The organism is Gordonia sp. p3-SID1431, assembly GCF_025143765.1.
Lineage (GTDB): Bacteria > Actinomycetota > Actinomycetes > Mycobacteriales > Mycobacteriaceae > Gordonia > Gordonia hongkongensis.
In genome coordinates this window covers 1-57,671 of the sequence record NZ_JAMBDT010000016.1, presented here as the reverse complement: position 1 = coordinate 57,671, position 57,671 = coordinate 1, and the positions used below count along the sequence as shown (strand labels likewise).

Below are 57,671 nucleotides of genomic sequence, written 5' to 3'. Positions count from 1 at the left end.
GTCGCCCGCGAGGTCACGCGATACGCCGTCGCCGACCCGGAGACCGGGGCACTCGACCTCGAGCGCGGCACGAGGCGCGCACGAGCGATGCTCGTCGTCGAAATGGCCCTGCCCGGAACGGTTTTCCTCTACAACGGGAGCGAACTGGGACTGCCGAACGTCGACGACCTGCCCGACGACGCACTCCAGGACCCGGTGTGGGAACGGTCCGGACGCACCGAACGCGGGCGGGACGGCTGCCGCGTCCCGATCCCCTGGGAGGGGACCGAGCCGCCCTTCGGATTCAGTGCGACGTCCGAGACCTGGCTGCCGATCCCGGATTCGTGGCGCGCGCTCACTGTCGAAGCCCAGCTCGAGGACGTGGGGTCGATGCTGTCGCTGTACCGCGCAGCCATCGACCTGAGGGTGACCCGTCCGGAGTTCACCGGTGAGCACCTCGAGTGGTACGGCGCGCCGGAGGGATGCCTGGCGTTCCGTCGTTCCGAGGGTCAGCTGGTCTGTGCGCTGAACGCCGGCGATGAGCCGGTGCCCCTTCCGCCCGGCGAATTGCTGCTCGTCAGTTCACCTCTCGTCGACGGGATGCTGGCGCCGGACGCAGCTGCCTGGCTGGTGTGACCGGCTCACACCACTAGTTCAGGACGGTCACCGCGAGATCGCGGTGCCGGCGCTGGTACACCGAGCCGAAGCGTGCATCGATCCGAATCCACGCCGCCGACATCCGGATTCGTACCGGTTCGTCGGCTGCGATCGCCCCGGTGTCGGAGGTCTCGGTGACCGCTCGTCCGTCCGCGTCGCGGATGAATCCCATGCCGGTCAGGGCGAAGACCGATCGCATGCTCACCGCGGCCCGCAGCGCACCCTCCTCCGACGTGACCTCGAGGACATCCTGATCGAGCAGACCCGTTGCGGGACCGTGCCCGCTCCCCTCCTCGCGCGCCACCCGGGCGCCTTCCCGGGACAGTTCGACCACGCTGCGGGCGGGTACGTCGTCGATGTGCCGGAACCCGACCGCAGCGGGAAGCGCTCCGCGCCAGGCACTGTCGAGTGAGAAGCCGGGATCGACCGCGGTGCCCGGGCCGGCCGATTCGACGGTCGCACGCAGTGTCGAAGCGTCGCACACGATGTCGGTCGGCGCGATTCGTCCGGTCACCGACCGGGTGGCGAGGACGTCGAACCCGGTATGTGCCCACAAGGCCACCAGACCGTCCGAACGCGCGACCACCCGGACGACGGCGGCATCGTCGAGACGTACTGCGTGCGAGAGGAACGCGAGGGCGTTCGATCGGTCCGAGGACGCGAACTCGATGAACCGCTCCATCAACTCGGCCCGCCGCGTGTGGCCGATTCCCCGGCAGGGCGGCGGAATCCGGCGAGGTAGACCTTCTGTTCCGGGGTGAGCCGGGCGATGCGCTGGGCCGCCACGTCGAAGGCGACGAGCTGTGTGCTGGCGACCACGGCGGGGCGAGAGGCGGGGTCGGCACCCGCCGCGCGCACTTCGTAGCCGACGGTGAAATCGACGGCCCGCAGGCGTTCGACGAACATGGTGACCTCGATCGGTCCCTCGGAATGACGCAGCTGCGCTTGATATCTCACGTGTAGGTCGGCGACGAGGCAGCCGTCGCGCAGGGGCGCGGTCGGTCGGCCGTCGTAGAAGAGCCAGGGAATGCGCGCCTCTTCGAGCAACGTCACCATCCGGGCGTGGTTGATGTGCGCGTAGACATCCATGTCCGACCAGCGCACCGGCACCTTGACCAGGTATCCGTCAGCGGTCGTGGTCCCGGCGTCCTCGTTGAGCACGTGCGTCATCCCCTGTCAGATCGGTGTCGGCGGGCGGCCAGCGCGGCCACCCCGGCCCAACCCTACGCACTACCCGACCCGGTCAAGCAGGCGCGATCTCCACCGGCAGACCGTTGAGGACGACGGTCCCCGAGAGCGGGTCCAGCAGGGCGCCGTCGTTCAGGTCGTTCACGTTCACACCCGGCTCGGCGGCAGCGACGCCCAGTCTGATGCCGTCGACATCATGACCCCACCCGTGCGGCAGCGACGCGACCCCGGGCCGGATGTCGGTGGTGATCTCGACGGAAACGGTCAGCGAACCGCCCGCACCACGGACCTTGGCGACGTCGGAGATGCCGAGTCGGTCGGCATCGTCGGGATGCATGAGCAGGGTGCAGCGATTGGTACCGCCGGTGAGGGCCGGGAGATTGTGCATCCAGCTGTTGTTCGAACGCAGGTGGCGGCGGCCGACCAGCAGCAGGCTGCCGTCGGCGGCCGGCGCCGGGTCGCCCCCGGCGTCCACCGCTGCGCTCAGGCGTGCGAGGTCGCCGATGAGCGGGTCGGGAGCGAGTTCGATCTTGCCGGATGCCGTGCGGAGCACCCCGGGCAGGCGCGGCCGCATCGGCCCCAGGTCGATGCCGTGCGGCGCGGCCAGCACATCCGCGAACGTGAGGCCGTTGCGCGCGCCGAAGGCGTCGCCGTACGCCCCGAGGCGGAACAGCATGTCCAGCCGACGCTGGTGCCCGGGCGCGTCGGGCAACTTCGCGACGAGCGAGGCGACGTCACGGCCGGCGACGGGCGAATAGGGGTCGGTGACCTCCTTCGACAGAGTCGCCGCGATGACCTGTTCGTCGACGAGCCCCGGGTCGGCGTCGACCCCGGCCCCGGACAGGCCCATGATCAGCCGGCACACGATCTCGATCTCGTCGGGACGGCCTGCCGGCAGCGGTAACACGGGCGGCGAGTAGCGGGCGGTGGCCCGGACCGCCAGGTTGTTCAGGATGGCATCGAAATGCGGACTCTGCGACGGGCGCGGCGGCGGCAGCACGACGTGTGCGTGCCGCGTCGTCTCGTTCAGATAGGGGTCGACGCAGACCACGAACTGTGCGTCGTCGAGTGCGCGTCCCAGTCGTGCGCCGTTCGGCGCGGACAGGACGGGGTTACCCGACACCGTCACCAGCGCCCGCAACCGCCCCTCGCCGGGCGTCTCGAACTCCTCGGCCATCGCGACGGCGGGGAGCTCACCGCCGACCTCCGCGTGACCGGAAACCCGGCTGCGCCACCGCCCGGTACGGAACCCCCGGCCCGCACGGGCCGGGCGGGGCGACGGAGCGGTCGGTGCGAGCGGGAACATCACTCCCCCGGGCCGGTCGAAGTTGCCGGTGAGGATGTTCACCACGTCGATGAGCCAACTGCCGATGGTCCCGAATTGCACTGTGGTGGTGCCCATCCGGCCGTAGACGGCGGCCGATTCCGACGCGGCGATCGACCGGGCGAGAGCCCGGATGTCGGCGGCCGCCACACCACAGAACGAGGCGACCCGTTCGGGAGTGAAACCGCTCAGCTCGTCGCGCAGCGCCTCCACGCCGGTGACATGCGTGGCGATCCCGCCGAGGTCGGCGGCGACGAGGTCCTCGTCGAACAGGCACTGCACCACCGCGCACAGCAGCGCCGCATCCGTTCCGGGCCGCGGCGCGATGTGGGTGTCCGCCAACTTCGCCGTGCGGGTGCGTGCCGGGTCGATGACGGTCAGGCGCCCGCCCCGGCGGCGCAGCGCGGTCAGTTTCCCGGGGAAGTCGGCGGCGGTGGTCACACTGCCGTTGGAGACCACCGGGTTCGCTCCGATGATCACGAGATGATCGGTGCGGTCGAGGTCCGGGACGGCAAAAGTCCCCGCATGACCGACGAGGTAACCGGTGGCCGCCTGCTTCGGCATCTGGTCGAGGGTGCTGGCGCTGAACACGTTGCGGGTACCGAGTGCCCGGATGAGCAAGGGCGCGTACATCGTGCCGGCGACGGTGTGCGCGGACGGATTGCCGAGGTAGAAGCCGATCGACTCGCCTCCGGAGGTCGAGATCACCTCGCGCAGCCCGTCGACCGCAGCGGTGAGCGCTGTGTCCCAATCGGTTTCGACGAGCCGACCATCGCGCCGGATGAGCGGACGGTCGAGGCGATCGGGATCGTTGTCGAGCTGGGCGAAACTCGCACCCTTCGGACACAGGTAGCCGGCACTGAACACGTCGTCGGCGTCACCGCGCGCGGCGGTGACGATCTCGCCGCCGATCGCGCGGTCCCGGCCGATGGTGAGGGTCAGACCGCAGGTGGCCTCGCAGAGCGGGCAGATGCGCGGTGCGGTTCGGGTCATGTGCTCAGGCTAGGCGCTCGGCACACCTGACCGCGATGGATTCGACGACGGCAGCCGTCGCCTGCGCATCAGCGGATCACGCTCCGCAGCTGCCGGGCCGCGACGGAGAGCGTGGCCAGATCCGCGGTCCCCGTCTCCTCGATCTCCCGGAGCACGCTACGTACCCGGCTCAGCCGGTTCGACCGCGAGGACTCCCACTCGGCGATCTTGTCGGCCGTGCTCTCGCCGGGTTCGCTGACCTCCAGAATCCGCAGGGTCAGCGCACGGAGCGCACCGTGCATGTCGTCACGCACGGCCAACCGGGCCAGCGCATGCCATCGATCGCCGAATTCGAGTCCCGACACCGCCGTGAGCAGCTGTTCGAGACCGAAGTGCTCCATCACCCCGAAGTAGAGGTCGCCGACCTCGCCGGCGTCCCGGTCGGCGATCTCGGCCGCGTCGATGATGTCGAGCAGACAGAAGCGGTGCAGGCTAGCCGCGACGCTGTGGGCGAGGTCCTCGGGAACGCCGTGCTCGATGTAGGTGTCGGCGCGCTCGGCGACATCGCGTGCCGAGCTCAGCCCGTACCAGTCGTCGATGACCTCGGACAGTGCTGCCACCCGCTCGCCGTAACGGGTGATCTCGGCGGCCATGGCCAATGGTTGCGGCCGGAAGGCGAGCAACCACCGCGAGGCGCGGAACAGCAGACGGCGCGCGTACAGCATCATCTCGTCGACGGCCTCGACCGGAGCCGGTGCATGCCGGATGCCCTCGAACACCTCGTTCATGCCGAACACCTTGTTGGACACCACATACGCGCGGACGCCCTCCTCGGTACTGCAGCTGCTCCCCTCGCTCAACCGGAACAGGTGGGTCATCCCGGCGTGGTCGATCACGTCGTTGACGAGGGTCGTCGCCACGATCTGACGCCGCAACCGGTGTCCGCTGATCGCGTCGGAATACTCGGTGCGCACCGCATCCGGGAAATAGCGCGCGACGCGGGGTGCGAACACGTCGTTGTCGGGGAGGTCGGTGGCGAGCAGGTCGGATTTGGACTCGAGCTTGACGTGCGCCATGAGCGTCGCGAACTCGGGCGACGTGAGACCGCGGTGGAGCTCACCGCCGACCCGCTTGCGCAGCTCGCGCGGCTCGGGCAGTGCTTCCAGGCGTAGGTCGACGCCCCGTTTGGCGGCGAGGTGTTCGAGCATCCGGGCGTGCACCTCCACCCGCAGCAGCTCGAATGTGCGGCAGAATCCGAGCTCGGAGTTCTGCGAGATGTTGTCGGCGAGAACGAGTTCGGCCACCTCGTCGGTCATCGACTCCAGCAGGGGGTCGCGTTCGTCGGCGTCGAGGTCGCCCGCCGAGACCGCCGCGTCGAGCAGGATCTTGATGTTCACCTCGTGGTCGGAACAGTCGACCCCGGCCGAGTTGTCGAGGGCATCGGTGTTGATCCGACCCCCGGCGAGGTCGAACTCGATGCGCCCGCGTTCGGTGACCCCGAGGTTGCCGCCCTCCCCGATCACCTTGGCACGCAACTCGTTTCCGTCGACGCGGATCGCGTCGTTGGACTTGTCGCCGACACTCGCATGTGATTCGGTCGACGCCTTCACGTAGGTCCCGATGCCGCCGTTCCACAGGAGGTCGACCGGAGCGAGCAGGATCGCGCGTATCAATTCGGGTGGTGAGAGTTCTGTCGTGCCGTCTTCCATGCCCAGCGCGTCCACCATCTCAGGGGTGATCGGGATCGACTTGCGGTCGCGCTCCCACACCCCGCCGCCGGCACTGATGAGGTCGGTGTCGTAGTCCGCCCACGACGACCGCGGTAGGCCGAACAACCGCTTCCGCTCGGTGAACGACGCCGCCGCCTCCGGATCGGGGTCGACGAAGATGTGCCGGTGATCGAACGCGGCGACGAGCCGGATGTGTTCGCTGAGCAGCATGCCGTTGCCGAACACGTCGCCGCTCATGTCGCCGATCCCGACGACGGTGAAGTCCTGCGACTGTGTGTCGGTCCCCATCTCGCGGAAATGCCGCTTGACCGACTCCCACGCGCCCCGGGCAGTGATACCCATGGCCTTGTGGTCGTATCCGGCCGACCCGCCGGAGGCGAAGGCGTCGCCGAGCCAGAACCCGTACGACTTCGACACGTCGTTGGCGATGTCGGAGAACGAGGCGGTGCCCTTGTCGGCCGCCACCACCAGGTAGGTGTCGTCGGAGTCGAGCCGGACGACCCCGCGGGCGGGGATGACCTCACCGGTCGCGAGGTCGATGTTGTCGGTCACGTCGAGCAGGCCGGCGATGAACTGCCGGTAGCACACGATCCCTTCCTCCCGCTGCGCCTCCCGGTCCCGCGCGGCGTCACCGGTCGGCGGCGGCGGCCGTTTGACCACGAAACCGCCCTTGGCGCCGAGCGGCACGATCACCGCGTTCTTCACCGCCTGCGCCTTGACCAGGCCGAGGATCTCGGTGCGGAAATCCTCCCGGCGGTCCGACCATCGCAGGCCGCCACGGGCGACCGAGCCGAATCGGAGGTGCACCCCCTCCACGCGCGGTGAGTAGACGAAGATCTCGTGCAGCGGACGGGGTTCAGGGGTCTGCGGGATGTCGCGCGGACGGAGTTTGAACGAGATGACCGGACAGTGATCGGAGTCCGACGACCCGCCGTCGACGAAGTAGTTCGTGCGGTCGGTCGCCGACAGCACCGCCGCGAACGCGGAGACGATGCGGTCGGCATCGAGGCTCAACACGAGTCCGATCTCCTCGTCGAGCTTGTCGCGTACCCGCTTTCGGCGCTGTTCGTCGGCGGTGTCGGGGTCGAACGACGCGACGAACAGGTCGACGAGGCCGCGGGTGATGGCGAGGTGCTGGCCGAGGACGCTGGCGACGTGGGCCGAACTGTACGAGAACCCGCATTGACGCAGGTACTGCCCGTAGGCGCGCAGCATCGCCGCCGACCGCCAGTCCAGGCCCGACCTGATGACGAGTTCGTTGTAGGCGTCGACGTCCGCACCGGCGAGCCAGATCCGGCGGAACGCCTCGGTGAACCGGTCGGCGAGGTCGTCGGCGTGGTCGAGGTCGACGGTCATCCCGGCCGCGAGTTGGACGCTGAATTCGTAGGCCCAGCAGACGGTGTCGTCGAGCCGATGAATCTCGTACGGGTGCTCCTCGAGGACGTCGAGACCGAGACTGTGCAACACCGGCAGGACATCGGTCAGTGTCGCCGACGCACCGCAGAGGTACAGCGTGAAGATCCACCGGTTCGGTTCTCGCCCGTCGGTCGCCGTCTCGGCGGCGTCGAGGGTCACGTCGATCTCACCCGGTTCCAGACCCACGACGCGGATGAGGTCGGCGAGGGCCGCGTGCGGTTCGCGGAGCTCCTTGTAGTCCTCCGACAGCGAGGACAACTGGCGCAGCAGCACGTCCGGGCCGCCGTCGAGTCCCGGGATGTCCTCTGCGACAGCCAGTTCGCGCACCCGCTCGTCCCAACCGCGGATGGCGGCGACCAGCGCCGCTTGCACGCGTGCGTGGGCCGGTGATCCGGTGTCGACCGATCCGAGCTCGGCCGCCGTCGTCGGGTCGATACAGACCAGCACCTGCAACAGTGCCAACGGCATCTCGCTGACACGCGCCGTGTACTCCAGCCCGGTTCCGTCCACCTCGGCGACGAGCGCGCGCTCGAGGGCGAGCCGGGTGGACGTGTTGTAGCGGTCCCGGGGCAGGTAGATGAGGGCGACGGCGGTGCGTCCGTCGAAGTTGGTGCGCAGGAACAGCCGCAGCGACCGTGTCGCCACCGCGTCCAGCATCTCGGTCAGGCGGCGTTCGAGCTCGTCGTCGGTGGACGAGAACATCTCCACCAGCGGATAGTTCTGCAGCAGCTCGATCATGGACTGACCGGCGAAGGAATCCTCCTCGACGCCCGCCTGCGCGAGGACGTCGTGCACCTTGGCGCGCAGGACCGGGACGTCGAGCACCGCCTGATGATTGCCGGCGGAGGTGAGGGTACCCAGGAAACGATGCTCGCCGTCGTGATCGCCATTCGCATCGAACGTCGGAACCTGCACGAGCACAGGGAAATTGGTGCGCTGGATGCCGGTCGCCACGAACACCCGGCTGACCCTCGGGACCAGCGGACGATCAGTCACCGACGGGAAGTCGCGGTCGATGGAGTCGGTTCGCCACACGCCGAGACGGTCGGCGTCGCCGGCGGGCCCGTCCCCGCCCACCCGCACATGGCCCAGCGGGTGGAAGTGGTTGCCGGCGAACCACTCGAGCAGCGCGGCGTACTCACCACGGTCGGCGTCGGAGACTCCGGCCCCCGGCAGCGGTGCGTCGGCCATCCCGGCGGCGCACTCCGCCATCCGCGAACGCATCGCCGACGCATCGGCGTCGACGTCGATGACCCGCGAGACGACCTCGCGGAGATCGTCTCGCAGCGGCTCCGGATCGATGCCCGGGTGACGTGCGAGACCGCAGACCGCAATCCAGGACTCCGGGGTCGTCTCGCCGGAGTCGACGGCGACGAGTGTGCCGTCGCGGTCCCGCTGGACGGGTATCACCGGGTGGTCCATACGGTCGATGGTGAGGTCGTGCGCCTCGACCGTGGCCAGGACGGCTTCGACGAGCATCGGCATGTCGTCGTTGACGACGAGGATCTCGACGGTGCCGCCCTCGCCCGCGGTCACCCCGACGAGCGCCTCTCCGCGGCGGCGGACCCGCGCGTCATCGAGATGTCTGCGCACCCGGTCGGCGGCCGACTCACCTGCCGACCCGTCGGTCCGCGACCTGAAGTAGTGGTCCACCGCGTCCGGAACGAGTGACGTCACATCTGCCGATGCTAGTCACCCGCGCCGGGCGGAACCGGGATTAATCGCGAGTCAGTTTGCGGTGCGTGACCCGGTGCGGGCGGGCGGCGTCGGCGCCGAGGCGATCGACCTTGTTGGCCTCGTAGGCCTCGAAGTTGCCCTCGAACCAGAACCACTGCCCCTCTTCGACGTTGCCCTCCCACGCCAGGATGTGGGTACAGGTGCGGTCGAGGAACCAGCGGTCGTGGCTGATGACCACGGCACACCCGGGGAACTGCTCCAGCGCGCTCTCCAGCGAGCCCAGGGTCTCGACGTCGAGGTCGTTGGTCGGCTCGTCGAGCAGGATCAGGTTGCCGCCCTCTTTCAGGGTGAGCGCGAGGTTGAGGCGGTTCCGCTCACCACCGGAGAGCACCTCCGAGCGCTTCTGCTGGTCAGGGCCCTTGAACCCGAAGGCGCTGACGTAGGCGCGCGAGGGCATCTCGTTCTGGCCGACCTCGATGTAGTCGAGCCCGTCGGAGACGACCTCCCACACCGTCTTCTTGGGGTCGATGTTGGCGCGGCTCTGGTCGACGTAACTCAGCTTGACCGTCTCACCGACCTTCACCGTGCCCGAATCGGGCTGCTCCAGGCCGACGATCGTCTTGAACAGGGTCGTCTTGCCGACGCCGTTCGGACCGATCACGCCCACGATGCCGTTGCGCGGCAGGGTGAACGACAAGTCCTTGATGAGAACCCGGCCCTCGAAACCCTTGTCCAGGTGCGAGACCTCGACCACGACGTCGCCCAGGCGCGGCGGCGTCGGGATCTGGATCTCCTCGAAGTCGAGCTTGCGGGTCTTCTCCGCTTCGGCCGCCATCTCCTCGTAGCGGGCGAGGCGGGCCTTGTTCTTGGTCTGGCGGGCCTTGGCACCGGAGCGGACCCAGGCGAGCTCTTCTTTCAGCCGCTTCTGCAGCTTCTGGTCCTTCTTGCCCTGGACCTCGAGACGCTCGGCCTTCTTCTCCAGGTAGGTCGAGTAGTTGCCCTCGTAGGGGTGCAGCTTGCCGCGGTCGACCTCACAGATCCACTGCGCGACGTGATCGAGGAAGTACCGGTCGTGGGTCACGGCCAGCACGGCGCCCGAGTAGTTCGCGAGGAACTGCTCCAGCCACAGCACCGACTCGGCGTCGAGGTGGTTGGTCGGCTCGTCGAGCAGCAGGAGGTCGGGCTTCTGCAGCAGCAGCTTGCACAGTGCGACGCGGCGACGTTCACCACCGGACAGGTGGGTGACCGGCGAATCGGCCGGCGGGCAGCGCAGCGCATCCATCGCCTGCTCGAGTTGGGAGTCGAGGTCCCAGGCGTCGTTGTTGTCCAGGTCCTCCTGGAGCTTGCCCATCTCTTCCATCAGCTCGTCGGAGTAGTCCGTCGCGAGCTGTTCGGCGATCTCGTTGAAGCGGTCGAGCTTGACCTTGATCTCGCCCATACCCTCCTCGACGTTCTCCTTGACCGTCTTCTCCTCGTTGAGGGGCGGCTCCTGCAGGAGGATGCCGACGGTCGCGTCGGGGTCGAGGAACGCTTCGCCGTTCGACGGCTGGTCCAGGCCGGCCATGATCTTCAGGATCGACGACTTGCCCGCGCCGTTGGGTCCCACGACACCGATCTTGGCGCCCGGGTAGAAGGACATGGTGACGTCGTCGAGGATGACCTTGTCGCCGTGCGCCTTGCGAACCTTCTTCATCGTGTAGATGAACTCAGCCACGTGAAAACTCCTTCGGACCTGCTCGATGCCGTGTGATCTGTCTGCCGCGGACGCGGGGGGTGGGCGCCCGGGCGCACACACAATGGGGTCCAGCCTAGTCGCCGTCGCACGACGGGCGACGGTCCGGTGCGTCTGCGCCGGTTCGGTGCACCGTCTTTCGCGGGTTGACGCGCGGGTGGGCAGGTTTGCCGGGAGAATGTCGTGGGGACAAGAACGGGGGGATGGGTGAGCGCCGTGCCGGTGTGCGGCGGCGAGGCGATGGGAGCGGTCGATGGGTGCGGTACCCAGATGGACGATCGTGTCCGTGGTCCTGGGTGTCATGGTCGGGTCGATGGGCGTCGTCGCCTGCGAGCCGGCGCCGCGCGAATGTCCGCCGACCATCTCACCCCTGCACGCCCCGGCCGGGGACTGCCTGCGGTTCGGTGTCAGCACCCCGAGCGGCCCGCTCCGCCCGGCCGAGGTCGCCGCGGTCACCGACCTCGTCGGCGTTCGGCCGACCGTCAACCTGTTCTTCGAGGACTTCACCGCGATCCCCCCGATCGCCGCACTCGACGCCGTGGTCGCCTCGGGTGCCGAACCGGTGGTCACCTGGGAGCCGTGGCGCCACCTCGGTGGTGACGACTACGACTGGGGCGCGTTCACGATGTCGTCGATCGTGGCCGGAGCCCACGACAACTACCTGTACCGCTGGGCCGACGAACTCGTCGCCTGGGGCGGGATCGTCTACCTCCGGTTCGCGCACGAGCCGAACGGCGACTGGTACCCGTGGAGCCCCGCCGGCGGGACCTCCCCCGAGCTGTACATCGCCGCGTGGCGCCATGTCCACGACCTCTTCGCGTCCAAGAACGCGACCAACGTGAAGTGGGTGTGGGCCCCGAATGTCCCCCTTTCCGACGACGCTCCGCTCTCACGCTGGTACCCGGGCGACACCTACGTCGACGTCCTGGGGATCGACGGCTACAACTGGGGCGCGGTGCCCGGCCACCGATGGACTCCGCCGGCGGAGTTGTTCGCCGATTCGTTTGCACAGCTTCGTAACTTGTCCTCCGAGAAACCGATACTCGTCACAGAGGTCGGGTCGGCAGAAGCCGGTGGTTCCAAAGCCGACTGGATCGCCGACCTGGTGACCTACCTCGACGACGCCGACGACGTCACCGGCTTCGTCTGGTTCGACCACGACAAAGAAGCGGACTGGAGATTGGGCAGCACGGCAGCAGCGGGCGCCGCGATGGCGCACGCACTCGAGAAAGCGGGACTGAGGTGACCCTGGTGGACGCGCACATCGATGCCGACATCGAAGAGGCACGACTGCATTCGATGCAGCAGTTGAACGTACTCGACTCACCCCCGGAGGATCGGTTCGCGCAGATCACCCGGATGGCGAAAGCCGTGTTCGGCGTACCGATGTCGACGGTGTCGCTGCTCGACCGAGACCGGCAGTGGTTCAAGGCGGTCGACGGCATCGAGCTGCAGAACCTGCCGCGGGAACAGACGGTCTGCCAGGTGACGGTCGCGCGTGCCTACGACCACCCCGACGATCCGGCGCTGATCATCCCCGACGTCTCGAAGGTCCCGACCTTCGCCGCGATCCCGCAGATCGCCGCCGACGACGGAATCCGCTTCTACGCGGGATATCCGCTGTACGGCCCCGGCGGACATCCCGTGGGGACCTTCTGTCTCTATGACACCCAGCCGCGGGAACTCACCACCGATCAAGAGGCGGCGTTCCGCGAGCTCGCCGCATGGGCGCAGCGGGAGATCGCGAACAGCGACGACCTGGAACGCGCGGCACTGGTGCAGCGTCAATTGCTGCCGCCGCCCCTCGGAGTCGTCCCCGGATGGTCGATCGCGGCGATGTGCCTGCCCGCCTTCGCCGTCGGCGGGGACTTCTACGATCACTACCCCTGGAGCGACGGCCTGGTGTTCACCGTCGCCGACGTCATGGGGAAGGGGCTCGGCGCGGCGATCCTCACGGCGACGGTCCGGTCGGCGATCCGAGCCGCATCCCGCGCACTCGACGCCGCCGGACATGCCGCGGCCGACGCCGACCTCGCGAAGGTGGTCGAGACGGTGGCCGATCAGCTCGCCGACGACTTCGCCGGCACCGAGACGTTCGCGACCGCGTTCCATGCACGCCTGCACACCGACGAGGGGCAACTCGAATACGTGGACGCCGGCCATGGCCTGTCGATCGTCCGCCGGGCCGCCGGAGGTGTGGAGTCGCTCCCCGGGGGCGGTCTGCCGATCGGCATCCTGCGCGACGACACCTGGGACTCCGCCCGGGTCCACCTCGATCCCGGCGACATGGTCGTCATCACCTCCGACGGGCTGCTGGACCTCTTGCCGTCTGGTGACGAGTCGGCGTTGCGGGCACTCTTCGCCGACACCTCGACCCCGTCGGAGGTGTGCTCGATGGTGAGCGAACTGGTCGCCTCACGGCCGCCGATCGACGATGTGACCGTCGTGGCCATTCGTCGAGACGATGCGGGATGAGCGAGAGCGTCGAGGAGGCCACCCTCGCACGCACGGCCCCGTCGCCGTGGCTGCGGCTGGTGATCGTCGCCGCCGCGATCCTCGGGATCAACTACATCGTGTGGCGCTGGCTGGCCTCGGTGAACTGGGACGCCTGGTGGATCGCGGTTCCCCTGGTCGTCGCCGAGACCTACAGCCTGATCGACTCGTTGCTGTTCGGGCTGACGATGTGGCGGCTGCAACACCGCCCCGATCCGCCTCCCCCGCCCGAGGGCGCCACCGTCGATGTCTTCATCACCACCTACAACGAACCCCTGGATCTGGTGATGAAGACCGCTGTCGCCGCGAAGGCGATCACCTACCCGCACACCACGTGGATCCTCGACGACGGTGATCGAGCCGAGCTCGCCGAGGCCGCGGCCCGGGCGGGCATCGGCTACATCACGCGATCGTCGAACTGGCTCGACAAACCTCGGCACGCCAAGGCCGGCAACCTGAACAACGCCCTGATGCAGACCGACGGCGAGTTCCTCCTCATCCTCGACGCCGATCAGATCCCCGAACCGCAGATCCTCGACCGCACGCTCGGCTACTTCCACGACGACAAGATGGCCCTCGTCCAGACGCCGCAGTATTTCGTGAACGTGCCGCCCGGGGACCCGCTCGGCAGCCAGGCTCCGCTGTTCTACGGGCCGATCCAGCAGGGCAAGGACGGGTGGAACGCCGCGTTCTTCTGCGGATCCAACGCCGTGCTGCGCCGGGAGGCGCTGATGCAGCTCGGCATCACCCAGTACGTCTCCGCCGTCTCCGACGGCATCGATCGCGCCCTGCGCACCGCGCGTTCTGTCCTCAAGTCGACGCGCAAGCAGGTCGGGAAAGACAACCCCACCGCCTCGGCCGCGCTCGACGCCGTCGACGAGGCCGTGAAAGACGCTCGCGCGCAGCTGAAGAAGAAAGAGCCACTGGCCGAGATCACCTATCGCTTCCAGGCGCGCGTCGACGAGGCGGCACGCGGGCTCGTCGACGCCGACGTCGAGGCCATGCGCGCCGACCTCGAGGCCATCGAGGCGCTCACCGAGCTGAGCGAGCAGGAAGCCGGTGCCGGCGCCGTCGACTACGACGCACTCGCGGTCCTCGCCGAGCGCGAGTGGTCGCCGCTCGGCGCCATCGAATCCATCCGCGCCATGGTCGCGGCGGTCGACGTCGGACGATCCGACGAGGCCCAGCCCATGTTGCCCCTGGCCACCATCTCGGTGACCGAGGACATGGCGACCTGTATGCGGTTGCACGCCCTCGGCTGGAACTCCGCCTACCATCACGAGAATCTTGCCTTCGGCCTGGCGCCCGAGGACCTGAAAACGATGGTCACGCAACGGCTTAGGTGGGCACAGGGCACGATCCAGGTCATGCTGCGGGAGAACCCGCTGGTACAGAAGGGCCTCACCCTCACCCAGCGACTCATGTACTGGGCGACGATGTGGAGCTACCTCGCCGGTTTCGCGGCCATCGCCTACATCGCGGCACCGGTGGTCTACCTGGTGCTGGGCATCCTGCCGGTCGAGGCCTACAGCTGGGACTTCTTCCTGCGGCTGATCCCGTTCCTGGTGGTCAACCAGATACTGTTCCTGGTGGTGGCACGAGGCACGCCGACGTGGCGCGGCCAGCAGTACAGCCTCGCTCTGTTCCCCGTCTGGATCAAAGCGTGCACCACCGCATTTCGCAACGTCTACATGAACCGTCCGCTCGGTTTCGCGGTGACCCCGAAGACCAAGCAGTCGCAGGATGCGTTGCCCTGGCACATCGTTCGGCCACAGCTGATCGCGATGGCGTTGCTCGTGGTGGCCTCGGTCATCGGTGTCGTGCAGCTGTACCGGGGCGCCGTCTCCGTTCTCGGCGTCGGCGTGAACCTGTTCTGGGTAGTGTTCGATCTGGTGATCCTGAGCGTTGTCATCACCGCGGTGCGGTACCGCGGTCCCGATGAGGAAGGGCAGTGATGGCGAATTTCGCAACACGTAGCGTCGACGGCGGCGCCGTGGCGATCCGGCCCGAGGGCCGGCTCAACATGGTTGTCGCCCCGCGACTCCGAGACCAGTTGCACGAGTTGGTCGGGTCCGGTTCGGCCCGGATCGTCGTCGACCTGTCCGGCACCGACTTCATCGATTCCTCGGGCCTGGGCGCACTCGTCTCCGGGTTGAAGGTGGCACGCCAGGCCGGCGGCGACCTCCGGATCGCGGCCCCGACGCCGCAGGTGGTCACCGTCCTGGAGTTGACCAATCTCAATCGCGTTCTGCGCGTTTACCCGTCGGCCGACGACGCCTTCGACGGGGCCTGACGGGACCCGTCCCACTCACCCAGAGATCGAGGACCCGGCGATGACCGAGAACACCGCGACCCGCACCCTCGAGGAGATCACCTCGCTCGAGACCATGGACCACATCCACGCACTCCTCGCCGATCTCCTCGCGGAGTGCCCCATCGACGACATGGACGCGATGCAGTTCGAGCTCGCCGTGGCCGAGATCGGCGCCAACATCATCGAACACGCCGGGGACGGCGCAACCGTCACCCTGCGCCTCGAGCTGGAGGTCGCACCGGACCGGATCGAAGCCCGCTACTCCGACGACGGCAGTCCCGCCCGCGTCGATCTCGACGCCGTGAGCCTGCCCGACGACTTCGCCGAGCGTGGCCGCGGCCTGGCCATCGCGATCAACGTCCTCGACGAACTCGCCTATCGTCGTGCCGACGGCAAGAACCACTGGCGACTGGTCCGGAACCGTTCGGATTGAGTTGTAGTCGGCTCGACCCCACGATCGTGCGTTCACGCCGCCGGCTCGCGGGACTCGGGCGCAGTCGCGACGACCGGTGCGTCGGCCGCGCGCCCCTGGGCGGGCGTGCCCCGATACGTGACGACGCAGCGACTCAGGTCGAGTCCGACGGCCACGGCCGTCATCTCGAGATCGGAGCGACGTGAGCCGTCCGCCGACGGGTACTCGTTGGTCTTGATCTGACCGTGCGCGATCACCGGCCGCCCCTTCGCGATCGCCAGGCCGACGCCGGTCAGCAGACGCCGCCAGCAGCTGACCGTGAGATACAACGTGGGTCCGTCCGACCACTCGCCGGTGCTCTTGTCGATCCGGCGCGACGTGCACGCCACGCGGAAGGAGATCACGTCCTCCCCGGTGGTCGTCTGCCGCCGACGGGGATCGGACACTACGGTTCCGATGACGGTCGTGTACGTCTCAAACATGGTCGTCTCCTACGGGTGTCGGCCACGGGAAGATGTGGCCGCACCAGCATCACCCGCAGCGGGGCCGTCAACCGTCGAGGCCGCACGACTGTGGAGAACTCGACGGGTTACCCACAGATCGCGATGCACCTGACGCTCGCCGCCCATAGACTTCGCAGGGTGCGCATCCGAAGGCTCCTGGTAGGTCTCATCGCAGCGGCAACGATGCTGGCTGCCCCGCCCCTCGCAGGCGCTGCGCCGGTCGCTTCGCCGACATTGACCGGTCTGACCGAGGCGATCGCGGGCCGGCTCGCACTGGCCGACACCGTCGCTGCGACCAAGTGGGCGTCCGGTGCGGCCATCGACGACCCGGCGCGCGAACAGGTGGTCCTCGACACCGTGTCGCAGCTGGCAACCGACCGGGGTCTCGACCCCGCCTACGTGCGCAGTGTGTTCCGCGATCAGATCGAGGCGAGCAAGACCGTCCAGCGCGGACTGTTCGCGCAGTGGCGGCTGCCCGGGCAGACTGCTCCACCTGCGACGTCCGATCTCGGTCCGGTCCGGACCGCGATCAACGAGTTCACCGTGGCCATCGTCGACCAGCTTGCCGCCGCAGGCGAACTCGTGACGAGCTTCCGGTGTCCCCCACAGCTGATCACTGCGACCGGCCGCACCGCTGCCGACTTCGGCTTCGACCCCCTGCACGCCGGCGCCTTGATCCAGGCCGGGTCGTCGGTCTGCACGGTGTCGACGGGGTCCGGCTGAGACCTGTTGCCGCTCAACCGCGCTTGTTGAGTTCCTTCAACATCTCGTTGTAGCTGCCGAGGTCCGCGTCGTGGTCGCGGTCCGCGTTGCGGTCGAAGCGTCGCGCCAGCTTCGTATCGCTGCGCTGCCACTGCACGAACAGCGCGAGCAGGACCACCACCAGAGGGATCTCGCCTGCGGCCCAGGCTATTCCGCCCCCGACACGTTGGTCGTCGAAGAGGCCGTAGTTCCACGGGAGATTGAGCCCGCGGTAGTAGGTCTCGGCGATGACCGCGGTCGTCATCATGAGGGCGATGCCGAAGAACGCGTGGAACGGAATCGAAGCCATCACGAGGCCCAGCTTTGCCACGGGTGACACCTGACGCGGCGCCGGGTCGATGCCGATCACCAGCCAGTAGAAGAGGTAGCCGCTGATCAGGAAGTGCAAATTCATCAACAGGTGCGCCGCGTGGTACTGGACCACAGCCTCGTAGAGACCTCCGAGATACAGAACGTAGAAGCTGCCGACGAACATGACCGCGGCGATCAGCGGATGCGTCAGGATCCGGGACGGCGCCGAGTGCACGCCCAGCTGAATCCACTCGCGCGGGCCCGGCGGATTGCCCCGACCGGCCGGCGGCAGTGCCCGCAGGGCGAGCGTGACCGGGCCACCGAGCACCAGCAGGACCGGCACCATCATCGACAGCAGCATGTGCGCGATCATGTGGATGCTGAACATCGCCGGGGCGTAGCGGCCCAATCCCGATGACGTCGCCAGTAACAGCAGCAGACACCCTAGGAGCCACGCGACGGTGCGACCGACCGGCCAGGCATCACCCCGGCGCCGCAGGCGGATGACTCCCCGGAGATACACGACGGCGAGCACGATCGCCGCGAGCCCGAAGATCAGGTCGAAGCGCCACTCGGTGAGAAGGCGGACGAACGTCGGCGGCCCGTCGAGGTCGTAACCGATCGCGTTCTCGGTCGCCGAGATCTGGGTGGTGTCCACGAGTGGAGGCGGCGTACGGCTCAGGCCGACGGCCAGGCCGAAGGTCGCGGCGAACACGGCGAGTTCGACCAGTCCGAAGCGGACGAACAGCGACGGCTTGTCGTCGGCGTCCAGTTGGGCGATGGTGACGCGACGATGCCACGCGCCGAGTCCACCGAGCACGACCAGTGCCACCACCTTGGCCACGACCAGACGGCCGTAGGTGTCGGTGAACAGGTCGCCGAGCGGCACCCGCACCAGGGCGTTGACGACACCGCTGGCGCCCACGACGAGGATGCACCAGAACGCGACGCGCGAGAACCGTCGCACCGCCAGGGCACGCCATCGTCCGTCGGCGAGGGCGTAGACCACGACCGCGGCGAGACCGCCGAGCCACAGGGTCGCGCCGATGATGTGCAGGATCAGGCTGTTGGTGGCGACGTCGTGGTTGCCACCCGACGAGGAGTGGCCCGCGAGCGCGGACGGCATCAGGCTGAACACGGAGAACGCGATGACCGCGATGGTCGGACCCCAGTGCAGGGTCATCCGGGCGATGATGGCCGCGACCAGTGCGAACACCGCGGTCCAGAACCAGGTGCGCACCTCCGCGACCTGGCCGTAGGCGGTCAGCAGGTTCGCCGGGCGGATCGCCTCCGCCAGCGGCGCCCCACTGACCTCCGACGCCGAGAACGGCATCAACAGCAGAGCGGAGACCGACCACGTCAGCGCGCTCGCCGCCGCGATCCGGATGGCGCGGTAACCCCCGACGTCGAGGACGCCGCTCGCCTGGGGCGGCACGAAGAACGCGGCGAACACGGCCGACCCGAGCGCGATCGCCGCGGCGAACTCGCCGATCGCGGTCAGCGCAGGTGCGCCGTAGGTGGTCAGCGGCCCCGGATCGGGCACACCGGTCAACCGGAGCGCCGACGCCGCGGAGATCGCGGTGACGGCGACGGCGACGATCGCGGCGAGCCAACCCGATGCCCACAGGATCGCGGTGACGACGCCGCGCGGTTCGTTCATCGCGTCGCGATGCTGCTCCGCGGAAGCGGGCGTCGACGTGCGGGTCATCCTCCAACTGTAGGACCGGCGACTGACGTGATCCCAATTCGACCTGGCCCGCCGTGGCGCACGGCATAGCGACGACGGTGTCGTAGACTCTCTCTGCCCGGCCGCTCGTGCGCCACGTCACGCTCGCCGGTCAGCCTCCGTAGCTCAGGTGGATAGAGCAAGGGCCTTCTAATCCCTAGGTCGCAGGTTCGAGTCCTGCCGGGGGCACGTCATGTGCCTGTCGCCGACCGCTCGAAGCGGATCGGGAACCGTTCGGGGCACGCCGTGCGTCATAGTCCTGCCCCACACCTCGGTGGGTCGCGACTCCCTGGAGGATCATGACGCTCCCCCGCTCTCTGTCCGGTTTTCCGCCCCTCTCATCTGGTCGACGAGACCAGAAGGGTTCAGAAGCATCGCTGTTCGGTGTCGATCCCACCGAGGTCGAGGGCATCGCGCGCACCTGGCGGGCCGCCGCGATCGCGATCCACGCCGCGGATGTCGAGGCCGTCGGAGCGGCGCTCGGACCCTCGAGTCGCGTCGTGCGTGCCCTCGCCGCCACGATCGGACCCGCACGGCTGGCGGTGGACTCCATCGGTGAACGCCTGATGACGATGAGCCAGATGCTGCGGGCGTTCGACGCGACGACGGCAGACGCCGACGCGCGGTCGGGCACCCGGTTCCGCTCGCTTCGGAACCGCTGATGCGACCCACCCTCTCGCAGTTGCGCGCGTGGGATCCGCAGTCGATCGCCGTCGCCGGGTCCGCTGCCTCGACGCTCGCCGAGCGCATCGACACCGGCATCGGTCGCGCAATGCGTGCCTTCGACAACGCCTCGAGGTGGTCGGGTGCCACGCATGATGCTGCGCACCAAGCCATCTGGGCGGAACACGATCATGCCGGCGAGGTCCGCAACGTGGTGCAGATGATCGCCGACGAGGCCTCCGATGCCGCCGCCGACCTCGGCTACGCCCGCGACTTCGCCCTTGGTGTCGTCCGGGGAGCCGAGGGGCTGGGCTTCACCGTCTTCGACGACGGCGAGGTGACACATCCAGAGCACGAATTCGACGGCCAGGCCGCCCTTCTCGCGGAATCCATCGCCGAGGCGCTCGACACCGTCGACGCCCTCGACGAGCGCTACGGTGCACGACTCGAGACCTTCGCGGCCGACCTCGCGTCGATGACGGCGGGTCAACCCGACGTCACGCTGCCCGGCGGCGCCGAGATGGACCCGGACCAGGCCGTCCGCATGCTGGAGACGCTCACGCCGACCCAGGTCCGCGACGTCATCGAACAGATGAGTTCCGACGACCTGCGACGCCTGATGCAGGCGAACCCACACGTCGTCGGAAACTTACCGGGCGTGCCGTTCGCGATCCGCGCCCAGGCCAACGAGATCAACATCCGCAATGCACTTCTCGACGAGGTAGCGGCCGGCCGCGCGCACGGCCGTCGAGCTCGGACCCTGCGCGGACTGCTCGCGCCCATCCCCGACACCATGGCCGGCGAGACACCCCGCGGTGACGACGGACTCGTCGAGCGAACCTTCATCACCTTCGTCAACACTCCACGCGGACGCCTGGTCGAGATGATCGGATCGTTGCGGCCCGACACCCCGAACACGGCGACCTACGTGCCCGGGACCGGCACGAACCTCGACACCGCTGCCGGCCACAACCGCACGGCCGCAACCGAACTCGCGGCACGCACCGGCGGTCCGGTCTTCCTCTACCTCGACGGCGACCTCCCGCCCGACCTCCGCTCGGCGGCGAGTCCGAGCTTTGCCGCAGCCATGGCGCACCGCCTGGCGCTGTTCGGAGCAGAACTCGACGCCGAGATCGCGCACCTCGCACCCGGTGCGACCACCACCTACATCGGTCACAGCTACGGCGGGTCGGTCGTGGGCTCGGCCGAACAACTCGGTCTCGCGCCCGACCGCGTCATCTACGCGTCGTCGGCGGGCACCGGAATCTACGACACCCCGCATCCCGACGGCGTGGATCGATACTCGCTGACCTTCCCGGGCGACCCGATCCACTACGTCCAGTCCTTTCCCGGGAACCCTCATGGCCACGACCCCGACACCGCGCCCGGCGTGATCAGGCTCGACACCGGCACAGTCGAGCTCGACGAGCGCACAGTCGACGGGGGTCTGGTCACCCACGGTGCTTATTGGAACGACACGGAATCCACGGCCTTCCAGAACATGGTGAAGGTCATCGTCGGCGCCGAACCCGACCTCTACGTCCCTCGCAAGCCCGACGTCGCCGAACTCCCGCCACCGGTCGGCGCACCCGCTCCCCTGTGGTGGCTCTATCTCGTCAACGATCGCGCCGACGGGGACATCGACCTGCCGGGGCCGATTCCCGACATCCCGCTACGGCTGCCGTGGTGAGCCGCGACTCGAACACACGCCAGGCTTCCGAGTAGTCGTCTGTTCCATCCCGGTCCCCTCGCGACCGTCCACCTGCGAACCTCAACTCGACTCCTGGACCTCGATCGAAGTCCATCAGTCGAGTTGAGGTTCGTCGGTCGGACACCTATGCGTCGCCGTGGTGAGTGCCCGTCCGGCCGACGTCCACCGTCCCCCGCCACCCGCCGATGAGGCGCATGGAGTGATAGATGACCAGTGCCGCGACCGAGCCCAGCGAGATGCCGGCGAACACGAGGTCGCCGACCTGCCAGGTGTAGTCGGCAATGCCGATGATGAGTGGGATCGCCGCGGTGAACTGGTTGATCGGCTTGGAGAAGTCGACCTTGTTGGTCACCCAGATCTGGACGCCGATGACACCGACCAGACCGTAGAGCGCGGTCGTGACACCGCCGAGCACGCCAGGGGGGATCGCGGCGATCACGGCGCCGACCTTGGGCGACAGTCCGAGCAGGATCGCCGCGCCGCCGGCCACCCAGTAGGCCGCCGTCGAGTACACCTTGGTCGCCGACATCACACCGATGTTCTCGGCGTAGGTCGTCGTGGCCGACCCACCGCCGCTGCCGGCCAGCATCGTGGCCACGCCGTCCGCGGCCAGCGCCCGACCCATGGTCGCGTCGTAGTCCTTGCCGGTCATCATCGCGACCGACTTCACGTGGCCGATGTTCTCGACGACGAGCACCAGCACCACGGGCAGGAACAACGGCAGGACACCCAGGTCGAACGTGGGCGTCTGGAAGTCGGGCAGTCCGATCCAGGCAGCGTCGCCGATGGCGGAGGTGTCGATGTAGTCGTTGTCGCTGTCGATCCGGTCGAGGATCAGCGCGAGGACATATCCGGCCACGACGCTCAGGAAGATCGCCAGGCGACCGAGCAGCCCGCGGAACAGCACCGCGGAGGCCACCAGCAGCACCAGCACGATCGTCGCCAGGACGGGATCGGCGACGAAGTTGTTCTTGGCCGCCGGCGCCAGATTGAGCCCGATCAACGCAACGATCGCGCCGGTCACGACGGGTGGCATCAGGGTCTCGATCCATCGCACACCCGCGAAATGACTGATGAGCCCGATGACGACGAGCAGAGCGCCGACCGCCACGAGCCCGCCGAGCGCCGACGACGCCCCGTCGGAGGCGACGGCGGCCGTCACCGGCGCGATGATGGCGAAACTCGAACCCAGGTAACTGGGCAGGCGGTTGCGGGTGATCAGCAGGAACAGGATCGTGCCGACGCCGGAGAAGAACAGCGTCGTCGACGGTGGGAACCCGGTCAGCACCGGGACGAGGAAGGTCGCGCCGAACATGGCGACCACGTGTTGCAGGCCGATGCTGACCGTCCGAGGCCAGGTCAGCCGTTCCTCCGGTGCCACGACCGCGTTGTCGGTCAGCTTCCAGGACAGCAGATTCCGAGACCTCGTCTCCGGTTCACCCATGCCGAACAGTGTGCGGCACGGATGCTGACGACGCCTCACTTCGGGTCTCCTCCGCCGATGCTGCACGGACGGCATATGCAACTCGACTCATATACACCTTGTTGCATAGTGCGTTGTTGCAGTGTTAGCTTGCTCTCATGGCGCTCGAACACGCGATTCTGGTGTCGCTGGCCGAGCGACCGGGAACGGGCTATGAGATCGGTCAACAATTCGACCGCAGCATCGGCTACTTCTGGTCAGCCACGCACCAGCAGATCTACCGGACGCTGAAGAAGCTCCTCGACGACGAACTGGTCAGCGTCGAGTCGATCAGCCAGGACGGTCGTCCGGACAAGAAGGTCTACACGATCTCCGATGCCGGGCGCGACGCCCTGGCCGACTGGGCGATGAGTCCGACCCCACTGCAACCGCTCCGCAGCGACATCGGCGTGAAGCTGCGGGCCGCGGAGTTCGGCGACCTCGCCGCCATCATCGGCGAACTCAAGGCCCACCGCGACGAGCACCTCGCGCAACTGAAGCTCTACACCGGCTTCCAGGCCGACTACTACCCCGATCCCGACACGCTCACCGGCCGCAAGCTGCACCAGTACCTCGTCCTCCGCGGCGGTATCCGCCAGGAGCAGGGATACATCGAATGGTGCGACGAGGTCATCCACGGACTCGAACGGGAATTGACCCAGAGCTGAGTTCGCCAGTCCCGCAACACCTTCGATACCGCCAATCCGTCCACCCAGGTTCACCGAGATGAAAGGTCGCGCCATGTCAGCCCCGACGGCACAACCGAACCAGCACTATCCGCACCTGTTCACGCCCCTGCAGATCGGCGGCATGACCATCGAGAACCGACTGGTCATGGGTTCGATGCACACCGGTCTCGAGGACCGGTTCTGGGACACCGACAAGCTGGCCGCGTACTTCGCCGAACGCGCCAAAGGCGGTGCGGGACTGATCATCACCGGCGGCTTCGGCACCAGCCGGACGGGTTTGCTCGCCTTCGCCGGCGGCAAGATGACCAACGTCGTCGACATGACCCGCCACAAGCGCGTGACCAAGGCCGTGCACGACGAGGGCGGCAAGATCGCGATGCAGCTGATCCACGCCGGCCGCTACGGATACACGCCGTTCAAGGTCGCTCCCGGCACCGATCCGTCGCCGATCCACCCCTTCAAGCATCTGAAGATGACCGAGCCGATCATCCGCCACGTCATCAGGTCGTTCGGGCAGTCCGCCAAGCTGGCACGCAAGGCCGGCTACGACGCCATCGAGATCATGGGCGGCGAGGGCTACCTCATCAACCAGTTCCTCTGCCCCCACACCAACGACCGCACCGACAAATGGGGCGGCAACACCGAGAACCGCCAGCGTTTCCTGGTCGAGGTCATCAAGGAGATCCGCCGTCAGGTCCCCCGCGACTACCCGGTGATCCTGCGTCAGTCGATCGCCGACCTGATCCGCAAGGGACAGACCTGGGACGAGGTCGCGCTGATGGCTCGCAAGGCCGAGCAGTACGGCGTCGACGCCATCAACACCGACATCGGCTGGCATGAGGCCCAGGTTCCCACCATCGTCACCTCGGTGCCGCGCGGCGCGTTCGTGAAGTTCACCGAACGGCTCCGCGACGAGGTCTCGATCCCGCTGATCGCGGCCAACCGCATCAACACCCCGGAACTCGGCGAGGAGATCCTCGCGAACGGACGCGTCGACGCCATCCAGATGGCCCGGCCGTTCCTCGCCGATCCCCACCTGGCGAACAAGGCCCGCGAGGGTCGCTCCGACGAGATCAACACCTGCATCGGCTGCAACCAGGCCTGCCTCGACCACGCCTTCGTCGGCAAACACGTGTCGTGCCTGGTGAACCCGATCGCGGGACGCGAGACCACGCTCATCCTGGGTCCGACGCGAAAGGCCAAGCGCCTCGCCGTGATCGGCGCGGGCCCGGCCGGCCTGTCGGCCGCCGTCGCCGGCGCCAAGCGCGGCCACAAGGTCACCCTGTTCGAGGGCGGCGACTCCATCGGCGGCCAGTTCTCCATCGCCGCACGCATTCCCGGCAAGGAGGAGTTCAGCGAGACGATCCGCTACTTCACCCGTCAGATCGAGGTGCTCGGTATAGAGGTCCGGCTGAACACCCGCGCCGACGCCGAGCAGATCATCGCCGAGAAGTTCGACGACGTGATCGTCGCGACCGGCGTCGTGCCGCGCATCCCGAGCTTCCCCGGCGTCGATCACCCGATGGCGATGTCGTACGCCGACGCCGTGCTCGGACATCGGGAGATCGGCAAGCGCGTGGCCGTGATCGGTGCCGGCGGCATCGGTTTCGACGTCAGCGAGTTCCTCACCACCGACGAGTCGCCGACGATGAATCTCAAAGAGTGGGAACAGGAATGGGGCGTGACGGAGGATCCGGAGAAGCCCGGCTTCGTCACCAAGCCGCGGCCGCTTCCGCCGGTGCGTCAGGTCTACCTGGTCCAGCGCAAGGTCGGTAAGCAGGGCAAGTCCCTCGGCAAGACCACCGGATGGGTCCATCGCGCGACGATGAAGATGAAGGGTGTCGAGCAGATCAGCGGCGCCACCTACGACAAGATCGACGACCAGGGGCTGCATCTGAGCTTCCGCGACGACGAGGGCAACGTCACCGACACCCGCGTGCTCGAGGTCGACAACGTGGTGATCTGCGCGGGCCAGGAGTCGGTACGCGATCTGGTCGATCCGTTGACGCTGGCCGGGGTCACGACGCATGTGATCGGCGGGGCCGATTACGCCGGCGAGCTCGACGCCAAGCGCGCGATCCGGCAGGGCACCGAGGTCGCCGCCGGCATCGACTGACGCTCGGCCTCGGCGCGAGAGGCGGCGGCTACCATTGCGACATGCCGGTACCGCCGCCCTCCGCCACCGCCCGTGCCGTCGTCACCGGGGCCTCGTCCGGGATCGGGCGGGAACTCGCACGCGCGCTGGCCGCCCGGGGTCATTCGGTCATCCTCGTCGCCCGCCGGGGCGACCTTCTCGAGGAACTCGCCGGCGAACTCCGCACGGCACACGAGGTCTCGGTCGAGGTCCGCGCGGTCGACCTGTCGGACCCGACGAAGGTGGAAGTGCTCGCCGCCGAGTTCGCGGGCCGCGAGATCTCGATCCTCTGCAACAACGCGGGCATCGCGACCTTCGGACCGGTCGCCGACCTCGACGCCGACTACGAACGCGCGCAGGTCCGCCTCAACGTCAACGCCGTCCACGACCTCACTCTGGCGGTGCTCCCGCAGATGGTCAGGCGCGGCTCGGGCGGCATCCTGATGGTCGGGTCGGCCGCCGGAAACATGCCGATTCCCAACAACGCGACGTACGCGGCATCGAAAGCCTTCGTGAACAGCTTCAGCGAGTCCCTGCGCGGCGAGGTGTCCGGGCAGGGCGTGCATGTCACCCTGCTCGCGCCCGGCCCGGTCCGCACGCACACTCCCACCCCGGACGAGGCGTCCATCGTCGACAAGGTCGTCCCGGACTTCCTGTGGCACTCCTCGGCCAAGGTCGCCGAGATGAGTCTGGACGCGTTGGCGCACAACAAGATGCGCGTCGTGCCCGGCACCCTGTCCAAGGCTATGTCGGTGGCCGGCGGGTACACACCGCGCGGGGTGGTGGCCCCGATCGTCGGTGGGTTCTACCGCAAGTTCAGCGCGGAGTAGGTATCGCCTGGGCGCCGTTCAGCGCCGCCGGCGACGCCCCGTGCCGAAGATCGCGCGACTGAACTCACGTCCGGCCGCGCTCGCCGCCGATCGCAGGAAACTCTGCATCGGCTTGCTCGTGAGCACCTCGGTCAGGAGCCCCGGCTCCTCCGGCATCGGCTCCGGGGCGGGCGTCGGCGGCACGGGTGCCGGTGCGTCGGCGGGCTCCCCCGGTGCGAGGGTGTTCGCGGCCAGGATCTCGTACGCCGACTCGCGGTCGATGGGCGTGCCGTACTTCGCGTACAACGGCCCGGCTTTCGCCGCCGAGGTGACGGCGTCGGCGCCGATGGCCTCCATCGCCGACCGGGGCGCTCGGACCACCGTCCACGCGACCGGGGTCGGCGCACCGCGCTCGGACAGCACGGTCACGACCGCCTCGCCCGTACCGAGAGAGGTCAGCACCTGCTCGAGGTCGTAGACCTCCGACACTGGGTAGGTCTTGACCGTCGTACGCAGCGCCTTCTGGTCGTCAGGGGTGAAGGCCCGCAGCGCGTGCTGGATCCGGGCACCCAGCTGGGACAACACTTCTTTCGGGATGTCCGTCGGCAGCTGGGAGCAGAAGAACACGCCGACGCCCTTTGACCGGATCAGTTTCACCGTCTGGACGACCTGGTCCACAAAGGCTTTCGACGCATCGTCGAACAGCAGATGCGATTCGTCGAAGATGAAGACCAGCTTTGGTTTGTCGAGGTCGCCCACCTCCGGCATAAATTCGAACAGATCGGCCAAAATCCACATGAGGAAGGTCGAGAAGAGCGCGGGGCGGGCCGCCTGGGTACCGAGCTCGAACAACGTGATGATGCCGCGTCCGTCGGGCGCCGTCCGGATGAGGTCGGCGGGATCGATCTCGGGTTCGCCGAAGAACGTGTCACCGCCGTCGGCCTCGAGATTCGACAGCGCCCGCAGGATCACGCCGGCGGTCTGCCGCGACACCCCGCCGATCCCCTTCAGTTCGGTCTTGCCATCGTCGCTGGTGAGGAAGGCGATGACCGACCGCAGATCCTTCAGATCGAGAAGCGGCAAGGCCTTCTTGTCCGCCCAGTGGAAGATGAGGCCCAGCGTCGACTCCTGGGTGGCGTTGAGCCCCAACACCTTACTGAGCAGGATCGGCCCGAACGAGGTGATGGTCGCACGGATCGGTACCCCGATTCCCTCCGAACCCAGCGAGACGAACTCGACCGGGTGCGCTGCCGGTTGCCAGTCGTCGCCGGTCTGGTGGGAGCGTTCGGCGATCTTGTCGTTGCCCACGCCCGCTCGGCTGAGTCCGGACAGGTCGCCCTTGATGTCGGCCATGACGACAGGAACGCCGTTGCTCGACAGTTGCTCGGCGATGAGCTGCAGCGTCTTGGTCTTTCCCGTCCCGGTCGCGCCGGCGACGAGACCGTGCCGGTTCATCATCGACAGCGGGATTCGGACCTTCGCCGCGGGATCCACCTGCCCCGCCACCGAGACGGCGCCCAGTTCGAGTGCGGCGGTGCTGAACGCGTATCCGGCGGCGATGTGCTGCGCCGGACTGGAGGCTTCGGTCACGAGCACACGATAGACCTCGGGGGCCGATGTCCCGCGGATTCGCGCGCGAGGTTGGCTAAGGTTGTCGGGTGCAGGACAAACTGGTGTGGATCGACTGCGAGATGACCGGACTCCGACTCGAGTCGGACAAACTCATCGAGATCGCGGCCCTGGTGACCGACGGCGACCTCAACATCCTCGGCGACGGCGTCGACGTCGTGATCCACGCCGACGACGAGGCGCTGGCGTCGATGCCCGACGTGGTGACCAAGATGCATGCGGCCTCGGGTCTCACCGAGGAGGTGCGGGCGTCCACCGTCACCCTCGCCGAAGCCGAGAAGCTGGTGCTCGACTACATCCGCAAGCATGTGACCACCGCCGGCGCGGTCCCCCTCGCGGGCAACTCGATCGGTACCGACCGTGGTTTCATCACGCGAGACATGCCCGAACTCGACGCCTACCTGCACTACCGCATGGTCGACGTCAGCTCGATCAAGGAGCTGTGCCGGCGCTGGTACCCCAAGGTCTATTTCGGCCAGCCCGAGAAGGGGCTCGCGCACCGGGCCCTCGCGGACATCCGCGAGTCGATCCGGGAACTCCGCTACTACCGGGCCGCGGCGTTCGTGCCCGCCCCCGGCCCGGACACCGATGCCCTCGCCGGGATCGTCAAAGACCTCGGCCCCGCATGAACACGCAGGTGGGGTAACCGATTGGAGTTCTGCGGCACCGACCCGCTAGAGTGTTGATGGCTCTGAGACCCGGCGCTGACGCCCAGGTTTCCGACGCCGATGGTGGATGTAGTTCAGTTGGTAGAGCACCAGGTTGTGATCCTGGCTGTCGCGGGTTCGAGTCCCGTCATCCACCCCGACGGAGCCCCGTCTGCGATCCGCAGGCGGGGCTTTTTCGTGGCCGTGATGCAACACGTCGTGCATCAGAGCGATCCGGATGACACCACACGTGGGCCTGGTTCTAAGATTCCCGGCACCCGGTGGACCAGCGTCTGGGTGATGGCCGCCGTAGCTGCCGCACGGTATCCCCAACATCGACGTTCGACGCACGCACCCGCTGGGTTGCGCGCGTGGGAGAAGGTCTCAGCCGCTTATGAGGTCGCCGTACCCGCGACGCTCGAAACTTCGGACGAGGCGCTTCGACGGTTCATGGTTCGCGAGCCAGTCACTCAGAGCGTGGCGGCGTTCGCGCTCGTCGGCGCGTCCCAGGCCGAGGTCGGCGAGGAGCGCGTCCAGTGAGGCGGGAGGCTGCGGGGTTCGTCCGACAGGGGTGAACGCGGAATCGTCCCAGAGTCGTTCGTTGGACATCACGCTCACCTCACTTCCACGGTCACTTCGGTCAGTCCTTCTTCAGTGGCCTGTACTCCCACAATGTACAGCGCGGACGCTCCAAGCAGGAGTTCTCGCTGATTCGCAAGCTCCGGGTGGCCCACCGGTGGCACTCACAGGGCTCGTGTTCCTCGTGTGGCTAGCACTCGCAGGAGCACCGGGGCGCTGCCGGGGTCCGTGAACCCCATGGCTTCTGCGCGGGACGTGCTCGTCGCGATGAACGCACCTGGCGGGATTGTCCGCCCGATGAAATCGTGCAGGTTGGCGGTTGATCTTCCGAACATGGCCCCGGCGTTTCGGACACCGCGCCACAGGACGACGTCGTCTGGTAGCGGGTGGCGGTCGAGGATGTCACCGAGTACGTCCATAACGTGATCGGCTTCGTCGTCGTCGAACTCCCCAAGTTGTTCGCGCATCCGCATCTGTACGCGCTGGTAGAAGCGGTCCGTACGCTGCCAGCGTCTGACCGCTTCTAGCTCATCGCCGGTCAGATCGAACTCGAAGTCGTCGTTGAGCACCTGTTCGAGTTGGGCGGCGTCTTCGTGGGTGGGGCCGCCGAGCGGGGCGCCTCCGGAATGAGTAGAGGACGGCTCGCCCGGGGGCGGAAGGGTGGGCGGTGCGTCGTCGGCTGCGGTGTCGATCTGTGGATCGTAGTCCGCGCCGTCGCCCGGTGTGGGTTCCTCGACCGAGTTGTTCGTCAATCTCATTCGGCGTTTGTCTGCTCCCACAGGACCATGTCGTTGACGTCGTTCGCGCGCTACGTCTCATGTCCCGAATCTCTTTTCGCAGCGCTGTCGATATCCGGAATCGCCGTACGTCACCATGGTGTCGGACCGATCCGGTTCGACATTGTGGCCGCATCGGTACGCACATCGCAGTCGGTACCGCATGCCGCCGGCCGAGAACTGGAGGAACGATGAAGTACGCATTGCTGCTCATGGGACATGTCAACGATCCGGCATGTGGTGAGGACGGTGGCGCCAGCCCCGAAGAGTTCTTCGCCTTCGACGAGGAGATCACCAAGGCCGGCGTCGTCGTCAACTCCTTCGCGCTGGAGGACGAGCGCGCGGTGGTGCACACCGACGACAGCGGCGAGCGGGTGGTCGCGTCGTCCGGGCCGTTCGCGGAAGTCCGGGAGTTCGTCGGCGGGGTCTATGTCATCGACGTCGCCGATGTCGACGAGGCGATCGAGTGGGCCCGCCGCAGCCCCGGTTCGGCACCCGGCGGCCATGTCGAGATTCGGCCGCTCGCACCGTACTGAGTGATGACGAACAATTCACACCGTTCGGCGGCCACGGATTCCGCAGGGTCCGTGGCCCGCCGGGCGGTGTCGGCCGTCGATCGCGACGTCCGTTCTCGTGTACTCGCCACGCTCACGAAGAAGTTCGGCGATCTCGACCTCGCGGAGGACGCGTTGCAGGACGCGATCGCGCAGGCCCTGATCACCTGGTCGCGTACCGGAGTCCCGGATTCACCGGAGGCATGGCTGACGACGACGGCCAAACGCAAGGCGCTCGACGTGGTGCGGCGTGAGTCCGTCCTCGACGGGAAACTGGCCCGGCTGCACACCGAGACCGAACGTGCCTCCACGCCTGCGGAGTTCGCAGACCCGGCTGAGGCACCGCCACCGGGGTTGCCCGATGAACGCCTCGGCATGTTCTTCGCCTGCACCCATCCCGTGCTCCGCGCCGAGGACCGGATCGCGCTCACCCTTCGGTTCGTCGCCGGGCTGACCACCGCGGAGGTCGCGCATGCGCTGCTGATCCCGGTACCGACGACCCAGCAGCGAATCGTGCGCGCCAAGAGACGGATCGGCGCGCTGGGTGTTCCGTTCGCGCCGCCGCGCGAGGGCGACCTCCCCCGTCGACTCGGCGGGGTCCTGCGGGTCATCTACCTGCTGTTCTCCGAGGGGTTCGCGCGCTCGACCGGTGACGCGCACATCCGCGACGACCTCACCGACGAGGCCGTCGCCCTCGCTCGGACCTTGCGCGCACTGCTCCCCAACGCCGAGACGACCGGACTGCTCGCCCTTCTGTTGCTCACCCAGTCCCGCCGGCCGGCTCGGCTCGACTCCGACGGCCGACCGGTTCCGCTGGATGACCAGGATCGCCGGCTCTGGGACCGGACCCTCGTCGCCGAGGGCATCGCGCTCGCCGAACACGCTGCGGCACAACCAGACGCCGGTCTGTACACGATCCAGGCGGCGATCGCGGCCGTGCACGCCGAGGCAGCCACCCCGGACGAGACCGACTGGGCCCAGATCGCCGTCCTGTACCGACTACTCGAAGTGCACGATCCCGGACCCGTGGTGCGCGTCGGTCGCGCAGTCGCCGTCGGACGCGCGTACGGCCCGGCGCGCGGTATCGCGATGCTCGATCAGTTGCAGTCGGACACACAGCTCGACCGGTTCCGGCCCTTTCACATCGCCCGCGCCCTCACGCTGAGCGAACTGGGCGACGACCGCGGCACGGCGATCGCGTACCGCCGCGCGCTCGAACTACCCGGCAACGGCGCCGAGGACGACTATCTCGCCGACGCCCTGTCCGGGCTGGATGTCTGACCGGCAGACTTCGGCCTCGACACCACCGGGGACCTTCGTCCCCGAAAGTCCTCGAAGCCGGGCGCATGGGCATGCCTCGCAGTAACGTTCACCACATGCCTTCCTACTGGGTCATGCCTGCCGTTGCCCTGATCTCGTGCATCATCATCGGGATCGGGTTCATCATCGGGATCCCGGGCGGCGACGACAACGACTGAGTTCGACGCCTGAACTGATCTCGACCACACGGCCGCGCCGTCAGGGTGTGTGCCGCGATGACATCGCACGTCTGCCGGTGTCGTCCTACGCCCGGAAGGACGGCACGTGGACCTCACGCGCAGACAGTTGATGGCCGGTGCCGCGGCGACCGCCGCCGCGGCCGGGCTCGGGTCCGGCCTGTCCGCCGCCCCGGCCGGCGCGTCGCCCCCGGGGTCGACGAGTTACCTCGTCGGCTGCGGCATCGGAGATGTCACCGGCGCGGTCGCCGGCCAGGGCATGATGGGGTATTCGAATCCCGAGCAGGTCGCGGCCGGGCTCCTGCAGCGTTGCTGGGCGCGGGCCTACATCATCGTCGATCCCGCCACCGGGCGGCGCGTCGTCTTCCTGACCGCCGACCTCGCGTGCCTGTTCCAGTCGCACCACATGGGCCTGATGGCCAAGCTGCGCAACCGATTCGGCTCCTTGTACACCGAATCGAACGTGAATCTGAACGCACAGCACACGCACGCCTCCTGCGGCGGCACGTCCTGGGACTACGCGTATTCGCTCGCCGCGTTCGGGTTCAAGAAGAACTCCTACGACGCCGAGATCGACGGCATGTTCGCCGCGATCGTTCGCGCGCACGAGAATCTCGCGCCCGGCAGCGTCACGATCGGCCGCGAGGAATTGCACAACGCCAGCCGGAATCGATCCCGGGTCGCCTTCGACGCGAACCCGTCGGCAGACAAGCGGCACTTCCCCGATGCGATCGACCCTCAGGTCACGGTGCTACGACTGCGGCAGCACGACACCTCCGGCGGCCGGGATGTCGGTGCCATCACCTGGTTCCCGACACACGGCACGTCTCTCACCGACCGCAACGTCCTCATCGCCGGCGACAACAAAGGTTACGCGAGCCACCTGTGGGAGCGCACCCAGCCCGGGTTCGTGGCCGCCTTCCCGCAGACCAACTCCGGCGACATGACGCCGAACCTCGCACTCGCGCAGTTCGATCCGCGCGGACCGACATCGGACAACAGACGCAACTGCGAACTCATCGGCGAGCGTCAGTACATCGCCGGACGGCGAGGCTTCGAGGCGGCCCGTCCGATGACCCGGGGCGGCGTCGACTCCATCGTGCGGTACGTCGACATGTCGGCGGTCCGGATCTCCGGTACCTACACACCCGACGGCCGACCGGCGTCGACCACCCCCGCGATGATGGGCGCCGGCGCGGTGGCCACCAGCAGCGAGGACAACTACGAGAAACCGCTCCCCTTCCTCGTCGAGGGCATGACCAATCCCCTCGTCACCGCGCTCGGCGGAGACCGCGTCCCACCGATCGCGCCGTGGATGCGAGACATGCAGGCGCCCAAGCTGATCGCGTTCCCGCTCGGTCTGCTGCCGCCCTCGGGCTGGATCCCGTCGGTGGTGCCGCTGCAGCTCATGCGCATCGGCGAACTCGTGCTCGTCGCCGTACCCGCCGAGGTCACCATCGTCGCGGGTCTGCGGCTGCGTCAAGTGGTCGCCGGCGAACTGCGGACCGACGTCGACAACGTCCTCGTGCAGGGGTTCGCGAACGCCTACACCCAGTACGTCACGACGCCCGAGGAATACGACCTGCAGCACTACGAAGGCGGCGAGACTCAATTCGGGCGATACACCCTGCCCGCCTACCTGCAAGAGTTCGCCGCACTCGCCGCGGCCATGTCGTCCGGACGCCGGATCGGCCGTGGTCCGGCGCCGGTCGACAAGTCCGCACTGCAACCCGACCTGGTGCCCCCGGTCCCCGCCGACCGTCCGATACCGGGCCGACGCTACGGCGACGTCCTGCGTGAACCCGACGCCACGTACCGCGCCGGTTCGACCGTGACCGTGCAGTTCGTCGGCGCGCATCCCAACAACGACTTCCGGCACGGCCGGACCTATCTCGAGGTGCAGCGGCGTACCGGCAGCGAGTGGACGACGGTCGCCGACGACAACGACTGGTCCACGGAGTTCCGGTGGGCGCGCCCGGCCGGCAGCACCGACACGTCGCGGATCACGATCACCTGGCGGTCGCCGACGGACGCGTCCGGGATGCACCGCATCCGCTACTTCGGGGACAGCCGCGATGCGAACGGGTCGACGAGGCCCGTCTCCGGGACGAGTCGCACGTTCCGCATCGGGTCCCGCTGACGCACGGACGCCACCGACCGCGGTGCGGTTCGGTGGCGTCCGAAGGCGTGCTGAGCGTCAGGCGTTGTCGGCGTTGCCCTTGCGCCACACCGACCACGGGATGTTCCAGTCGCCGAGACCATCGGTGCCCGACAACGTTCCGCCTGTGGTGTTCTTCACGATGACCGGGTCGCCGCGGAGGGTGTTCTCCATGACCCACAGCGCGTTCTCCGGGCTCAGGTTCAGACAACCGTGACTCGTATTGGTGTTGCCCTGCGCCCACACCGACCATGGTGCGGAGTGGAAGAAGATGCCGCTGTAGGACATCCGGGTCGCGTAGTCGACCGGGGTGCGGTAACCGTTCGACGAATTGACCGGCACGCCGTACGTCGATGAGTCCATGATGATGTGGTCGTGCTTGTCCGAGACCAGGTAGATGCCGTAGGTGTTGACCGCGACCCGCACCTTGGTGCCCGGCTTCCAGTACTCCGCCGGCCGCCACCGCACCTCGCTCGGGCTGATCCAGTAGAAGGCCCCTTCGACCGGAGGGTCGGTGGTGATCCGGATGGCGCGCTGCGCCGCACGACGATCCGCGATCGGCTCGTCGAACTTCACCGCGACCGGCTGTCCGATACCGACGGTCTCGCCGGGACTCGGTGTCAGATACGCCTGCGTCAGGTTGTTGGGGCTGCTCGTGGTGAAGGTGACCTTCTTGGTGACCGCACCACCGATGCCCACCGCGTCGGTCTCCAGGGTGTAGGTGCGGTTGTAGCCCAGGGCCTCGTTGCTGACCCACACCGTGTCGTTGTCGGCGAGGGTGCCCTTGACGGGGGTGCCGTCGGACTTCTTGATCAGCACCCGGCTGATGGTGCCCTCACTGGTCTTCACCTTGATGGGCGCACCCGGCTGCACGCCGACGGCGTTGTCGTTCAGGGGACGTTCGGCCCACTCGGTGATTTCGAGACCCGGCTTGAGCAGATCGTCGAAGAGACTCGAACTGCTGACGTTGTCGGAGTACGACGCCTCCTGCGTGCACGACGTCACCAGCGCGACGATTGCCAACATCACACCGCTGATGATCAGCGGCATCCGCCGAGTACGACCGATCCCCATCTCACTCCCGCCTGTCGACGCCCCGACCCCGAACCGGTCGGTCACGCTGCCTCGCAACCTTGAGAACACTGCACACCCCGAATCCGAAACGGACATTCCGAACCCCGATGTCGCGGACCAGTGTACGAGAAATCGGACCGAACGCTTCGGCCGTCATCCATTCGAGCGGCGTGTTGCGCACCCGAAACGCCGAACGTTCATCTGCCGTTCATCGACCACCGGCCGCGGTCGAAACCGTCTGAGACGCCACAAGACGCCTCGCTCGATGCGAGGCGTCTTGAGTACTCTGTGCGCCATCAGGGACTCGAACCCCGAACCCGCTGATTAAGAGTCAGCTGCTCTGCCAATTGAGCTAATGGCGCTTGGCGGTGCGAGATGGAACCTTACAGGACCCCCGCGGCAGAAGTGAAATCGCCTGGTCGGAGCGGCTTCTGCCGTTCGACGGGCCCGTGCGGACGAGGTCGCGCCGCCGATTGCTGGATCAGCGGGTCATCGCGAGGCGACCTTGCGGACGACGACGAGCAGGACCAGGGCGCCGACCCCGGCGAGTGCGTACTTCACCGCAGGCGTCTGCAGTGTCGCGAGAGCCTTCGACTTGGCGTCGTCGGCGAGCCGCTGGGGGTTGGCGCGCTCGGCCAGCGCGTCGAGCGTACTGGCGAGGTCCTCACGGGCCTTGGCGATGTCCTGCTCGATACGTTCGGTATCTCCGGCCACGTTGCATCCTTCCGGCGCTTCTCGTTGGTCTTCTCACTTCCCGGCCGCCGCACGACCTCTCGGCGCCGGGGACGAACCGCCAGATGGCAGCGTCTCGATGCTACGACATCCCGGCATCCGGGCATGTCGCCATGCACTAGCCTGGCTCTCATGGCTGAGACCACCACCCGACTGTCCGTGGGCGACACGGCGCCGTCGTTCACGCTGCCCGACGCGAACGGCGACCCGGTCTCGTTGTCGGACTACGCCGGCCGCAAGGTCGTCGTCTACTTCTATCCCGCGGCGGCCACCCCGGGGTGCACCAAGCAGGCGTGCGATTTCCGCGACAACCTCGGCGAGCTGAACGAGGCCGGGATCGCGGTCCTCGGCATCTCCCCCGACAAGCCCGCGAAGCTGGCGAAGTTCGTCGAGACCGAGGGCCTGACGTTCCCGTTGCTCAGCGACCCGGAGAAGAAGGTGCTCACCGAGTGGGGCGCATTCGGGGAGAAGAAGATGTACGGCAAGACCGTCACCGGCGTCATCCGGTCGACGTTCCTGGTCGACGCCGACGGCACGATTGAACTCGCGCAGTACAACGTCCGGGCCACCGGACACGTCGCCAAGCTGCGTCGCGACCTGTCCGTCTGAGCCGACCCCGATGCCCGAGTCCGCCGAACCGCTGGTGCCGCGCAAGCGGCCCACCCAGGAGCGCAGCAAGCGCAAGTTCCAGGCGATGCTCGAAGCAGCACGCGAGCTGTTGATCGACGTCGGGTTCGAATCGCTGACCTGCGAAGAGATCGCGACCCGGGCCGAGGTCCCCATCGGCACGCTCTACCAGTACTTCGCGAACAAGTACGTCATCGTGTGCGAGCTGGACCGCCAGGACACCGTCGACGTCCGCGAGGAACTCACCGCGTTCTCCTCCGAGGTGCCGTCCCTGGAGTGGCCGAGCCTGCTCGAGAAGTTCCTCGATCACCTGGCGGCCCTGTGGCGCACCGACCCGTCGCGGCGGGCGGTGTGGCTGGCCGTCCAGTCGACACCGGCGACCCGCGCCACGGCGTCGCTGAACGAACGGGTGCTCGCCGAACAGGTCGCGCGGATCATCGCGCCGCTCACGCCGTCGCAGCGCGAACGCCGCGAGATGATGTCCCAGGTGCTCGTTCACACGGCCTACTCGCTCCTGAGCTTCTCCGTACAGGACGGCCACGACCACGACGAGACCGTCGCCGAACTCAAGCGGATGCTCGCGGGCTATCTGCTGCTCGAGGAGTCGACGACGGTCTGAGAGCCGCGCGGGGCTACCTGCCCTCGAGGATGGCCACCGCCGCAGCGGTGTCCCCGTCGTGGGTCAGCGACACATGCACGGTCGTGTCGCGCAGATGCTCGCCGATCTCGCCCGACAGACGGATGGCCGGACGGCCCCACGTGTCGGTCACGACCTCGATGTCGCTGTGCCGGATCAGCGGCAGCAGCGGCGACCGCGAGAAGCGGCTCACCGACCACGCCTTCACGACCGCCTCCTTGGCCGCCCAGCGGGCGGCCAGATGCCGGGCGTCGTCGCCGGTCCCGGCGGCCGAGTCCCGACGCTCGCCGACCGTGAACCGGTCGGCGAACGTCGTACCCGGCTGCCGGAGCTGCTCGCCGAACTCCGGGATCGACACGATGTCGATTCCCACACCGAGAACGCTCATCCCTTGGTAGTCGCTCGCGCCATTCGCCTCACCGGGTGTCACCGACCACCCGCCACCGGCTCACCGGCGACGTAGACGTCGGCGCCGTCCAGACGGGTCTGCGGATCGAGGAGCATGCCCGCCTCGGCGTCGTGCTCGTCGACCGACTCGTCGAAGCGACGGTTCGGCGGACGCTGGTAGGCAGGCTCGCCACCGCAGATCGACTGCAGGAAGCGCTGACTGCCCTGGCGGGTCCGCTCGTCGGCGCGCTGACGATAGGCATCGCGCTGCTCCGGGTTCAGCGAGGCGATGAACGCCTCCGGGTGCACCACCGCGATCAGTCCGGACACGTGACCGAAGCCGAGGCTGGTCAGCAGACCCGCCTTGAGCGGGAACCGCTCGCCGAGCTGCAGGGTCTCCCGCGGCCAGACCAGGTGCGGGTACTCCGCCATCTTGTCGTCGACACAGTCGAGGCTGCGGTTGGGCGGGATCACGCCGTCACGCAGGATCTGGCACAGGCCGATGAGCTGGAAGGCCGCCGCGCCGCCCTTGGCGTGACCGGTCAGCGACTTCTGCGACACCACGAACAGCGGTGCGCCCTTGCCGCGGCCGATGGCCGCCGCGAGCCGCTCGTGCAGTTCGGACTCGTTCGGATCGTTCGCCTTGGTGGAGGTGTCGTGCTTGGACACGACCGCCACGTCGTCGGCGCTGACGCCGAGCGAACCGAGCGCACGTGCCAGCGGCGAGGACAGCGAACCGCGAGCCGCGCCCAGGGCACCGAGACCCGGAGCCGGGATCGAGGTGTGCACACCGTCGCCGAAGCTCTGCGCCCACGCGACCACACCGAGCACCGGCAGACCCATCTCGGCCGCGACATCGCCGCGGGCGAGCAGGATCGTGCCGCCGCCGGCCGACTCGACGAACCCGCCGCGTCGGCGGTCGTTGGCACGCGAGAACCGGCGATCGTCGATGCCGCGCGCGGTCATCTTCGCCGAGTCGGCGGTCGCCGACATCGCGCCGAAGCCGACGATGCCCTCGATACCCAGGTCGTCGAAGCCGCCCGCCACCGCGAACAGCGCCTTGCCGAGGCGGATCTTGTCGACGCCCTCCTCGACCGACACCGCTGCGGTCGCACATGCCGCCACCGGGTGGATCATCGCGCCGTAGCTACCGACATACGACTGGACCACGTGTGCCGCAACGATGTTCGGCAGGGCCTCCTGCAGGATGTCGTTGGCGTTGGCCTCGCCCAGCAGGGTGTTGACGTACAGGTCGCGCATGGAGGTCATGCCGCCCATACCGGTGCCCTGCGTGTTGGCGACCAGACCGGGGTGCACCCAGCGCATCAGTTCGCTCGGCGTGAAGCCCGACGACAGGAAGGCGTCGACCGTGGCCACCAGGTTCCACAGGGCGACCCGGTCTATCGACTCGACCATGTCGGGGCTGACGCCCCAGCGGGTCGGGTCGAAACCGGTCGGGATCTGCCCGCCCACGGTCCGGGTCAGCGCGAACTGACGCGGGACGCGGATCTCGGTGCCCGCCAACCGGGTGACCTGCCAGTCGCCGTCGGCGTTCTGCGTGACCCGGGTCTTCTCCGGGTTGGCACTGGCGAATGCTCGCGCCTCGGCCTCGGAGTTGACCGTGAAAGTCAGGTCCTCGTCGACGAAGACCGAGGTCAGCAGCGGCGAGGTGTTGTCGACCATCGCCCCGTCGTCGGCGTAGCGGCGGATACCGCAGCGGGCGACGACCTCGTCGTGGTACCGCTCGGCGATCTCGCTCTCCGGCACCGGGTCTCCGGACGCGGTGTCGTACCAGCCCGGCTTCGGCGCCGAATCCCAGTGCACCAGTCCGGTGTTCCAGGCGAGCTCGAGAACGCCTGCGGCCGAAAGCTTCTCGTCGACCTCCATCTCGAAGCGGGTGCGGGCCGAACCGAACGGACCGAGCTCGCCGGCACCCACGATGACCACGAGGTCCTCGGGTCGGGCGTCGATCGACGGCCACTGCGGACGCATCGCCTTCGGGGCGCGCGCCGGTGCCGGCAGCGCCGCGACGGTCGTCGCCGACTCCTCGTCGGCGTCCGCGGACTCCTCGGCGGCCGCCGCCGCGGTGGCCGCGAGCGCCTTGAGGTCGGTCGAGCTGTCCAGGCCACCGGTGAAATCGGCCAGGATCGGCGCACTGACCGCGGCCGACCGCTGCTCGGGGCTGCACAGGGTCAGCAGGTTCGCCGCCATCTCGTCGGTGCTCCAGGTGCGCACACCCGCCGCCTCGACCGCGTCGACCATCCCGTCGTTGTGACCCATCAGCCCGGTGCCGCGCACCCAGCCGATCAGTGCGTGGGCGAGTGTCGTCTTGGAACCCCAGGACTCCTCGGCCGACCAGCGCTGTACGAGCGCGTCGAGCGAGGCCTTGCTCTCGCCGTAGGCACCGTCGCCGCCGAACATGCCGCGGTTCGGCGAACCGGGCAACACGACGTGCACGCGGGCGGCGATGTCGTGATCGGAATGGGCGTCGGCGAGACCGCCGATGAGCCGCTCCACCGACCAGAGGAGCACCTTCATCTCCAGCTCGGCGCGACCGCCGGCGTCGGTGAGATCACCGGCGACCCGAGGTGCGGCGAACGGGAACAGCAGCGTCGGCTTCATCGCCGGCTTCACCACTGCCGTTGTGCCACCGAGGTTCTCCGTCTGCTCCCCCGCGATCCAGCCGACGAGGTCGTCGACGTCGGCGTACGACGCCATGTTCGCGGGAGCGATCCACAGCGCGGCACCGGCCCGTGCGTTCTCGCGGTACAGCTTCTTGTAGAAGGCGAGACGGTCGGAGTTCAGGCGCGACGTCGTGGCGATCACGGTCGCGCCACCGGCCAGCAGCCCGGCGACCACGCCGGCGGCGATCGACCCCTTGCTGGCACCGGTCACCACGGCGATCTCGCGGCTGTAGGCACCCTTCTCCGGATTCTCCGCAGCGTGCGCGATCGCGCCGAAGACGCGGCCGTGCACGGCGTTTCCGTTCGCGAGGGCCTTGCCCTGCCACCAGGTGGCGTGGTCGGCGACGGTGTCACCGGCTCCGGCGAACCCGCCGACGATGGTGTCGAAGTCGGCGTCGAGGTCCTGCTCGTCGGTCAGCCAGAGTCGGACGAGATCCTCACGGGCGGTTGCCCACCGGTCGTCGATGAGGACGACCTTGGCCGCGTCGAAGGCCGGCGCCACGGTACGGGCCCAGTCCGACCCGAGTTCGGCGCTGACCAGCTCGGCGAGCTCGGCATTCGGGTCGGCCGCGGCCTCGGCGAGATCGGCGACCTCGGCGAGTCCGAGCTTGTCCAGCAGGGTGTACGCGGCCGAGGCCAGCGCGCCGGACCGGCCGGTGATCTGCTCGGTGAACTCTCCCAGCGCCGCGGCGTCGACCGTTGCGCCACCACCGGATTCGGCGGCCGGCTTGCCGACCGGGATGCCCTTGACCGCACCCACCGCGGACACGGCCTTGTCGATGAGGGCGTCGAGGGAATCGGTGTTCGTCAGCGGGCCGTCGAGCAGATTGCCCAGCGCCTCGCCGCGGACGGACGCGCCGTCCCTGGTGCCCAGCGCCAGCGCGACCGTGGTGTGCAGACCCCACCCCGGACCCAGCTGCCAGACACCCGACACGCGGTCGGTGATGTAGTTCTGGCGCTTGCCCAGCGGGCCGAGCACCTTGCGGACCTGGTCGCTGACCGCATCGGTGAGCACCGCACCCAGCGGCCGGTAGCCACGGGCGAGGGTCTCCACGGTCGACGACAGCGCGGCCATGTCGGCTTCGGCGGCACCGTCGATGGCGCCGAGTCCGAGCTCGCCGCCGATGTCGAGGAGCAGCTGGTTACGACGCGACGACACACCGTCGCAGAGCGCCTCGATCGTGTCCGCGGACCCGATCTGGTCGACGCGCATCTTGGTCCACAGCGCGATCACGGACTTCACCGCATCCGACGGCGTGAACGCGATGTCGTCGGGACGCGGGCCGCCGGCGGGTGCCGCCGGTGCCGCGGGAGCAGCAGGCGCGGGCGCCGCCGCGGCGGCCGGAGCCGCGTCCGCCGACGTCTCGGCCGCTGCGGGAACGTCGAGCTCGTCCTCGTCGGGCTCGTGCCCGGCGTCCTTGGCCAGGATCGTGTCGGTGTCGCGCTCGACGTTGAGCACCTCGGTGGTGGCCGCGGCGTAGTCGTCGAGCTTGAGGGTGTTGGTGGCCAGACCCGACAGCGTCGGGGCGCCCTTCAGACCGATCTCGACGAAGCGCTGGACTCCCAGCCCGTTCCGCTCGGGACCGCTGAACAGCAGTTCCTGGGTCTCGATCCACCGCACCGGGCTGGCGAACTGCCAGGCGAGCAGCTCGATCAGGATCACCCGGGCCAGTTCGTTCGGGGTCGCCTCCCAGGCGTCCCAGTCGGCGAGGACCTCGTTCAGCGGATCCGACGGCACCAGCGCCGCGATCTCCTCGACGAAGTCGCGTCCGAGGTTGAACAGGCGCGGCACCAGGTTGGGGATGTAGCGGCCGATCAGGATGTCGATGTCGATGTCGGCGGGCAGCAGCTCGGCGAGCTTGCCGCGGAACTCCGGGACCCCGGCGCGCAGCACGCTCGAGTGGAACGGGACGTCGATGCCCGGGATCAGGATGAACGCGCGCTTGCCCCCGAACTCCGCACGCCGCCGGTCGATCTCGGCCTCGAGCAGTTCGAGACCGCGAACCGTGCCGGCGATCGCGTACTGCGAGCCGAGGAGGTTGAGGTTGACGACCTCCAGGAACTCGCCGCCCGCGGCGCCCACGCCGGACACGAAGTCGGTGACCTCGGCGTCGGCCAGACCGAACTGGCTCGGCCGGATGGCGGCCATCCGATAGTCACTGCGCCCCTGTGCATCTCGCGGGACGAGGTGATGCATGGCCTCGCCGCGCTGGAACACGACTTCGAGGACGGCCTCGAGCGGGAGGACGCCGGCACATGCGGCGAGCGCGTTGTACTCACCGACCGAGTGACCACACGTGATGGCACCCTCGACGAAGCCACCGGACTCCTTGAGCTCGGCGATCTGCGCGACACCGAGCGTCGCCATGGCGACCTGGGTGAACTGCGTCAGGTACAGCACGCCGTCGGGGTGGTTGTAGGTGGTCCCGTTGGCGACGAGCGTCGTCGGGTTGTCGCGGACCACGGCGAGGATCGAGAAGCCCAGCGCCGCACGGGTGTGCTTGTCGGCACGATCCCAGATCTTGCGGGCGGCCTTCGACCGCGAGCGGGCGTCGAGTCCCATGCCCTTGCTCTGGATGCCCTGGCCGGGGAACGCGTAGACGGTCCGCGGCGCGGCGAGCAGACCGGTCGCGCTCATCACGAGGTTGTCGCCGACCTTGGCGCTGACCTCGACGACCTCGCGGCCGTTGTCGAGACCCACGCGGTCGACGCGCACCGAGATGCGGTCACCGAGCCGGACCATGCCGAGATAGCGTGCGGTCCAGCCGATCAGCGGACGAGGCGACGGCGTCGGATTCTTCGCGTCGGTCGCGGTGACGACCTGCTGCGCGGCGGCCGACAGCCACATCCCGTGGACGATCGGGTCGCCGAGACCGGCCAGCTTCGCGGCTGCGGCGTCGGTGTGGATGGGGTTGCGGTCACCGGACACGACGGCGAAACCGGTCATCCGGTTCGGCGCGGTGATGGTGGCCGTCCGGAGCAGCTTGCGGGTGGCCGACTGTTCGGCGGCGGGTGCACCGCCGGCCCGGGCCGGGTCGGTGAGCTCGGCGGCGCCCAGACGCCCACGGATCGCGAAACGCTCCTCGAGCGTCGCGATCGGGCCGGCTGGTCCGGCGATCTCCACCGTGACCTCGACGACACGACCGACGTCGGCATCCCGGACCGCGCCGGTCCGTGCGGTGACGGTCAGTTCGGTTGCGGTGGCGGGGATCTCCCCGGTCAACGCGATCGCGTGATCGAGGTGGACCAGGTCGAGCAGACCCTCGACGACCGGGTCACCGGAATCGGTGCGGGCGGCGCCGATGACGCTGAACACGCTCGGCCAGCACGCGCCGACCAGGGTGTCGGGCACGGCGAAACCGAACGGGTCGGTCGGGGTGGTCGGACGCAGGTGCGGCGGCAGGGAGAACCCGGTCACCGCAGCGTGATCGGCGACCGAATCCGGCTGCCAGGAGACGGTCGTGACCGACACGCCGTCGGTCACCTCGGCCAGGCTGCCGCCGGCGGCCACGGTGAGGATCTCGCGCATCGCGGTCGACGCATCGTCGAGGCCCACCAGCGGCGAACCACCGTCGCGCAGGCTCCCGCCGGCCAGCAGTGGGATACGCACGGAAGCGCCCGAGATGGTGACGACGAGGTCGAAACGGGTGGCGTCGGAGTCGGCGGAGACCTGCTCCAGGACGGCGCCGCTGACGGCGTGTTCGGCCCGCTCGGGTCCGACCACGGTCCAGGCGTCGCGATCGCCGAGCAGCGCGATCGGGCTCGCCACGATCCGGCCGGCCCAGCTGACGTCGTCGGACTCCAGCACCGAGGTCAGCACGCCGGCTTCCTCGGCCAGCCCGGCACGGTGCCGGGAGGCGACGGCGACCGGGCGCTCCCCGGCGGCCTGCAGATCGGACGCGACCCGGGCCTCGAACCGATCGAGCAGTTCACCCACGGGCTCGTCGACGCGGGTGATGCCCGCGACGGCGACCGGCCCCGGGATGACGCAGACGGCGTCGGCGCCGTAGCGCGGGTCGTGGGCCTGCCACAGGGAGTCACTGCGCCACCAGCGGCGCACGTCCTTGTCGATCACCGGCACGAAGTTGACGGGCTTGCCGGGGGTGCGGCACAGCTCCAGGAAGAACGCGACGTCCGCGGGATGCAGGATGTCGGTGTCGATCTCGGGGTACACACTGCCGAGCGCGTCGATCGCGGCATACGCATCGGCGGCGGCGGTGACCTCGGCGAACATCGTCGGGATGGGCCCCGAGTCCTGCGGGTGCATGCGCGCCTCGGTGCGCTGCAGCATCTCCACGAAGCGCTGCTGCCAGGTGATGTCGGCCCACGGGACCTGCTCGCCGCGGGCGTCACCGACGGCCAGCGCGGCGTACCGGTCGAGCCACTCGCGGTAGGTCATGGTGGCGACGTCGCCGAAGTACGGCTTCGCGGTGTCGGCCATCGCGGCGATGATCTCGTCGCGGCGGGCGGCCACGGCGTCGGCGTCACCGGCGACCTCGTCGAGCAACCGGCCGCAGCGCGACGCGGTGTTGTCGACCTCGTGGATGTCGGCGCCGAGCTGCGAACGGCCGGAGGCCATTCCGGCGGTGGCGTGACCGGCACCGATCCACTCGTCGATGCCGGCGGTGTCGACGAGGAGCTGCTTGACCTCGGGGGTCGTCGTCGCTTCCTTGGCCGCCATGGCGGCGGTGCCGATGAGGATGCCGTCGAGCGGCATCGTCGGGTAGCCGTAGCCGGCCGACCAGCTGCCGGTGAGGTATTCACTGGCGCGCTCGGGTGTGCCGATGCCACCGCCGACGCAGATCACGACGTTCGGGCGGGCGCGGAGCTCGCCGTAGGTCGCGAGCAGCAGGTCGTCGAGGTCTTCCCACGAGTGGTGGCCACCGGCGCGGCCGCCCTCGATCTGCACGATGATCGGGTGATGCGGAACCTCGGCCGCGATGCGCACGACGGACCGGATCTGCTCCACGGTGCCGGGTTTGAAGGCGACGAACCGGAGTCCGGCCTCGACGAACTCGTCGACGAGCGCGACCGCGTCCTCGAGTTCGGGTATGCCCGCCGAGACGATGACGCCGTCGAGCGGGGCTCCCTGCGCGCGGGCCTTCTGCACGATGCGCTTGCCGCCGAGCTGCAGCTTCCACAGGTAGGGGTCGAGGAACAACGCGTTGAACTGCGCCTCGCGGCCCGGCTCGAGCAGATCGGTGAGCGTGGCGATGTTGCGCGCGAAGATCTCCTCGGTGACCTGGCCGCCACCGGCCAGCTCGGCCCAGTGTCCGGCGTTGGCCGCGGCGGCGACGATGGCCGGGTCGACGGTCGTCGGCGTCATGCCGGCGAGCAGCATCGGCGAACGTCCCGTGAGGCGGGTGAAGGAGGTCTCGACGACGGTACGGCCGTCGGGCAGCTCGACAAGGGTGGGCGCGAACTGCGACCAAGGGGTCGCGACCTCGGGCACGCCGCCGGGGCTGAACAGGTTGCGCTGTCCGACGCGCAGGGCGGCGGGCACCAGGCCGACGCCCTGCCCGCGGACCAGTGATGCGGTGAGACGGGTCGCGATGTCCCCGGGACCGAAGTCCAGGACCCACTTGGCGCCGCCGGCCACGATCGAGTCGACCGAGGCGACCCAGTCGACGTGCCCGACGAGGATGTCGTGGGCGTGGCGGGTGGCGAGGTCACGGTCGATGCCACAGCGGTCAGCCCACTGGTCGACCAGCTCGACAGCCTCGGCCATCGCCGGGTGGTGGAAGGCCACCGACACCTGCAGGTGGTCGAACTTCGGCGCGAACGGCGCCCCGCCGGTGAGCTTGCGCTTGCGCTCGTCGGCCTCGGTCGCGGCGACCCGCTCACAGAGGGCGGCGAACGCGGCGAGGTGCCGCGGTGCCCCGGACAGCACGACGGCGGTGCGGCTGTTCTTGATGGCGACCACCGGGGCGGTCGTCAGATCGTTGTCGGACAGGCCGGCGCGGTACTGCGCCAGGATCTCGTCGACGCGAGCCGGGCTGACGTTGGTGAGTGCGAGCATCGGCGTGCCGTCGGTGGTGACACCCAGCCCGCGGCGACGCGCGGTCAACGAACCGGCGGCGCCGATGAGGTGCGCGACGGCCAGCAGCAGGCCCTGACCGGACTCGGCGATACGGCCGTCGGCGCCCACCGCATCGGTGGCCAGCGAGCCCTGGGAATGCCCGACCACGGCCTTCGGCGGGAGCACGGCGGTGTCCAGGCCCTGCTTGCGGAGTGCCTCCACGGCGGCGAGCTGGGTGAGCAGCACACCCGGACCCGAGAGGGTGAAATCGGCGAGAGTGGCCTCGGCGGGCACGTCTTCACCTGCGTCGTGCGCGTGCACCCAGGTGAGCGGGTGGAACCCGGACACCCGTGCCACGACGAGTTCGTCGGCAACCGGCTCGACGAGCCGTTCGGCGGAATCGACGATGGTGGCGACCCGGTGTTCCAGGTCGGCGTCGACGACCAGCTCGGTCAGCGTGGGCAGCCATGCGCCGCCCTGCCCGCCGAAGCTGATCGCGTATGGCTCGCCCTGCGTGAGCCGCTCGATGAGCGTGGTGGTGGGCCGTTCTGCGTTGGCGGCGCCCTGCGAGCCGGAGCGGAACTGGTCGACGGTCACGGATACTCCTCTGTGGTGGTCGGTCTCAGAGTGTGGATTTGCGGAGTGCGTAGGTGCGGTGCAGTAGATGTCTGTGGGTGTTGTGCGGTTGGTCTGCGAGTCGCTGCGGCGCGAAAAACGCTGTCGGCAGCGGCCTTTCCGTGCGCTGACGTGATCGGTCTCGCCGCCGTCGCGCACGACCGGCCGCGGTGGCGACACCGCCGGGTCGAACTAGCTGGTACAACAAAGGAACACGCCTGCCGCACAACAACATTGGCGCGCACCGGTTTTGTCCCGAGCCGGCGTCGGCGTGAACGTGCCACCTATGATGACACACGAAAGTGAGGAAACCCTCATGTTTGTCGGTGACCTGTCGGTATACCGACCAGTAACCGCGCGGGTAACTTTTGGCACCGTGTCAACCACCATGGGAAGCGTCGGAAAACCGCCAGGCCAGGCAACATACCCAGGGGTACGCGTGCGCCCGAACTCTCGCTCGGTCAACCGTTATCAAACCGTTATGTGATGTGGGGCACCCTTGCGCGTCGCGGTCCAGCCGTGCCGCAGGCCGAGTGCCCTCGAGACACCCCACTAGAGTCGGCCGCATGAGCAGTTGCATCTTCTGCGCCATCATCGCGGGCACCTCCCCGGGTCGCATCGTCTACTCCGACGACGACGTCCTCGGGTTCCTCGACATCCGGCCCGTGACCCGCGGGCACACCCTCCTCGTGCCCCGGGTCCACTCCTCCGGGCTCGACGACCTCGACCCCACCCTCGGCGCCGCTCTCTTCCGCGCCGGTCAACGAGTCGCCACCGCGATGAAGACCGGACCGGTGTCCGCCGACGGGGTCAACCTGGCACTGAACGACGGCCGCGCGGCCTTCCAGACCGTCTTCCACACCCACCTGCACGTCGTCCCCAGACACGACGGGGACAAGCTGAGTTTCGCCAAGGGCTTCCTCGTCCGCCGCGACCCCGACCCCGACGAGACCGCCGCTGCGGTGCGCGCCGGGATCGAGTCCGTCGGATGACCTTCGGCGAGCCCGACCCGGACACCGGGGCCGAGACCCGGATTCCGGACGCGGTGGCCGACCTCGTGCGCCGCGCGGAGTGGATCACGGTGTTCAGCGGCGCGGGTATGTCGGCCGAGAGCGGCATCGCCACCTTCCGGGACGCCCAGACCGGTTTGTGGGAGAAGTTCGATCCCGCCGAACTCGCCACCCCGGAAGCGTGGGCGCGCGACCCCGCACTGGTCTGGGGGTGGTACCGCTGGCGCGCCCGCGAAGTGCTTGCCGCGCAGCCCAATGCGGGCCACCGCACGCTCGCCGAACTCGCCACGAGCCGCACCGTCATGATCGTGACGCAGAATGTCGACGATCTCCACGAGAGGGCCGGCAGCGACGTCGTCAGCCACCTGCACGGCAGCCTGTTCGCCCCCCGGTGTTCGGTCTGTGGGACCCCGTACGACGGCCCGGGCGCATTCCCCGATCCCGGCGACACCGGTACCGCGCCGGACGACCCGCGCGTCGACCCGCCCACGTGTCCGCGCTGCGGCGGGAGGGTGCGGCCCGGCATCGTGTGGTTCGGCGAAGCACTGCCCGAATCGGATTGGCAGCGAGCGGATCAGGCGTTCCGTGCGGCCGAGGTCGTGCTCGTCGTGGGGACCAGCGGGATCGTCTACCCGGCAGCCGCGCTACCCGAACGCGCGGTGCGTGCGGGCATCCCGGTCATCGAGTTCAACCCGTCGCCGTCCGCGCTGTCCGACATCGTGACCCACAGTCTGCGGATGCCCGCCGCCGTCGGTCTGCCGGCGTTGCTCGCGTCACTCGGCTGACGTGGTGCGGCGTCACTCCCCCGCGGTGAGATCGATCGGCTGCCATCTCCCGACGTCATCCGTCGTCTGAACCGCGACGAGCGACCCCGGCTTGCATCCGCGCTCGTCGAGCACGGCGGCGACATGGTCGAGCACGCGGTCGGGATCGAGTTCGAACTCCGACTCGCGCACGCGGACGAATTCCCAACCGCAACGGCGCAATTCACGCTCGCGTTCCAGATCCGACCGAGCCTGCTGCCCGGTCCCGGCGAACTCGTCGGCATCACATTCGACGGCCATGCGCGCATCGGCCCCCAACACGACCAGGTCGACGATCCGGTTGTTGACCGTGACCTTCGGGGTCACGTGATAGCCGAGCGCCGCGAGACGGTTGAACACGCGCTGTTCGAGGAGGTTGTCGAACGGGCTCACGCGGCGATCGTCGGGCACGTCGGACGGCATGGCCCCGATCGACGGACCCTCGTTGGCGGACACATAGGACAGCAGCGAGGCACGAAGGTCGTTGGGGCGCAACTCGTCGAGTCCGATCGAATGGAACAGCCACAACTGGTCCATGGCCCGGGTGGCCGCCACGTTGACCCGGCGTTGGGACTCCGCGCGGGTCAGCGCGGAGATCGCACCGGCGTCCGAGACGACCATCGACAGGAAGACCACGTGCCGCTCGTCTCCCTGGAAATCCGGGGGTGAGCCGACGCGGATACGACGCGAGCGCCAGGTCTCGGTGTCGATCGCGGCGCGTAGCGCCTTCTCGATCGTCTCCACCTGCTTGACGCCCTGCAACGCGATCACACCGAAGTCCAGATCGTCGTATGCCGGGTCGGCCAGACACCCCCGGAGGGCATCGACGATGGCGGCCGCCTCGGCCTCGTTGCTGATGCCGTTGCCGGTCCCGGTGGCCGTTCCGTCGACCGCGACCGTCCGCAATGGTTCGAGCCGGTCGGAACCGTACTGGCGCACCGGGATCAGCGGCGCGGACCCGTAGAATTGGCGCGACGAGAACTCGATGATCTCGGGCATGGACCGGAAGTGTTCCCGCAGTCCCACGACGTTGCCGAAACGGCTGCGCAACAACGAGAACAGGCTGGACCGCGGCGTCAACCCGTCGCGCAGGTATGTCGGGAGGTCGGGCAGCGCGGCATCGAGTTCGGCGAACGCGGAATCGAGGTTGGTGCCGCTGAGACCGACGGGCGCGCACTGCTTGTCGTCACCGACGACGATCACGCGCGGGGCCAGCCAGAGAAGGAACGCGCTGGTGATGTCGGCCTGGGACGCTTCGTCGACGATGACGACGTCGAAGGAGTTGCGGCGCGGTGGGAGGGTCTCGGCCACCTGGCTGATCGACATGATCCAGGCGGGCACGGCGTTGCGCGCCTCGGCCATGGCCTCGCGCGCCGCGCGTCGGAAACGATTGGCATGTTTGCCCGATCCCTTGCCCAGGTTGATCATGTGGTCGCGGTAGGACTGGACGGCCTGCAACTCGCCGGCCGTGGTGCGCGCCAGCACCTCGCGGACGGCGCGCGCAGAGGCCAGCCGGGTGGTGAGGGCCGCGATGTCGACCTCGACGGCATCGAGGTCGGACTGCAGCCGGTCCTCGGCGAACGGATCGCTGCGTTCCTCCGCCCAGGTGTGGGCGAACCGCCACGCCCACGCCGCGCCCATGTCCCGGGCGCGTTCGGTCCAGATCGGGTCCTGCGCGCTCGACCACATCGTCTTCGCGAGTTCGGGTGCCCGGCTGCGCAATCGGAGCCCGAGAAGCTCCAGGGCATTCTGCTCGTCGGCCTCGGCTGCGGCGGCCGCGAACGCGCGCCGCGCGTCTCGGATCGCGACCGGGTCGGCCGTGGCGAGTGCCGAGAGCAGCGCGTCACCCTCCGGCGACGGCCCCTGTTCGAGTTCGGTCGTCAGGCCGTACACGCGGTCGGCGAGTTCCTGTTCGGCGAGGACCGCGTCGTTGGCGGCCGCCACCGATCGCGCCTGATGGGCCACCTCGGCTGCCTCGGCGACGGTGCGTGGTCTCGGGCCGCCGGGGCTGATCGCCTCGAGTTCACGGACGAGATGCTCCCGGCCGGTGAGCAGCCTCGAGATCCACGCCAGTTGGTTGTCGAGGCGGACGAGGTTGTCGAGCTGCGCCGACCGCGACCCCGACGCGTCCACCGGGACGTGCAGGTCCGCCAGGATGCGATGCGCCTGATGGACCGCGTCGATGACGGTGAGGTGATCGGCGACCCGGCGCAACGAGGCCTCGTCGCGAGGAGGCCGTCCGTCCACGGTGGCCCGCACCGGCGACTCCTCGACCGCGCGCTGCTCGGGCGAACGCCGCAACCGTCCCCGCCACTGACCGCCGTCTCGCAGGAAGTCGGCGGCGGCGTCGAACAACGCGGCGTCGCCGGGCCGCGCCCCGTCGACGACGACCGCGTGCGCGCCCAGGTCACGGTCCCGACGAGCGGCCTCGGCGATGACCGGCGACAGCGTCGTCACCCGCGACCAGAGGTGCGCGGCGCGTCCGGCGAGCAGCCGGTCCGCCATGTCGACGATCGGCTCCGGGTACGACGCCACCTCGCCGGAGGCGACGGCGAGTTCGTCGCAGATGTCCTTGATCCGGACCAACCGGTCACTGTCGACCCCGTCGAGCACCGACAGCAGCGTCCCGGCGCCGGCCATCGGCTCGCGGGGCCGCGCGGCGATCCGGGTGCAGATGGAGTCCATCTCCGCCGGCTCGGGCAGGTGGTGGTCGAGGTCGACGAACCGTTGCGCGAGACGCGATCCGGAGCCACCGGTGCTCGCGAGCAGGTCCGCCAGCCGGACGAACTCGGCCGAGTCCAGCGGGGGCACCGCGCCGTGGACCGGCCCGGGCAGCCAGTCGAACGCGGCGGCGTCTGCCCGCACCCGGCGGACGATCTCCGCCGGGGATCCCCGATAGTCCCCCGCGACCCATTCGTGGACCTCGGTCTCTTCCGCACGCAGGTCCCAGAGTTCGCGGAGCAGCTGATCCCGTTGTCGCAGAGCGTGATCGCGGCGCGCGGCCAGGTCGGCGATCTCCGCGTCGGCGACCCCGGGCGTGAACGACGCCTTGCGTTCGGCGAGCTCGGTCACCGCATCGACGATGCCCTCGGAACTGTCCTGGGACACGTCGGCGATCGACACCGTGAGCGCCCGCAGAGCGGGCGGCAGCATGTCCCGGAGCACGTGGAGCGCATGGGCTTTCTCGCTGACGACCAGGACGCGCTGTCCTTTCGCCAGCAAGGCCGAGGTCACGTTGGCGATGGTGTGGGTCTTGCCGGTTCCGGGCGGACCCTCGACCACCACACCGGTGTCGGACCCGAGCCGGGCGAGCACATCGCGCTGTTCGGCATTGGACGGCAGCGGGAACAGCGCATCGGCGACCAGGTCCGCTGGATCGAGGACGCCGGGGGCGCGGAGGGCGGCGAGTCGGTCGGGCGCCTCGATCGGGCGGACGAGCTGGGTCAGTGCGACCGGTACCTCCGACTCCTCGTCCCGCAGGTCGTCGATGATGGCGTCGTAGAACGCGAGGGAACTCTCCACCCCGCGACGGCGGAGGACCACCGCGGGCCGGCTCTCGACCGTCAACGACACACGCTCGGCGTCGACCTCGATCGCCTCGCGCCACTCGGCCATCAGCTCGGCGGTCTTCGGCGACAGCACCGAGGTCAGCGCCGACAGCTTGCCGCGGATCCCGACCGCGCCCGCGAGATCGAGACCGTCGAGAGCAGCGAGCAGATGGGTATCGCGAACCGCGGGAGACGAGCCCGCCCCGAGCGAGAACCGGATCGTGTCGTCCGCGTCGCGGTCGGCGACCAGAACCTGACTGAGGAGGTGTTCCCGGACCATCGGGTCGGCGTCCGCGTCTGTTGCGTCCCGCACCGTGACCAGTGCGGACGCGATGACGAGTTCGAGTTCTTCGGGCTCCGCGCCGAGCGCATCGACCAACGCGGCGAATTCGGCATGGACCGCGCCGGCCCGAGCGGCGTCGGGGTCGTCCGGTCCGACCTCCACCACCACCTGGCCCGGCACCGCGTTCGACCGGACGGCGACGGCGGTGGACGGCCCGACCCAGACATGGCCGGGGTGGTCGGAGATGTCGTGGACGTCTCCGGAGCGAGACCGGACCAGATCGGCCAGAAACGTCATCAGCCGGGTGACCTGATCGCGCAACGTCTCGCGCGTGTCATCCTGCATACCGATGTGTTCCTCTCGTCGCCGGCGACTCCTACGCTACAAGACGCTGGTCAGAGGAACTCCGTGCCGCCGCGCGGGTCGGCCGGATTCCCGACACCGAGCCGGTCAGCCGACGGAGCTCGAACGCAGCGCGCGGTATCCGCCGTCGACATAGCGCACGTTGGTGTATCCGCACTCGGCGATCTGTTCGGCGATCCGCGGGGCCTCCGAACGGACCGACACCACGGCGATCTCGGTGTCGCGGTCGCGGATCACCGGGAAGGTGCCCGACGGAGTCGGGGTGAACCGCTTCGGCACCTCGGTCGGGTCGACCACGAGGGCACCGGGCAGACTCCCCTGATGCCGAACCACCTGGGGACGCGCGTCGACGACGACCGCGTTCCCCTCGCGGCTGTGATTCATTGCCTCGACTGCCGAAATCGAATTCACCACTGACACCGGTGACTCACCAATCCTGTTGCTCGAATTTGTCCGTGTTCATGCGTTCGCGACGGCCATCGGGTGACGGCCGCGGCGTGAATGACCCCCGTCGACCAGGTTACGGAACGATCTCGAATTGACAAGTTTTCTCACACAGCTCTCAGAAGGGCGCAGTCATGCGCTCCTTCTGGTAGGCGACCCGCAGCGGAACCGTCAGGGTCAGGAATGGCGGCCGCGCCCAGCGACACGCGGGGACGGACGCTTACCCCAGTTGTCGCCACGACGACCGTCCCGACCGCCGCCGTGCCCGCCGGCTCCGCGCTTGGCGCCCCCGCGCGTGCGCGGTGCGCCCATGTCCTTGCGGATGTCGATCGGGTTCTTCCCGATCTTCGTGTGCCGCAGCGACGAGAGGGTCTCGTTGTCGAGATCATCGGGAAGCTCGACGAGGCTGAAATCGTCGCGGATGCTGATGTTGCCGAAGTCGGCACGGGTCAGGCCGCCCTCGTTGGCGATGGCACCGACGATCGCACCGGGCGACACCTTGTGCTTGCGGCCGACGGCGATGCGGTACGTCGCGAAGCTCGCGCCCGGGCGCCGCGGAGCACGCTCACGCTCGGGGCGCTTCTCCGACTGCGGCGGGTCCGGCGTCATCAGGAAACCGCCGTCTCGTGTCTCGAGCGCCAGCGCGGCCGCGATGTCGGCCATCGCGACGTCGTTGTCCCGCGCGTAGTTCTCGATCAGCCCGCGGAACAGATCCAGGTTGTCCGAGGACAGGTTCTGGGTGATCGAGTCGGCGAACTTCGCGACCCGCTGTGCGTTGACATCGTCCACGCTGGGCAGGCCGATCTCGGTCAGCGTCTGCCGCGTGGCGCGCTCGATCGCACGCAGCAGGTGGCGTTCGCGCGGCGAGACGAACAGCAGCGCGTTGCCCGAGCGGCCGGCGCGCCCGGTACGGCCGATGCGGTGCACGTAGGACTCGGTGTCGTGCGGGATGTCGTAGTTCACGACATGCGAGATGCGGTCGACGTCGAGCCCGCGGGCCGCGACATCGGTCGCGACGAGGATGTCGATCGAGCCGTTCTTCAGCTGGTCGATGGTCCGTTCCCGCTGCGCCTGCGCGAGGTCGCCGTTGATGGCGACCGCGGAGAACCCGCGCGAGCGCAGCTTCTCGGCGAGTTCTTCCGTCGCCTGCTTGGTGCGGACGAACACGATCATCGCGTCGAAGGTCTCGACCTCGAGGAAGCGTGTCAGCGCGTCCAGCTTGCGCTGGTGGGAAACCTGGAGATAGCGCTGCGTGATGTTCTGCGCGGTCGCGGTCTTGGACTTGACCGTGATCTCCTGCGGCGAGTTCAGGTACTTCTGCGCGAGGCGCCGGATGGCACTGGGCATGGTCGCCGAGAACAGCGCGACCTGCTTGGTGTCCGGGGTCTCGGCGAGGATGCGCTCGACGTCCTCGGCGAAGCCCATCGTCAGCATCTCGTCGGCTTCGTCGAGGACCAGGAACTCCAGACCGGAGATGTCGAGGGTCTTGCGATCGAGGTGGTCGATGACCCGACCGGGTGTGCCGACGATGACCTGCGCGCCGCGACGCAGACCCGCGAGTTGGACGCCGTAGGACTGCCCGCCGTAGATCGGCAGCACCTTCACCTCGGGCATGTGCGCCGAATACTTGCCGAAGGCCTCGGAGACCTGCAGTGCCAGCTCTCGCGTCGGCGCGAGGATCAGCGCCTGCGGGGTACGCGCGGAGGTGTCGAGGCGGGACAGGATCGGGATGGCGAACGCGGCGGTCTTGCCGGTACCGGTCTGCGCGAGGCCGACGACATCGCGTCCGTCCATGAGCGGCGGGATGGTCGCCGCCTGGATGGGCGACGGGGTTTCATAGCCGACGTCGGTGATGGCCGCGCGTACCCGCGGGTCGATCTCGAGGTCGTCGAACGAGCCGACCTGCGGGTCGGCGGGGGCGTCGTGCTCGCCGTGATTCGAGGTACTCATGCGGCGGAAGTCTCATTCATCGCCCTCAACTGTAATGGCCGTCCACCAGAAAGTCGGCATCACGCCCGGGCGGGGTCGCATCCGCCCCCTGAGCAGGGCACGAGCCACGTTCGGTAACCGGTGTGATGCATCTAACGAATACTGGTACTGTCAGTGCCACTCATCCGGCCATCGGTCCCGGTCACACGCACACCGATGTCCGGAATGTCCATTTTTTCTCTCGTCTCAGGAGTGCCATGCAGCAGCAGTACGCCACCCCGTCCGATCTGACGATCGACGACAAGGCGACGACCGTCGACACGATCCTGCGCTACCGCGCGGAGCGCCCCACGATGCCGCTCTTCCGCAAGCGCTCGCACAACCAGTGGGTCAACGTCACCGCCAAGCACTTCACCGACGAGGTGGACGCGGTCGCGAAGGGTCTGATCGCCTCGGGTGTGCAGGCCGGCGACCGCGTCGCGATCCTGTCGTCGACGCGCTACGAGTGGACCGTGCTGGACTACGCGATCTGGCGCGCCGGGGCGTGCACCGCCGCGATCTACGAGACGTCCGCCCCCGACCAGGTCCAGTGGATTCTCGAGGACTCCGGCGCCAAGCTCCTGTTCGTCGAGAACCATGAGCACTACACCCGCCATCTCCGGGTCATCGACGAGACGCCCACCCTCAAGGAGACCCTGGTCATCGACGACCACGCGCTCCCCACGGTCACCAAGCGCGGCGCGAAGACCGCCGACGCGGACCTCGACCAGCGTCAGGCGAATGCGTTGTCGTCGGATGCCGCCACGCTGATCTACACCTCGGGCACCACCGGACGGCCGAAGGGCGTCGTCCTGACGCACGCGAATTTCCTCGCCGAGACGGCCGCGACCCGCGACGCGGTCGGCGCCGGTATGCGGGAGGGCAAGTCGACGCTGCTCTTCCTGCCGCTGGCGCACATCTTCGCCCGCGTCGTCGCCGTCGGCTGCGTCGAGAACGGCGTGATCCTCGGCCACACCAACGACCTGACGAACCTCGTCGCGGACCTGGGCGTGTTCAAGCCGAACTACGTGCTGTCGGTGCCGCGCGTGTTCGAGAAGGTGTACAACTCGGCCAAGCAGAAGGCCTACGACGGCGGCAAGGGGTCGATCTTCGACAAGGCCACCGACACGGCGATCGAATACAGCAAGGCGACGGCGGCCGGCAAGGTCGGCCTCGGCCTGAAGCTCCGGCACGCCGTCTTCGACAAGCTCGTGTACGGAAAGCTGCGCGACGCCCTCGGCGGCCAGTGCGAGGGAGCGATCTCCGGTGGCGCTCCGCTCGGTGCGCGCCTCGGCCACTTCTTCCGCGGCGTCGGCATCCCGGTGTACGAGGGCTACGGACTGTCGGAGACCACGGCCGCGGTGACGGCCAACAACGAGGAGAACCAGAAGGTCGGTTCGGTCGGACGCCCGATCCCCGGCGTCACCGTCGCCATCGCCGAGGACGGCGAGGTCCTGCTCAAGGGGCCGGTCGTGTTCGGTGGGTACTGGAAGAACCAGGCCGCCACCGACGACGCGATCCGCGACGGGTGGTTCCACACCGGTGACATCGGCACCCTCGACGACGGCTACCTCTTCATCACCGGCCGCAAGAAGGAACTGATCGTCACCGCGGGCGGCAAGAACGTCTCGCCGGCGCAGCTCGAGGACACCATCCGGGCGCACCCGATGGTGAGCCAGTGCCTCGTCGTCGGCGACAACAAGCCGTTCATCGCCGCGCTGATCACGATCGACCCGGAGGCCGTGCCCGGTTGGTTGGACCGTCATGACCTCCCCGCCGACACCCCGATCTCGGACCTGGTCGAGAACGCCGACCTGAAGGCCGAGATCGACGCCGCGGTGAAGGAGGCGAACACCAAGGTCTCCAACGCCGAGGCGATCAAGAAGTTCTCGATCCTGGACACCGATTTCACCATCGACACCGGTGAGCTCACCCCGACCATGAAGCTCAAGCGCAACGTCATCCACGACGCGCACAAGGAAGCGATCGCCGAC

Annotated in this window: 39 protein-coding genes and 3 tRNA genes (1 of these 42 running past the window's edge); 23 read left to right on the top strand and 19 right to left on the bottom strand. The window is 68.5% G+C overall.

Features of this window, described 5'->3' with window-relative positions; genetic code table 11:
* Positions 1-615, top strand: the final stretch of a protein-coding gene (locus M4D77_RS06490) for a glycoside hydrolase family 13 protein (RefSeq protein ID WP_259935810.1). Its footprint begins 1,176 nt before the window's first position; only the last 615 of its 1,791 coding nucleotides appear in the window; its start codon lies beyond the left edge, outside the window; it ends in the stop codon at positions 613-615.
* Positions 616-628: 13 nt separating this feature from the next.
* On the opposite strand, the gene M4D77_RS06485 is transcribed toward M4D77_RS06490, so the two are convergent.
* From M4D77_RS06485 to ettA, 5 genes are all read right to left on the bottom strand, one after another.
* Positions 629-1,318, bottom strand: a complete 690-nt coding sequence (locus tag M4D77_RS06485; RefSeq protein WP_058250035.1) for a hypothetical protein — start codon at positions 1,316-1,318, stop codon at positions 629-631.
* A complete protein-coding gene (locus tag M4D77_RS06480; protein ID WP_065629020.1) occupies positions 1,318-1,806 on the bottom strand; it encodes a thioesterase family protein in 489 nt (162 codons plus the stop codon). The genes M4D77_RS06485 and M4D77_RS06480 overlap by 1 nt, the downstream gene beginning before the upstream one ends.
* A 73-nt stretch (positions 1,807-1,879) precedes the next feature.
* Positions 1,880-4,141 (bottom strand): molybdopterin-dependent oxidoreductase, encoded by a 2,262-nt coding sequence (locus M4D77_RS06475; protein WP_259935809.1) that lies wholly within the window; start codon positions 4,139-4,141, stop codon positions 1,880-1,882.
* Between the two features lie 68 nt (positions 4,142-4,209).
* Positions 4,210-8,943 (bottom strand): NAD-glutamate dehydrogenase, encoded by a 4,734-nt coding sequence (locus M4D77_RS06470; protein ID WP_259935808.1) that lies wholly within the window; start codon positions 8,941-8,943, stop codon positions 4,210-4,212.
* A 40-nt stretch (positions 8,944-8,983) separates the two neighbouring features.
* Positions 8,984-10,657 carry an energy-dependent translational throttle protein EttA gene (ettA, locus tag M4D77_RS06465; RefSeq protein ID WP_259935807.1) on the bottom strand — a complete coding sequence of 558 codons (1,674 nt, stop codon included), beginning with the start codon at positions 10,655-10,657 and terminating at the stop codon, positions 8,984-8,986.
* Between the two features lie 271 nt (positions 10,658-10,928).
* On the opposite strand from ettA, the gene M4D77_RS06460 reads away from it, so the two are divergent.
* The 5 genes from M4D77_RS06460 to M4D77_RS06440 are packed head-to-tail and all read left to right on the top strand — an operon-like array spanning position 10,929 to position 15,915.
* Positions 10,929-11,921 (top strand): glycoside hydrolase family 26 protein, encoded by a 993-nt coding sequence (locus M4D77_RS06460; RefSeq protein ID WP_259935806.1) that lies wholly within the window; start codon positions 10,929-10,931, stop codon positions 11,919-11,921.
* Positions 11,918-13,150, top strand: coding sequence for a PP2C family protein-serine/threonine phosphatase (locus tag M4D77_RS06455; protein ID WP_259935805.1), 1,233 nt, complete (start codon positions 11,918-11,920; stop codon positions 13,148-13,150). The genes M4D77_RS06460 and M4D77_RS06455 overlap by 4 nt, the downstream gene beginning before the upstream one ends.
* Positions 13,147-15,123 carry a glycosyltransferase family 2 protein gene (locus tag M4D77_RS06450; RefSeq protein WP_137809312.1) on the top strand — a complete coding sequence of 659 codons (1,977 nt, stop codon included), beginning with the start codon at positions 13,147-13,149 and terminating at the stop codon, positions 15,121-15,123. Before M4D77_RS06455 ends, M4D77_RS06450 begins: the two co-directional genes overlap by 4 nt.
* Positions 15,123-15,461 carry an STAS domain-containing protein gene (locus M4D77_RS06445; RefSeq protein WP_259935804.1) on the top strand — a complete coding sequence of 113 codons (339 nt, stop codon included), beginning with the start codon at positions 15,123-15,125 and terminating at the stop codon, positions 15,459-15,461. Before M4D77_RS06450 ends, M4D77_RS06445 begins: the two co-directional genes overlap by 1 nt.
* Positions 15,462-15,501: 40 nt before the next feature.
* Complete coding sequence (locus tag M4D77_RS06440) at positions 15,502-15,915, top strand: ATP-binding protein (protein WP_137809311.1); 414 nt, start codon at positions 15,502-15,504, stop codon at positions 15,913-15,915.
* A 32-nt stretch (positions 15,916-15,947) separates the two neighbouring features.
* Here the strand turns inward: M4D77_RS06440 and M4D77_RS06435 are convergent, their stop codons facing one another.
* Complete coding sequence (locus M4D77_RS06435; RefSeq protein WP_259935803.1) at positions 15,948-16,376, bottom strand: single-stranded DNA-binding protein; 429 nt, start codon at positions 16,374-16,376, stop codon at positions 15,948-15,950.
* A gap of 159 nt (positions 16,377-16,535) precedes the next feature.
* Between M4D77_RS06435 and M4D77_RS06430 the strand changes: the two genes are divergently transcribed.
* On the top strand, positions 16,536-17,120 hold the full coding sequence (locus M4D77_RS06430; protein ID WP_259935802.1) for a chorismate mutase: 585 nt from the start codon (positions 16,536-16,538) through the stop codon (positions 17,118-17,120).
* Between the two features lie 13 nt (positions 17,121-17,133).
* Here the strand turns inward: M4D77_RS06430 and M4D77_RS06425 are convergent, their stop codons facing one another.
* Complete coding sequence (locus M4D77_RS06425; protein ID WP_259935801.1) at positions 17,134-19,158, bottom strand: bifunctional copper resistance protein CopD/cytochrome c oxidase assembly protein; 2,025 nt, start codon at positions 19,156-19,158, stop codon at positions 17,134-17,136.
* Between the two features lie 133 nt (positions 19,159-19,291).
* Between M4D77_RS06425 and M4D77_RS06420 the strand changes: the two genes are divergently transcribed.
* The 3 genes from M4D77_RS06420 (at position 19,292) to M4D77_RS06410 (ending at position 21,529) form a co-directional block, all read left to right on the top strand.
* Positions 19,292-19,365: transfer RNA gene (locus M4D77_RS06420), tRNA-Arg, on the top strand.
* 110 nt (positions 19,366-19,475) lie between these two features.
* Positions 19,476-19,838: a hypothetical protein gene (locus M4D77_RS06415; protein ID WP_259935800.1), complete on the top strand. Its 363-nt coding sequence runs from the start codon at positions 19,476-19,478 to the stop codon at positions 19,836-19,838.
* Entirely contained in the window at positions 19,838-21,529 is a 1,692-nt protein-coding gene (locus M4D77_RS06410) for a hypothetical protein (RefSeq protein WP_259935799.1), read from the top strand. Before M4D77_RS06415 ends, M4D77_RS06410 begins: the two co-directional genes overlap by 1 nt.
* 145 nt (positions 21,530-21,674) lie before the next feature.
* On the opposite strand, the gene M4D77_RS06405 is transcribed toward M4D77_RS06410, so the two are convergent.
* Positions 21,675-22,994 carry a uracil-xanthine permease family protein gene (locus tag M4D77_RS06405; protein WP_137809305.1) on the bottom strand — a complete coding sequence of 440 codons (1,320 nt, stop codon included), beginning with the start codon at positions 22,992-22,994 and terminating at the stop codon, positions 21,675-21,677.
* Positions 22,995-23,131: 137 nt separating this feature from the next.
* On the opposite strand from M4D77_RS06405, the gene M4D77_RS06400 reads away from it, so the two are divergent.
* From M4D77_RS06400 to cmrA, 3 genes are all read left to right on the top strand, one after another.
* On the top strand, positions 23,132-23,680 hold the full coding sequence (locus M4D77_RS06400; protein WP_137809304.1) for a PadR family transcriptional regulator: 549 nt from the start codon (positions 23,132-23,134) through the stop codon (positions 23,678-23,680).
* A gap of 73 nt (positions 23,681-23,753) precedes the next feature.
* Entirely contained in the window at positions 23,754-25,817 is a 2,064-nt protein-coding gene (locus tag M4D77_RS06395; protein ID WP_137809303.1) for an NADPH-dependent 2,4-dienoyl-CoA reductase, read from the top strand.
* A 41-nt stretch (positions 25,818-25,858) separates the two neighbouring features.
* Positions 25,859-26,665, top strand: a complete 807-nt coding sequence (gene cmrA / locus M4D77_RS06390; protein WP_259935798.1) for a mycolate reductase — start codon at positions 25,859-25,861, stop codon at positions 26,663-26,665.
* 18 nt (positions 26,666-26,683) lie between these two features.
* Here the strand turns inward: cmrA and M4D77_RS06385 are convergent, their stop codons facing one another.
* Positions 26,684-28,240, bottom strand: a complete 1,557-nt coding sequence (locus tag M4D77_RS06385; protein ID WP_396266537.1) for a helicase HerA-like domain-containing protein — start codon at positions 28,238-28,240, stop codon at positions 26,684-26,686.
* Between the two features lie 62 nt (positions 28,241-28,302).
* On the opposite strand from M4D77_RS06385, the gene orn reads away from it, so the two are divergent.
* The gene (gene orn / locus M4D77_RS06380; RefSeq protein WP_259935796.1) at positions 28,303-28,902 is read left to right on the top strand and encodes an oligoribonuclease; all 600 of its coding nucleotides are present in this window, start codon (positions 28,303-28,305) and stop codon (positions 28,900-28,902) included.
* Positions 28,903-29,004: 102 nt separating this feature from the next.
* Positions 29,005-29,077 (top strand) — tRNA-His (locus M4D77_RS06375).
* A gap of 227 nt (positions 29,078-29,304) precedes the next feature.
* Here M4D77_RS06375 and M4D77_RS06370 read toward each other — a convergent pair.
* Positions 29,305-29,529 (bottom strand): hypothetical protein, encoded by a 225-nt coding sequence (locus tag M4D77_RS06370; protein ID WP_137809299.1) that lies wholly within the window; start codon positions 29,527-29,529, stop codon positions 29,305-29,307.
* 134 nt (positions 29,530-29,663) lie between these two features.
* The gene (locus M4D77_RS06365; RefSeq protein WP_259935795.1) at positions 29,664-30,257 is read right to left on the bottom strand and encodes a hypothetical protein; all 594 of its coding nucleotides are present in this window, start codon (positions 30,255-30,257) and stop codon (positions 29,664-29,666) included.
* Between the two features lie 209 nt (positions 30,258-30,466).
* Here M4D77_RS06365 and M4D77_RS06360 point away from each other — a divergent pair, with 209 nt between their 5' ends.
* The 3 genes from M4D77_RS06360 (at position 30,467) to M4D77_RS06350 (ending at position 34,465) form a co-directional block, all read left to right on the top strand.
* Positions 30,467-30,811, top strand: coding sequence for a YciI family protein (locus tag M4D77_RS06360; RefSeq protein WP_137809297.1), 345 nt, complete (start codon positions 30,467-30,469; stop codon positions 30,809-30,811).
* Between the two features lie 3 nt (positions 30,812-30,814).
* On the top strand, positions 30,815-32,110 hold the full coding sequence (locus M4D77_RS06355) for an RNA polymerase sigma factor (protein ID WP_259935794.1): 1,296 nt from the start codon (positions 30,815-30,817) through the stop codon (positions 32,108-32,110).
* 303 nt (positions 32,111-32,413) lie between these two features.
* Positions 32,414-34,465 carry a neutral/alkaline ceramidase gene (locus M4D77_RS06350; RefSeq protein WP_137809295.1) on the top strand — a complete coding sequence of 684 codons (2,052 nt, stop codon included), beginning with the start codon at positions 32,414-32,416 and terminating at the stop codon, positions 34,463-34,465.
* 57 nt (positions 34,466-34,522) lie between these two features.
* On the opposite strand, the gene M4D77_RS06345 is transcribed toward M4D77_RS06350, so the two are convergent.
* From M4D77_RS06345 to M4D77_RS06335, 3 genes are all read right to left on the bottom strand, one after another.
* Positions 34,523-35,533 (bottom strand): Ig-like domain-containing protein, encoded by a 1,011-nt coding sequence (locus M4D77_RS06345; protein WP_259935814.1) that lies wholly within the window; start codon positions 35,531-35,533, stop codon positions 34,523-34,525.
* A 313-nt stretch (positions 35,534-35,846) separates the two neighbouring features.
* A tRNA-Lys gene (locus M4D77_RS06340) sits at positions 35,847-35,919 on the bottom strand.
* 127 nt (positions 35,920-36,046) lie between these two features.
* Positions 36,047-36,271 (bottom strand): DUF3618 domain-containing protein, encoded by a 225-nt coding sequence (locus tag M4D77_RS06335; protein ID WP_058250014.1) that lies wholly within the window; start codon positions 36,269-36,271, stop codon positions 36,047-36,049.
* 150 nt (positions 36,272-36,421) lie between these two features.
* On the opposite strand from M4D77_RS06335, the gene bcp reads away from it, so the two are divergent.
* Positions 36,422-36,898 (top strand): thioredoxin-dependent thiol peroxidase, encoded by a 477-nt coding sequence (bcp, locus tag M4D77_RS06330; protein WP_259935793.1) that lies wholly within the window; start codon positions 36,422-36,424, stop codon positions 36,896-36,898.
* Positions 36,899-36,908: 10 nt separating this feature from the next.
* Positions 36,909-37,535 (top strand): TetR family transcriptional regulator, encoded by a 627-nt coding sequence (locus M4D77_RS06325; protein ID WP_055474733.1) that lies wholly within the window; start codon positions 36,909-36,911, stop codon positions 37,533-37,535.
* A 13-nt stretch (positions 37,536-37,548) separates the two neighbouring features.
* Here M4D77_RS06325 and M4D77_RS06320 read toward each other — a convergent pair whose 3' ends face one another.
* Both M4D77_RS06320 and M4D77_RS06315 read right to left on the bottom strand, forming a co-directional pair.
* A complete protein-coding gene (locus M4D77_RS06320) occupies positions 37,549-37,941 on the bottom strand; it encodes a holo-ACP synthase (RefSeq protein WP_055474732.1) in 393 nt (130 codons plus the stop codon).
* Positions 37,942-37,979: 38 nt separating this feature from the next.
* Positions 37,980-47,240: a type I polyketide synthase gene (locus tag M4D77_RS06315; RefSeq protein ID WP_259935792.1), complete on the bottom strand. Its 9,261-nt coding sequence runs from the start codon at positions 47,238-47,240 to the stop codon at positions 37,980-37,982.
* 584 nt (positions 47,241-47,824) lie between these two features.
* Here M4D77_RS06315 and M4D77_RS06310 point away from each other — a divergent pair.
* Complete coding sequence (locus M4D77_RS06310; RefSeq protein WP_065629038.1) at positions 47,825-48,250, top strand: HIT family protein; 426 nt, start codon at positions 47,825-47,827, stop codon at positions 48,248-48,250.
* Positions 48,247-49,053 (top strand): NAD-dependent deacylase, encoded by an 807-nt coding sequence (locus M4D77_RS06305; protein ID WP_259935791.1) that lies wholly within the window; start codon positions 48,247-48,249, stop codon positions 49,051-49,053. The genes M4D77_RS06310 and M4D77_RS06305 overlap by 4 nt, the downstream gene beginning before the upstream one ends.
* A gap of 12 nt (positions 49,054-49,065) precedes the next feature.
* Here the strand turns inward: M4D77_RS06305 and M4D77_RS06300 are convergent, their stop codons facing one another.
* The 3 genes from M4D77_RS06300 to M4D77_RS06290 all read right to left on the bottom strand — a co-directional run bounded on the left by M4D77_RS06300 (position 49,066) and on the right by M4D77_RS06290 (position 55,659).
* A complete protein-coding gene (locus M4D77_RS06300; RefSeq protein WP_259935790.1) occupies positions 49,066-53,247 on the bottom strand; it encodes an AAA domain-containing protein in 4,182 nt (1,393 codons plus the stop codon).
* Positions 53,248-53,352: 105 nt separating this feature from the next.
* The gene (locus M4D77_RS06295) at positions 53,353-53,685 is read right to left on the bottom strand and encodes a rhodanese-like domain-containing protein (protein ID WP_058250009.1); all 333 of its coding nucleotides are present in this window, start codon (positions 53,683-53,685) and stop codon (positions 53,353-53,355) included.
* 201 nt (positions 53,686-53,886) lie between these two features.
* Positions 53,887-55,659 (bottom strand): DEAD/DEAH box helicase, encoded by a 1,773-nt coding sequence (locus tag M4D77_RS06290; RefSeq protein ID WP_259935789.1) that lies wholly within the window; start codon positions 55,657-55,659, stop codon positions 53,887-53,889.
* 236 nt (positions 55,660-55,895) lie between these two features.
* Between M4D77_RS06290 and M4D77_RS06285 the strand changes: the two genes are divergently transcribed.
* Positions 55,896-57,671, top strand: a 1,776-nt coding sequence (locus tag M4D77_RS06285; protein WP_259935788.1) for a long-chain fatty acid--CoA ligase, incomplete at its 3' end; no start/stop codon positions are given.

Excerpts from the sequence above, each read along its gene's own strand:
- M4D77_RS06485 (WP_058250035.1), bottom strand. The coding sequence starts at position 1,318 with ATGGAGCGGTTCATCGAGTTCGCGTCCTCGGACCGATCGAACGCCCTC.
- M4D77_RS06480 (WP_065629020.1), bottom strand. The coding sequence starts at position 1,806 with ATGACGCACGTGCTCAACGAGGACGCCGGGACCACGACCGCTGACGGA.
- M4D77_RS06475 (WP_259935809.1), bottom strand. The coding sequence starts at position 4,141 with ATGACCCGAACCGCACCGCGCATCTGCCCGCTCTGCGAGGCCACCTGC.
- M4D77_RS06460 (WP_259935806.1), top strand. The coding sequence starts at position 10,929 with ATGGGTGCGGTACCCAGATGGACGATCGTGTCCGTGGTCCTGGGTGTC.
- M4D77_RS06450 (WP_137809312.1), top strand. The coding sequence starts at position 13,147 with ATGAGCGAGAGCGTCGAGGAGGCCACCCTCGCACGCACGGCCCCGTCG.
- M4D77_RS06445 (WP_259935804.1), top strand. The coding sequence starts at position 15,123 with ATGGCGAATTTCGCAACACGTAGCGTCGACGGCGGCGCCGTGGCGATC.
- M4D77_RS06440 (WP_137809311.1), top strand. The coding sequence starts at position 15,502 with ATGACCGAGAACACCGCGACCCGCACCCTCGAGGAGATCACCTCGCTC.
- M4D77_RS06435 (WP_259935803.1), bottom strand. The coding sequence starts at position 16,376 with ATGTTTGAGACGTACACGACCGTCATCGGAACCGTAGTGTCCGATCCC.
- M4D77_RS06425 (WP_259935801.1), bottom strand. The coding sequence starts at position 19,158 with ATGACCCGCACGTCGACGCCCGCTTCCGCGGAGCAGCATCGCGACGCG.
- M4D77_RS06415 (WP_259935800.1), top strand. The coding sequence starts at position 19,476 with ATGACGCTCCCCCGCTCTCTGTCCGGTTTTCCGCCCCTCTCATCTGGT.
- M4D77_RS06410 (WP_259935799.1), top strand. The coding sequence starts at position 19,838 with ATGCGACCCACCCTCTCGCAGTTGCGCGCGTGGGATCCGCAGTCGATC.
- M4D77_RS06405 (WP_137809305.1), bottom strand. The coding sequence starts at position 22,994 with ATGGGTGAACCGGAGACGAGGTCTCGGAATCTGCTGTCCTGGAAGCTG.
- M4D77_RS06400 (WP_137809304.1), top strand. The coding sequence starts at position 23,132 with ATGGCGCTCGAACACGCGATTCTGGTGTCGCTGGCCGAGCGACCGGGA.
- M4D77_RS06395 (WP_137809303.1), top strand. The coding sequence starts at position 23,754 with ATGTCAGCCCCGACGGCACAACCGAACCAGCACTATCCGCACCTGTTC.
- cmrA (WP_259935798.1), top strand. The coding sequence starts at position 25,859 with ATGCCGGTACCGCCGCCCTCCGCCACCGCCCGTGCCGTCGTCACCGGG.
- M4D77_RS06370 (WP_137809299.1), bottom strand. The coding sequence starts at position 29,529 with ATGTCCAACGAACGACTCTGGGACGATTCCGCGTTCACCCCTGTCGGA.
- M4D77_RS06365 (WP_259935795.1), bottom strand. The coding sequence starts at position 30,257 with ATGAGATTGACGAACAACTCGGTCGAGGAACCCACACCGGGCGACGGC.
- M4D77_RS06360 (WP_137809297.1), top strand. The coding sequence starts at position 30,467 with ATGAAGTACGCATTGCTGCTCATGGGACATGTCAACGATCCGGCATGT.
- M4D77_RS06355 (WP_259935794.1), top strand. The coding sequence starts at position 30,815 with ATGACGAACAATTCACACCGTTCGGCGGCCACGGATTCCGCAGGGTCC.
- M4D77_RS06345 (WP_259935814.1), bottom strand. The coding sequence starts at position 35,533 with ATGCCGCTGATCATCAGCGGTGTGATGTTGGCAATCGTCGCGCTGGTG.
- bcp (WP_259935793.1), top strand. The coding sequence starts at position 36,422 with ATGGCTGAGACCACCACCCGACTGTCCGTGGGCGACACGGCGCCGTCG.
- M4D77_RS06325 (WP_055474733.1), top strand. The coding sequence starts at position 36,909 with ATGCCCGAGTCCGCCGAACCGCTGGTGCCGCGCAAGCGGCCCACCCAG.
- M4D77_RS06320 (WP_055474732.1), bottom strand. The coding sequence starts at position 37,941 with ATGAGCGTTCTCGGTGTGGGAATCGACATCGTGTCGATCCCGGAGTTC.
- M4D77_RS06310 (WP_065629038.1), top strand. The coding sequence starts at position 47,825 with ATGAGCAGTTGCATCTTCTGCGCCATCATCGCGGGCACCTCCCCGGGT.
- M4D77_RS06305 (WP_259935791.1), top strand. The coding sequence starts at position 48,247 with ATGACCTTCGGCGAGCCCGACCCGGACACCGGGGCCGAGACCCGGATT.
- M4D77_RS06300 (WP_259935790.1), bottom strand. The coding sequence starts at position 53,247 with ATGCAGGATGACACGCGCGAGACGTTGCGCGATCAGGTCACCCGGCTG.
- M4D77_RS06290 (WP_259935789.1), bottom strand. The coding sequence starts at position 55,659 with ATGAGTACCTCGAATCACGGCGAGCACGACGCCCCCGCCGACCCGCAG.